Origin of the sequence: Solimonas flava DSM 18980 (assembly GCF_000426685.1) — a bacterium.
In the GTDB taxonomy this organism is placed as follows: Bacteria; Pseudomonadota; Gammaproteobacteria; order Nevskiales; family Nevskiaceae; genus Solimonas; species Solimonas flava.
The window spans coordinates 293,226-337,643 of sequence record NZ_AUFV01000008.1 but is presented as its reverse complement, the minus strand read 5'-3'; the positions used below and the strand labels follow the sequence as shown (position 1 = coordinate 337,643).

Annotated in this window: 33 protein-coding genes and 1 pseudogene (1 of these 34 cut by a window edge); 23 read left to right on the top strand and 11 right to left on the bottom strand. The window is 69.4% G+C overall.

Annotated elements, in window-relative coordinates:
• Positions 1–300: 300 nt before the first annotated feature.
• Together K343_RS24450 and K343_RS25035 are read right to left on the bottom strand one after the other, a co-directional pair.
• A complete protein-coding gene (locus K343_RS24450) occupies positions 301–1,143 on the bottom strand; it encodes a hypothetical protein (protein WP_154662512.1) in 843 nt (280 codons plus the stop codon).
• 327 nt (positions 1,144–1,470) lie between these two features.
• Positions 1,471–1,601, bottom strand: a pseudogene (locus K343_RS25035) (transposase); the annotation flags it as partial.
• A gap of 125 nt (positions 1,602–1,726) precedes the next feature.
• Here K343_RS25035 and K343_RS0110480 point away from each other — a divergent pair.
• Positions 1,727–2,539: an HAD family hydrolase gene (locus K343_RS0110480; protein ID WP_028008037.1), complete on the top strand. Its 813-nt coding sequence runs from the start codon at positions 1,727–1,729 to the stop codon at positions 2,537–2,539.
• Positions 2,540–2,804: 265 nt separating this feature from the next.
• Here the strand turns inward: K343_RS0110480 and K343_RS0110475 are convergent, their stop codons facing one another.
• The 5 genes from K343_RS0110475 to K343_RS0110455 all read right to left on the bottom strand — a co-directional run bounded on the left by K343_RS0110475 (position 2,805) and on the right by K343_RS0110455 (position 6,818).
• Positions 2,805–3,626 (bottom strand): SDR family oxidoreductase, encoded by an 822-nt coding sequence (locus K343_RS0110475; RefSeq protein ID WP_028008036.1) that lies wholly within the window; start codon positions 3,624–3,626, stop codon positions 2,805–2,807.
• Between the two features lie 4 nt (positions 3,627–3,630).
• Positions 3,631–4,545, bottom strand: a complete 915-nt coding sequence (locus K343_RS0110470; RefSeq protein ID WP_028008035.1) for an MBL fold metallo-hydrolase — start codon at positions 4,543–4,545, stop codon at positions 3,631–3,633.
• A 230-nt stretch (positions 4,546–4,775) separates the two neighbouring features.
• Complete coding sequence (locus K343_RS0110465; RefSeq protein ID WP_028008034.1) at positions 4,776–5,315, bottom strand: YaeQ family protein; 540 nt, start codon at positions 5,313–5,315, stop codon at positions 4,776–4,778.
• Positions 5,316–5,351: 36 nt separating this feature from the next.
• Positions 5,352–5,852, bottom strand: coding sequence for a carboxymuconolactone decarboxylase family protein (locus K343_RS0110460; RefSeq protein WP_028008033.1), 501 nt, complete (start codon positions 5,850–5,852; stop codon positions 5,352–5,354).
• A 99-nt stretch (positions 5,853–5,951) separates the two neighbouring features.
• Positions 5,952–6,818 carry a DUF1295 domain-containing protein gene (locus K343_RS0110455; RefSeq protein WP_028008032.1) on the bottom strand — a complete coding sequence of 289 codons (867 nt, stop codon included), beginning with the start codon at positions 6,816–6,818 and terminating at the stop codon, positions 5,952–5,954.
• 382 nt (positions 6,819–7,200) lie between these two features.
• Between K343_RS0110455 and K343_RS0110445 the strand changes: the two genes are divergently transcribed.
• The 19 genes from K343_RS0110445 to K343_RS0110355 all read left to right on the top strand — a co-directional run bounded on the left by K343_RS0110445 (position 7,201) and on the right by K343_RS0110355 (position 34,312).
• Entirely contained in the window at positions 7,201–9,642 is a 2,442-nt protein-coding gene (locus K343_RS0110445) for an efflux RND transporter permease subunit (RefSeq protein ID WP_028008031.1), read from the top strand.
• 78 nt (positions 9,643–9,720) lie between these two features.
• A complete protein-coding gene (locus K343_RS0110440) occupies positions 9,721–11,103 on the top strand; it encodes a DUF1329 domain-containing protein (RefSeq protein ID WP_028008030.1) in 1,383 nt (460 codons plus the stop codon).
• Between the two features lie 2 nt (positions 11,104–11,105).
• Entirely contained in the window at positions 11,106–12,053 is a 948-nt protein-coding gene (locus tag K343_RS21675) for a WD40/YVTN/BNR-like repeat-containing protein (protein ID WP_051278160.1), read from the top strand.
• Positions 12,054–12,102: 49 nt separating this feature from the next.
• Positions 12,103–14,184 (top strand): DUF1302 family protein, encoded by a 2,082-nt coding sequence (locus K343_RS21670; RefSeq protein WP_154662511.1) that lies wholly within the window; start codon positions 12,103–12,105, stop codon positions 14,182–14,184.
• 92 nt (positions 14,185–14,276) lie between these two features.
• Positions 14,277–15,644: a DUF1329 domain-containing protein gene (locus tag K343_RS0110425; protein ID WP_028008029.1), complete on the top strand. Its 1,368-nt coding sequence runs from the start codon at positions 14,277–14,279 to the stop codon at positions 15,642–15,644.
• 317 nt (positions 15,645–15,961) lie between these two features.
• Entirely contained in the window at positions 15,962–17,938 is a 1,977-nt protein-coding gene (locus K343_RS0110420) for a hydantoinase/oxoprolinase family protein (RefSeq protein WP_051278156.1), read from the top strand.
• Between the two features lie 33 nt (positions 17,939–17,971).
• Positions 17,972–18,418, top strand: a complete 447-nt coding sequence (locus tag K343_RS0110415) for an acetone carboxylase subunit gamma (RefSeq protein ID WP_028008027.1) — start codon at positions 17,972–17,974, stop codon at positions 18,416–18,418.
• Positions 18,419–18,511: 93 nt separating this feature from the next.
• Positions 18,512–20,644, top strand: a complete 2,133-nt coding sequence (locus K343_RS0110410; protein WP_028008026.1) for a hydantoinase/oxoprolinase family protein — start codon at positions 18,512–18,514, stop codon at positions 20,642–20,644.
• 52 nt (positions 20,645–20,696) lie between these two features.
• Positions 20,697–22,985, top strand: coding sequence for a hydantoinase B/oxoprolinase family protein (locus K343_RS0110405; protein ID WP_028008025.1), 2,289 nt, complete (start codon positions 20,697–20,699; stop codon positions 22,983–22,985).
• 60 nt (positions 22,986–23,045) lie between these two features.
• Complete coding sequence (locus tag K343_RS0110400; protein ID WP_028008024.1) at positions 23,046–23,858, top strand: SDR family NAD(P)-dependent oxidoreductase; 813 nt, start codon at positions 23,046–23,048, stop codon at positions 23,856–23,858.
• 27 nt (positions 23,859–23,885) lie between these two features.
• A complete protein-coding gene (locus tag K343_RS0110395) occupies positions 23,886–24,704 on the top strand; it encodes a hypothetical protein (RefSeq protein WP_028008023.1) in 819 nt (272 codons plus the stop codon).
• 13 nt (positions 24,705–24,717) lie between these two features.
• The gene (locus K343_RS21665; protein ID WP_043112472.1) at positions 24,718–25,635 is read left to right on the top strand and encodes an alpha/beta hydrolase; all 918 of its coding nucleotides are present in this window, start codon (positions 24,718–24,720) and stop codon (positions 25,633–25,635) included.
• Entirely contained in the window at positions 25,632–26,105 is a 474-nt protein-coding gene (locus K343_RS0110385; RefSeq protein WP_028008022.1) for a DUF3237 domain-containing protein, read from the top strand. The genes K343_RS21665 and K343_RS0110385 overlap by 4 nt, the downstream gene beginning before the upstream one ends.
• Before the next feature lie 39 nt (positions 26,106–26,144).
• Complete coding sequence (locus tag K343_RS0110380; protein WP_028008021.1) at positions 26,145–28,196, top strand: acetoacetate--CoA ligase; 2,052 nt, start codon at positions 26,145–26,147, stop codon at positions 28,194–28,196.
• A gap of 12 nt (positions 28,197–28,208) precedes the next feature.
• Positions 28,209–28,970 carry a glucose 1-dehydrogenase gene (locus K343_RS0110375; protein ID WP_028008020.1) on the top strand — a complete coding sequence of 254 codons (762 nt, stop codon included), beginning with the start codon at positions 28,209–28,211 and terminating at the stop codon, positions 28,968–28,970.
• A 46-nt stretch (positions 28,971–29,016) separates the two neighbouring features.
• Positions 29,017–30,153, top strand: a complete 1,137-nt coding sequence (locus tag K343_RS0110370) for a DUF5938 domain-containing protein (protein ID WP_028008019.1) — start codon at positions 29,017–29,019, stop codon at positions 30,151–30,153.
• Between the two features lie 14 nt (positions 30,154–30,167).
• The gene (locus tag K343_RS0110365; protein WP_051278154.1) at positions 30,168–32,192 is read left to right on the top strand and encodes an acetoacetate--CoA ligase; all 2,025 of its coding nucleotides are present in this window, start codon (positions 30,168–30,170) and stop codon (positions 32,190–32,192) included.
• Between the two features lie 80 nt (positions 32,193–32,272).
• Complete coding sequence (locus K343_RS0110360; protein WP_028008017.1) at positions 32,273–33,121, top strand: SDR family oxidoreductase; 849 nt, start codon at positions 32,273–32,275, stop codon at positions 33,119–33,121.
• A gap of 9 nt (positions 33,122–33,130) precedes the next feature.
• Positions 33,131–34,312, top strand: coding sequence for a lipid-transfer protein (locus K343_RS0110355; protein WP_028008016.1), 1,182 nt, complete (start codon positions 33,131–33,133; stop codon positions 34,310–34,312).
• A 330-nt stretch (positions 34,313–34,642) separates the two neighbouring features.
• On the opposite strand, the gene K343_RS0110350 is transcribed toward K343_RS0110355, so the two are convergent.
• Complete coding sequence (locus K343_RS0110350) at positions 34,643–37,354, bottom strand: winged helix-turn-helix domain-containing protein (RefSeq protein ID WP_028008015.1); 2,712 nt, start codon at positions 37,352–37,354, stop codon at positions 34,643–34,645.
• A gap of 312 nt (positions 37,355–37,666) precedes the next feature.
• Between K343_RS0110350 and queA the strand changes: the two genes are divergently transcribed.
• The gene (gene queA / locus K343_RS0110345) at positions 37,667–38,710 is read left to right on the top strand and encodes a tRNA preQ1(34) S-adenosylmethionine ribosyltransferase-isomerase QueA (RefSeq protein ID WP_028008014.1); all 1,044 of its coding nucleotides are present in this window, start codon (positions 37,667–37,669) and stop codon (positions 38,708–38,710) included.
• Here the strand turns inward: queA and K343_RS0110340 are convergent.
• Positions 38,700–39,275 (bottom strand): DUF2937 family protein, encoded by a 576-nt coding sequence (locus K343_RS0110340; protein ID WP_028008013.1) that lies wholly within the window; start codon positions 39,273–39,275, stop codon positions 38,700–38,702. The genes queA and K343_RS0110340 overlap by 11 nt on opposite strands.
• Before the next feature lie 166 nt (positions 39,276–39,441).
• Here K343_RS0110340 and tgt point away from each other — a divergent pair, with 166 nt between their 5' ends.
• Positions 39,442–40,668 (top strand): tRNA guanosine(34) transglycosylase Tgt, encoded by a 1,227-nt coding sequence (gene tgt, locus K343_RS0110335; RefSeq protein WP_028008012.1) that lies wholly within the window; start codon positions 39,442–39,444, stop codon positions 40,666–40,668.
• 38 nt (positions 40,669–40,706) lie between these two features.
• On the opposite strand, the gene K343_RS0110330 is transcribed toward tgt, so the two are convergent.
• Positions 40,707–42,209 carry a flavin monoamine oxidase family protein gene (locus K343_RS0110330; RefSeq protein WP_028008011.1) on the bottom strand — a complete coding sequence of 501 codons (1,503 nt, stop codon included), beginning with the start codon at positions 42,207–42,209 and terminating at the stop codon, positions 40,707–40,709.
• Between the two features lie 30 nt (positions 42,210–42,239).
• Positions 42,240–43,763 carry a hypothetical protein gene (locus tag K343_RS0110325; protein WP_161628880.1) on the bottom strand — a complete coding sequence of 508 codons (1,524 nt, stop codon included), beginning with the start codon at positions 43,761–43,763 and terminating at the stop codon, positions 42,240–42,242.
• A 184-nt stretch (positions 43,764–43,947) separates the two neighbouring features.
• Here K343_RS0110325 and K343_RS24770 point away from each other — a divergent pair, with 184 nt between their 5' ends.
• Positions 43,948–44,418, top strand: the 5' portion of a protein-coding gene (locus K343_RS24770; RefSeq protein ID WP_161628879.1) for a TetR/AcrR family transcriptional regulator. 189 nt of this gene lie beyond the right edge of the window; only the first 471 of its 660 coding nucleotides appear in the window; it begins with the start codon at positions 43,948–43,950; its stop codon lies beyond the right edge, outside the window.

Genomic DNA, 44,418 nt, shown 5'->3' with positions numbered 1-44,418 from the left:
ACGCGCATGTCGATCTGGTGATCGACCAGCCAGTTCACTGCATATTCAAAGCTGCCCGGCAGAATCTGCTCGGAGAAACGCACCGCGAGCAGCTTCGACAGATGACGATCAACCGGCTTGTAGCGCGCCATGATGCTGCTCCATTCAGATGGGAAAACAGCAGCGTGTTACGTGCCAATTCAGACCGGGTTCAAGGGTTTTTCTACAGCCTCAACGCCCAAGTTCACCCGCGACCCAGGTGCCGCGAAGCGGCGGCTGGGACGTCGGAGTGCAACTCATTGTTAGGCCAAGGATGGCAATTCATTTTGCGGCCTGCGTACCTGACTGCGCACAACTGTAGACGACATTGGTGCTTAACGGCCCTGCATGTGCAGAGACGGTAATTTCTAACTCGACTGACTCCGACAGGACCAAGCGGTAAAGACGGCTAGGAACTTTCTCGCTGGGAGGCAGGGGCGGTTTGGCAAGAAAAGGGCCTCCATGGGGCAAACCGAGTATTTCTCCGCTTCCGATAGGAAAGCCGGGCGAGCCGACGATGACCGAGAAATGCAAGAACCCCTCGGGTGGAATCTGCTGATGACCTGAGTTGAGAGTCATCATCTGGAAAATGGCGCCCTCGCGCGATTGTTTAAACACCTCTGCCCGTCTGTCAGTATCGCTTACTGGCGTGTCCGCAATTACCCGAGTCGTATTCTTCACAACACGAAGGTTCTCAGCGGCAACACTCATTCCGAACCAAAACGTACGCTCGGAATCTAGTTTGTGTGTGGCAAGTTTTCCTAAGTGCTCTTTGGATTGCCCCGAAGTGAGATGCCAACTTTGCCAATCTGGCTCAAGGCTAAGATGGTCAATTTGAAAAGGTTGGTTCCAGCGGTCAGATTTGTGCTCAACTGCACGGATGTAGTCATTTGGCGCCGCATCGCCGGGGAAGAAGAGTGTTCTGTCGCCGGCCGAATGCACAAAAATTCCGAGCCACCTAACGATGCCAGCTGGCTCCATGAAGAAACATTTGCCCAACCGAGTGAAAGGCTTCCCAAGCCTGAACAGTCGATCGGTCGCACGGGCGAGCGGATTGTCATTGGCGTCGTCTACGCCCGGGTTGCCAAAGTCGACTTCCCAAGTTAGTTCAAGTTTGTCTTTCAACTTCGCGCCCGTCCTGATTTGGGCCTAACGCCAATTAGACGGACGAGGCTGTCCGCCTAATCCGTAATGCTGTCCGTATAACTCGCCGCGCTTGCTCGCAAGGCTTTGATTACACGACGGTCGCGTTTTTAGGAGCGGAAACGAAGGCGGACGCGATAGCATCGTCGGTTTCTCCTCAGTCTGGTGGATCAACTCCGGAGCAGGATGCGCTCGCTGCATTACAGCCTGCGCACCGAAAAAACCTCTTGTCGTTGAATTAAACGCTGCATCCCGTTCAGCGGCAAGCGGCATCCGCGCGTGCCGGAGGTTTTGTCTGAGAACCGGTGTCGAATCTCGGATCAGCTGCACGATGCAGGGCCGGACCGCCGTATCGGGGAAGAAGGCGGTGATCGCCTCGGGGAAGCCTTCAGGCCGTCGGCGACGGCGATCGGGATGTCGTTCGTGCCGCGCGCTTTGACGGCTGGCCAGGGCACGCGGCTGCGGCGGGGCGGGCCACGGCGGCGTGCCGCTGAAGGAATCCACGCCTTGACGCCGCCGGCTCGGGTGGCGGAGCCTGCGGGCGAGGAGACGAGAACGGATCGCCATGAGCATCCTGCAGATTCCGCGCGCGCGCCCGCGCGTGATCCTGTTCGACTGGCACGCCACGCTGGTCGACACGATGGACGCGATGTACTACGCGCTCGACGATGTGCTGCCGCGGCTCGGGCCGCTCGGACTGATCGAGCGGCTGGTGCCGCCGGGCCGGTCGAAGACGCTGGAGGACGCCAAGCTCGTCAAGTACGTGCGCGAGCACGCGCGCCTGCACCCGAAGATCAAGGCCGAACGGCGCATCTCGCGAACCGATGTGTTCGAGGTGCTGTTCGGTGCCGATCAGGAAGCCAAGGTGATCGCCCATCGCGAGTTCGACAAGAGCTATGCGCGGCACTTCGGTGCGGTGCGGCCGTTGGAGGCCGATGCGCGCGAGCGCCTGCTGGAGCTGCGCGCGCTGGGCCTGCGTCTCGGCGTGCTGTCGAACCGCGCGCGGCATTTCATGGCGCACGAGATCTACACGGTCGATGCCGAAGGCTGGCACGAGCTGTTCGACACCATGGTCTGCGGCGATGACGTCAGCCGCCGCAAACCGCATCCGGACCTCGTGCTCAAGGCGCTCGACGAACTCGGCGTGGCGCCGGGCCTCGGCTGCTGGTACGTCGGCGACAGCACCACCGATGTGATCGCCGCCAAGCAGGCCGGCGTGACGGCGGTGTTCTACAACGGCGCCGGCTGGGATCGCGCGTGGATCGACAGGATCTTCCCTGGCACGATCCGCCATCCGCACGTGCCGGATGCCGTGGTCGGCAGCCTCGGCGATCTGAACGCGCTGGCGCGCGAGCTGATCGCCGCGGTGCCGGCGTAGCGGCTCGGGAACCTCCGAAAAAGCGCATACGTGGTCATTGCGAGAAGCCGCAGACGACGAAGCCATCCAGGCACCCTATGCAACAAGCGGCGTCTCCGGATCGCCACGGCCGCCGCGCGGCCTCGCGATGACGGATCTATTCAGAGGTTTCCGAGGGGGCCCGGGCGACGAAGCCATCCAGCAGCACCCTGTGCAACAAGCGGCGTATCCGGATCGCCGCGGCCGCTGTGCGGCCTCGCGATGACGGCGTTTTTCAGGCCTTCCCTCAGCCTGACAGCGTTGCTTCGCTCAGTGCCCAGAGCCGGCCGGCGAGCGCGACGTCGCGGCTCGCGGCGCTGCCACGCTGCTGCTTGCGCTTGACGAAGTACTCGCCGCTGACATGGCGCAGCTCCGGCGCGGTCGCCAGCCACATGGCGGTATCGGCGCCCTGTGCCGGCGTCAGCATCAGCGCGGTGATCAGCGTCTGCAGCGGCAGCTCGCGGTAGATGCCGGTCGCGACCGCGCCCGGATGGAAAGCGTTGACGGTGACCGGCGTGCCGGCGAGGCGCCGCGCCAGTTCGCGCGTGAACAGCAGGTTGGCGAGCTTGGCCTGCGCGTACGCGCTGATGCCGGTGCGGTGCCGCGAAGGGTCGGTGAAGCTGGCCTCGTCGATGCGGCCGAAGCGGTGCATCAGCGAGCTGGTGACGACGATGCGGCCCTGCTCGGCGCGCTGGAGCGCTTCGAGCAGACGCATCGTCAGGCGGAAATGGCCGAAGTGCATGACGCCGATCATCGCCTCGTAGCCGCTCGGCAGGCGCCGCAGCTTGAGCGTGTAGAGACCGGCGTTGAGCGCCAGCACGTCGAGCGTCGGCATGCGTGCGAGCAGCTCGGCGGCGAAGCGGTCGACGTCGGCGGCGTCGCCGAGATCGAGCGGCAGCGCCTCGATCTGCGCATCGGCGTGACGCGCGCGGATTTCGTCGACTGCCTGCTGCGAGCGCGCCTGATCGCGCGAGGCGATGACGACGCGATCGCCGCGTGCGGCCAGCGCCAGCGCCAGTTCGTAGCCGATGCCGCTGTTGCCGCCGGTGATGAGCACATTGCGGGTCATCGTTTCACTCCTGAAAGCCGGGTTGCAGCAGGCCGGCGGCGACCAGCGCGGCGACCGCCTCGCCGTCGTGGCCGGGGACGAGATGAAGCTCGGGCGCCGCGCGGCGCAGCGCATCGAGCGCCTTGAGTTCGCCGGCGACCGCGACGCGGTCCTCGTCGATCAATCCGCCGGTGACCCAGCGCGGCCGCTCGCGCTGCGCCTCGATGTTGCGCATCTGCCAGGCGACGTCGCCGATGAACAGCAGCTCGCGGCCATCGGCGCGGCGCACGTAGACCATCTGGCTGCCCGGCGTGTGGCCGGGCGCGGCGACGAGTACGACGCCGGGCGCGAGCGCCGCGTAGCGCTCGTAGCGCAACGGCGCGTAGCCGGCCAGCGCGCCGTCTGGCAGGCCGGCGGCCTTCGCATACTTGGGCTCGGCGAGCTGTGCCGCGGTCAGCCGCGTCGCCGGCAGCAGCGCGGCGAGCTGCGGATGGCGCGCCAGGCCGCCGAGGTGATCCATGTGCTCGTGCGTGACGACGATCAGCGCGGCCTGTTCGAGCGCCTTTTCGACGCGCGCGTAGGCCGCGTCGTCGAAGAACGGCACCATGAATGCCGGCTTGGCGAGGCTGCGGTCGAGCGCGCTGTCGACCATCACCGTGCGGTCGGCGTAGACCAGCCGGTAGGCGTAGACCGGGATCTCCAGCCCGCGCCAGGCGCCGCCGGCCATCACCATCGCTTCGGGGAACGAGAACGCCGCGACCTTCTCGACCTGCACCGCCGCCGGCTTGTCGCCCGGCAGCGAATCCGCCAGCCGGCGGACTTCGGCGAGGTCGAAGTCGTAATGCGCCGCGTCCGGCAGGCGGCCGTCGAGCGCCAGCCACCAGTATCCGGCGCCGAGCGCGGCAGCCAGCGCCAGCGCCGCAGTCCAACGCTTGCCCATCGTGGTCTTCCCGGCCTGTGTATCCGGCGGCGAGTGTAACTGCCGCGGCGTGACTCAGGTGCGACAGAGCGGGCCGGGCGCCGCCGGCACGTGCTGCGTGGCCAGCCATCGAAGTCGGGCCTCGATGTCGAGCGGCCGCGCCGCGGCCAGCCGGCAGGCTTCGTCGAGCGCGTCGTCATCGAAGTGGCGCGTGACGGCGGCCGCTCGGCCGCGAGTGTGTCCGCCGCGGTTCAGCCGAGGCGATGCTCGACCAGCGTCGTCGTCAACGGCTGGCCGTCGAGGTCGAGGTAGAGCTGGCGCTCGGTGACCGAGACGGCGAGGCGGCTGCGTCGTTCGAGGCGGGCGGCAGCGTCGGCGACGAAGGTGCGGCCGAGTTCGTAGACCGGGATTTCGTCGCCGCGGTGGATCTTGCGGCCGGCGAGCTGGGCGAGCAGCGGCCCCGGATCGCGGTGCGTGTAGACCGCCGCGCGGCCGGCGAGCTTGCTGCCGCGATGCAGGCGCTCGGCGTCGGGCGCGCCGATCTCGATCCAGGCCGTCACGCGGCCGGTGAGATCGCGCACCAGCAGCGCCGGTTCGTCGACCGCGGCGACGCCCTCGGTCAGCGCGATGCCGTCCTGGTATTCGAGACAGTAGGCGAGTACGCGCGCGAGCATGAACTCGGCGGTTTCCGACGGCTGGCGGGCGACGCGCAGCTCGAAGTCCGCGTAGACGCCGCGATCGACGTCGGCGAGCTGGATCGTGAAGTGGTACAGCGTGGCGGTCTGGGCCATGCGGGGCGGCGGCGCGGCGGCGGGCGGGCGCGCAGCTTAAACCACCGCCATCGCGCCGCGCTCCAGCGTCAGCGTGCAGCTCTGGCCCAGATCGAGCACGCGCATCGTGCGGCCGGCGCCGAGCCACAGCGCGCAGCAGATCGCCAGATCGACGATCTCGCCGTCGCTGTAGTGCCGGTGCAGGCGCTGCCAGAAATCGGCGTCGTCGCGCAGGCGCAGGTGGTCGTGCGCGAGGCCCTCGGCGTATTCGGCGGCGAGCTTCTCGCGCACGCTGTAGCCGGGCCAGCGGCGCCAGTCGGCGACGTGCTCGTAGAACGCCGCGTCGAGGCCGGTATCCGAGCCCGGCGCGTAGCGTGCGCGCCGGCAGACCTCGCACTCGTTGGCGAGCGCGATGCGCATGCGCGCCAGTTCGTGAATGCGCGGCGTCAGGCGGCTCTGGCTGTAGACCGCCTCGCTGAGCGCGACGAGTCCGGCGCCGAGTTCGGGGCGCAGCGACAGCCAGGAGCCGAGATCGTCGGCGACGGCGATGCGCGGCATGAGAGGTCTCCGTAGCGGCCACGAGCGGCCGCGCAAATTACCGCACCGCGCTCCGGTGCAGGCCTGATCCATTTGCGGGATGACTCGGCGCCGCGGTGGTCACCGCGGTGGCCGCGGCAGCAGCGCCGGGACGCGGCGCATGTGCTCGGCGTAGGCCGGGCGCCGCTCGAGGTTGCGCCGGTCCATGAGCGGGATGCTGACGAACACGAACATCGCCGTCATCGCCAGCGCGCCCCACGGCAGCCACCACCACGCCGACGGCGCCGCGGCGAGGCCGAACAGCAGTAGTCCCCACCAGAACGACACTTCGCCGAGGTAGTTCGGGTGTCGCGACCAGGCCCAGAGGCCGTGGGCGATGAAGCCGCCGCGCGGCTTGCGCGCGAGGTACGCGTGCAGCTGCAGATCGGCGACGGTCTCGATCAGGATCGCGCCGAGCGTGACGACGGCGGCGAGCAGGTCGAGCGCGCCGAGCGGCGCCGTGCCCCGCGTCATCACCGCGTAGATCGGCAGGCTGGCGACGAACACCTGCAGCGTCGGCATCAGGTGGATGCCGAGGAAGTCGGCGAGCCGCGCGTGGCGTCCGGCCCGCGCACGCACCAGCGGATAGCGCCAGTCCTCGTGCGCGAGCCCGCCCCAGTGGCGCGCCCAGTTCGCGGTCAGGCGGATGCCCCACAGCCAGACCAGCGCGACGACGATCGCGGCGCGCGACAGATCGACGCCGTCGGCGCGGTGCGCGAACCACCACAGCGCCAGCAGCGGCGGTATCACGCTCCAGTACGGATCGTAGAAGCTGGAGTTGCGATAGCGGCGGCTGAACGCGAAGACGACGACAGTGGCGGCGAGATCGGCGAGCAGCGCGTCCCACGGCGCCGTCGCCGGCGCGCCGGCCAGCAGCGCGAGCGCGGCGCCGGTCGCGGTCAGGTAGGCGACGAAGATCAGCGCGAATGCCGCCGTTCTCGGACGCACGGGGCCCTCCTGTTTCGGTGCGCGGCCCGCTGCCGCGAGGCGACGATGGTCGATCCGGACGGGCGCCGCCTCACCTGCATGCAGCAGGTCATGTTGCAGCCCAGCATGAGCGGCGCGGGTAGGCGGCTGCGCGAAAACTACCCGTTCGTGTAGTGCGGCAGGGCGGGGCCGAACTTAGTTTCTGCTCCCATCAATACAGGCAGCGACGGCATCCGCGACGCGGACCGATCCCTGCCATCGAGTGAGGAGAGAGCCATGTTGCCTGCCCCCGTCCGCGTGGTGGACCTGTCGTTCGCCATGACCTGCTCGCCGCGCTGCTGATCCCGCCGTTCTGCCCTCGGGGCAGGTCACGCCGGCAGCCGCCGGCCTATCCGGAAACGACATGGAAAGCTTTCGCTTCAGGCTCGCCGCCCTGGTGATGCGTCACCGCGGTTTCACGACGCTGCTGTTCGCGCTCGTCACGGCATTCTTCGCGGTCGGACTGCGCAACGTCGAACTCAAGACGATCTTCTCCGACCTGCTGCCGAAGGACGATCCGTTCGTGCAGGTCTACAAGGATCATCCGAACTTCGGCAATCCGCTGACCTTCACGCTGATGATCCAGCGCAAGGATGGTGACATCTACAATCCCGAGACGCTGGCCAAGGTCTGGAAGCTGACGCGCGACGTCGATCTCGCGCCCGGCGTCGACCATGACCAGATCCTGTCGATCGCGACCGAGAAAGCGCGTTACGCCGAAGCGACGCCTTACGGCATCGACGTGCGTCCGCTGATGGAGGATCACGCGCCGACCACGCCGGAAGAGATCGCCGAGTTCCGGGCCCGCGTCGACAAGGCGCCGGGCGCGCGCAACTTCCTGATCTCCGGCGACGGCACGGCGACGCTGATCAACGCCACGTTCATCGAGCGCCTGCTCGATTACGGCGAAGCCTTCAACTACATGCAGAAGCTCGTCGAAGCGGCGCGCGACGAGCATCACGACGTGCATCTCGCCGGCCAGCCGGCGCTGACCGGCTGGGTCTATCGCTACGAAAGCCAGATGTTCGTGATCTTCGCGGTGACGCTCGCCGCGCTGGTCATCACCCTGGCGCTGTACATGCGCAACGTGGTCGGCGTCGTCACGCCGATCGTCACCAGCGCCGTCGCCGCGATCTGGGGTTTCGGCTTCGTCGGCTGGCTGAAGTCGCCGATCGAGCCGCTGCTGATGATCGTGCCGCTGCTGCTGATCGCGCGCTCGTTCTCGCACTGCGTGCAGTTCACCGAACGCTATTACGAGATCTACGCGCATCTTCGCGACCGCGAGAAGGCGGCCGAGATCACCATGGGCGTGATGATGGTGCCGAGCGTGCTCGGCATCTTCACCGACATCGTCGGCATCTTCCTGATCGCCATCGCGCCGATTCCGGCGATGGAACGCTTCGCGCTGTTCTGCGGCTTCTGGGCGATCTGGCTGATCCCGACCGGCACCTTCCTGATCTCGCTGCTGCTGTCGGTGCTGCCGCCGCCGAAGAACATCGACAAGCTGGTCGGCCACGGCGGCGGCGGCGTGCACCGCAAGTTCTCGCAGCTGCTGCGCGGCGTCGCCGCGACCACCTACGGCCGGCCGGCGCGCGTGACGACGCTGATCGTCGCGGTCGGCAGCGTCGCCGCGATCTACACCGCGCTGCAGATCAAGATCGGCAACCCGGTCGAGGGCAGCAATCTGCTGTGGCCGGAGTCGGAGTACAACGAGGGCGTCGCGCAGATCAACCGCAACTTCCCCGGCGTCAACACGCTGGAGATCGTGTTCGAGGCCAAGGACCAGAAGAGCCCGAGCCGCGTCACGCGTCAGGCCGACACGGTGCTGACGATGCAGGCCCTGCAGGCCGAGATCGAGCGCTCGCCGCAGCCGCCGCGCGCGACGCTGTCGTTCGGCGACTATCTGATGGAGGCTAACCGCCTGTTCTCCGGCGGCAACCCGAAATGGGCGCCGCTCGATCCGACCGACGCCGCCGTCAACGCCGCCGCCGGCGCGGTGATGGTCGGCAGCAGCCCGAAAGCCTTCTCCAACGTCATCGACTTCGAACAGCAGAACGGCACCGTGTCGCTGTGGTTCAAGGACAACAGGCAGGAGACGGTCGATGCCGCGCTGGCCGAGGCGCGCCGCGCGATCGACAAGGTCGGCGCCGACCACAAGGCGTTCCTGATCCGTCTCGGCACCGGCACGATTGCCTTGCAGCAGGCGGTCAACAACGTCGTCGACCGTTACCACTGGCTGATTATCGGCTGCCTCAACCTGGTGATCCTGATCGGCTGCTCGCTGGCCTACCGCTCGCTGGTCGCCGGCCTGATCCTGCTGCTGCCGGTCAATCTGTCGAACGTCGTGCTGCTGTCGACGATGCACCTGATGGGCATCGGCCTCGACGTCAACTCGATGCTGGTCGCGGCGATCGGCATCGGCGTCGGCATCGACTACGGCATCTACCTGCTGTCGCGCATCTGCGAGGAATACCACGGCCAGGATCACGACTGGGGCCGCACGCTGACCGCGGCGCTGACGACGACCGGCAAGGCGATCATGTTCACCGCCTCGATCATGATGATCGGCATCCTGCCCTGGTACTTCCTGTCCGACCTCAAGTTCATGGCGGACATGGGCCTGCTGCTGACGCTGATCATGCTCATCAACATGATCCTCGCGCTGGTCGTGCTGCCGCTGATCGTGTGGCTGCTCAAGCCTTCGTTCGTCGGCCGCAAGGACCTGCTGGTCGGCGAGAGCGTCGATCTCTCGGCGATCGTCGCCGAGGACCTCGGCAGCAAGCCGATGCAGTCGGCGCCGGCCTGAGCCGCGCCCTTCCCGACAAACCCACCGTACGACGACCCAGGCGCCGCGGCGCCGCCAGTAGAGCGAGGAGAAAGAACCATGTGGATCAAGAAGTACGACTTCGATTACGGCCGGCGCATGCTGCTCGAGAAGACGGTCAAGGGCGTCGCCGCCGCCGGTGTGCTGGCGCCGCTGTGGCCGCTGATCGGCAACGCGGCGGACAGCTCGAAGGCGTATCCGGACGAGCTGCTGTCGATCGAGGCCTACACCAAGGGCAAGATCAAGCCGGGCGACGTCATCACCGCCAGCAACGTCGAGGCGGTCAAGGATCTGCTCGATCCGATCGCCTACCAGCAGGTCAAGACGATGGGGCGCCGCATCAATATCGTCGAGTCGACCAAGGACGTGACCAAGCTGTTCCCGGCCGAGTACCTGGAGGCGACGCTGAAGAACAAGGGCCGCGCCAAGCTCGACGGCGACGGCAACGTGTTCACCGACAACGGCGAGCCGTGGATCGGCGGCAACCCCTTCGTCGAGCCGAAGGACGGCGTCGAAGCGGCGGCCAACCTGACGCTGTCCTGGGGGCGCCACGACTATTCGATGTACGCGGTGCGCGACTGGGACATCGCCCCGGACGGCACGCAGGCCTACCAGTACGACTTCGTCTGGGCCGAGCTCAACAACACCGCGCGCGTCGACGGCAAGGTCTGGAACGGCAAGAAGGACATCCTGCGCTATCAGTCGGTGTGGTTCACCTCGCCGCAGGACACCGCCGGCAGCTCCTACCTCAACACCTGGTACTACGACCAGCGCAAGTTCCCGGACCTCTACGGCTACCTGCCGGCGTTCAAGCGCGTGCGCCAGTTCCCGACCAACCAGCGCTTCGAGCCGCTGGTGCCGGGCATCACTTTCTTCCTGTCGGACGCGTGGGCGGCCGGCGATCCGATGCTGACCTGGGGCAACTACAAGATCATCGGCCGCCAGCCGATGCTCGGCGCGATCGGTTCGCGCAACTTCATGGGCGGCTACCACCCGAACTACGAGCGTCCGGTGCACGGCGGCCCGAAGAACCAGACCTTCCACGACGTGTGGATGGAGCTGGTGCCGGAATGCATCGTGCTGGAGGCCGAGCCGACCGGCTATCCGCGCGCGCCGGTGGGCAAGAAGCGGATCTGGATCGACGTGCGCAACGGCATGTACGTCGCCTACGTGACCTACGACCGCCGCGGCGAGATCTGGAAGTCCTTCGAGCCCTGCTACGCGCAGTACTCGAACGACAAGCTGACCGTGAAGGACGGCGCCCATCCGGCCTGGTCGTGGGTCGCGGTGCTCAGCCACGACATCCAGGCCAACCGCATGACGCGCTTCGTGCAGGCCAAGGAAGTGACCGGCGGCTACAAGAGCGGCTACTCGGTCGGCAAGGACGACGTCTACAACAAGTACCTCACCAACCAGGCGATCGCGCGCCTCGGCTCGGCCTGACGATGAACGCCAGAACCGTGGGCATGGCGCTGGGCCTGCTGCTGTCGCCGCTGGCGTATGCGGCCGGCGCGGCAGGCGGCGTGCAGGTGGTGCAGAGCGGCACCGTGCACCAGGCGCTGTTCGCGATCGCCTTCGACGGCAGCGAAGGCCTCGCGGTCGGCGCCGCCGGCGAGATCGAGCGCAGCGGCGACGGCGGCAAGACCTGGCAGGCGATCGCCGCGCCCGGCGCCGAGGCGCTGCTCGGCGTCGCGCTGCGCGGCTCGCACGCGATCGCCGTCGGCCAGCAGGGCGCCGTGCTGCTGCGCGACGCGCAGGGCCAGTGGCGCAAGGTCGATGCCGGCACCGACGCGCGGCTGTTCGCGGTGTCGCTCAACGCGCGCGGCGAGGCGGTCGCGGTCGGCGCGTTCGGCACGGTGCTGAAGTCCGACGACGGCGGCGCGCACTGGCGTGCGATCGCGCCGGGTTGGGCCGCGTACACCGAGAACGGCGAGGAGCCGCACGTCTACGACGTGCAGATCGACGAGCGCGGCGTGATCACGCTGGCCGGCGAGTTCGGGCTGATCCTGCGTTCGGCCGACGGCGGCGGCGACTGGCAGCTGCTGCACAAGGGCGACGCCTCGCTGTTCGCGCTCGACCTGCGCGGCGACGGCGTCGGCTACGCCGTCGGCCAGAGCGGCACGGTGCTGAAGACGGCCGACGGCGGCGCGCACTGGCAGGCGCTCGACGCCGGCACGCAGGCGATCCTGCTCGGCGTCGATTCGCTGCCCGGCGGGCGCGTCGTCATCACCGCGATCCGCGAGCAGCTGCAAAGCCGCGACGACGGCGCCAGCTGGCAGCACGTCGACACGCCGGAAGTCGCGGCCTACTGGAACCAGGGTGTCACGCACGTGGCGGGAGGGCCGGCGCTGGTCGTCGGCCAGGCGGGACGGATCGTGCGCGTCGGCGAATAGCGGCCGGCGCCCGAGAACGAATAAGCGGTCTGAAAGCGAGGGGTCAGACGTGAATCGAAAGACAAGATGGGCAGCCGTCGCGCTGCTCGGCAGCGGACTGGTGCAGGCCGGCGTGGCGTCGGCGCAGGACGACGGGGAAGGCGGCGATTCCGGCTTCTTCTCGTCGCTGTTCAGCGGCATGGATTTCAGCCTCGGCGGCTTCATCCGCCCCGAGATCGCGGTCGCCACCGGCGACGAGAATCCGTTCAATCAGGGCGGCAACGTCTACAACGGCGTCAGCGTCGCGCGCCAGGCCGGCGATCCGTTCACCGCCTACGGGCCGGTGCTGTCGGTGCCGGTGCTGTCCGGCGCGCTCAACGCCATCGGCCTGGGCAGCGTCACCCAGCCCGGCACGCTGCTCGGCGATCTGCTCGGCGCGGTGCCGGTGGTCAACGGCCAGCTGCCGATCGCCGACACCATCGAGCGTCCGGTGCGCAGCACCGACAACACCTTCAACATGATGGTGCTGCGCGGCGAGCTCGAAGCCGGCATCCGCTTCAACTCGGACCTGAGTCTGGTCGCGCGCCTGCGCGCGATGTACGACCCCGGCGTCTACGACGACATCAACGCCGAGCATCTGGTCGGCGCCGACGGCATGGGCATCGTCGGCGGCGATCCGGCGCTGTACCACCATCAGCCGAACTTCTACGAGTACCGCGTCGAGGGTGACTCGACGCCGAATCCGCTGGAATGGGACGGCAAGAACTACCAGGTCTATTTCCCGGCGCTGTTCCTCGAATACAACCACGGCCCGCTGAACCTGCGCCTCGGCAACCAGCAGATCGCCTGGGGCCAGGCGATCTTCTTCCGCGTGCTCGACGTCGTCGACGGTCTCGACCTGCGCCGCCATTCGGTGCTCGACAACGCGCAGGAAGAGTTCTCCGACAAGCGCGTGCCCTCGCTGGGCCTGCGCCTCGGTTACCAGATCAGCGACGAATGGCTCGCCGACGCCTACGTGCAGAAGTTCCAGCCGTCGATCTACGGCAACCCGAACACGCCGTACAACGTGATCCCGACCCAGTTCACGGTGCACGACCTGTACGCCAAGGGTGGCTTCGACGACAAGATCAGCTACGGCCTGCGCCTGAAGGGCAACTACGGGCAGTGGGGCTTCCAGGCGATGGCGGTGCGCCGCTACAACCCGGACGGTGTGTTCCGCTGGACGGCGTCGGACGTCGACCGCGACCTGCCGAACAACAACATCCTCGGCATCACCGAGAACCTGCTCAACAACGGCGTCACCGGGCCGTCGACCGGCGAGCTGCTCGCGCAGACGCCGTTCGAAGCGGCGCCCGGCGGCGTCTACTCGGCGAACGAGTGGTTCCACTACGCCGGCATGGCGCGCCTCGACGCGGTCGAGGGCCTCAACGCCGCGATCAACGAGTTCGCGCCGGCGACCAGCCGGCTGCTGGCGGCGCCGGCGGCGGACACGCAGGCCGCGTACAACGAGCTGAACACCTTCTTCATGGCGGCCGGCGGCGCGCTGCGCGGACACATCGCCCGCGAGTACTTCGCCGAGAACGTGTTCGGCGCCGGCGTCAGCTACGTCACAGAAGGCACGCCGGGCTCGTTCCTCGACCAGCTGATCATCAACCTCGAAGCCTCGTACACGCCGAACCGCGTCTACACGGCGCCGTCGCTGTCGCGCAACTACCTGCGCGAGGACAGCGCGATCGGCGCACTGGTGCTCGAAAAGTACCATCGCTTCACGCAGGCCTTCCCGGCGACCTACATGGTGCTGCAGTACATGCATCGCACCAAGGACGATCTGTTCGGACGCGCGCTGAAAGGCTACGGCGGCAACGTCAACGCCCCGGCCGGCGGCATCAGCGGCGGCGCCAACTACGTCGTGTTCGCGCTGCAGCAGCCGTTCCCGCAGGACATCTACCGCGTCTCGCTGGCGACGCTGTACGACCCGCGCGGCGGCATCCTCGTGCAACCGGGCATCAAGTGGAAGCCGCGCGGCTCGATCACCGTCGACGCCTTCTACAGCTACATCAACGGCCATCTCGGCGGCAATCCGAACAACAACGCGCTGTCGACGGCCGACTTCGCGGACGAGTTCACGCTGCGCGTCGGATATCAGTTCTAGGCCCTGCAAAGACCTCCCCATGCCCCGCAGGTCTGGGGCTCCGGCGATCGATCGGCAGCGGTTGATCGCCGTATTTTTTGGAGAAGCCCCGCATGCACCTGCGCCGCTACGGACCCGGCTACAGCCGCCGGCACTTCCTCGCGCTGTCGGGCGCGGCCGCGGCCGGCGTGCTGATGCCGCTGTGGGACGCGGTCGCGCAGACCGGCGAGGTGAGCAAGGCCTACCCGGACGAGCTGCTGTCGATCGAGGCGTACAGCAAGGGCCGCATCAAGGCCGGCGACGAGATTAGCGCCGCCAACGTCGAGCTGGTCAAGGACCTGCTCGAACCGATCAAGTACGCGCAGATCGCCACGCTCGGCCGCCGCCTGCGTGTGGCGCCGACGACGACCGAGATCATGCGGCTGTCGCCCTGGGAATATCTGGAAGCGACGCTGAAGAACCGCGGCCAGGCGCGCTTCGACGCGCGCGGCAATGTCGTCGCCGCCGACGGCCGGCCGTGGATCGGCGGTCATCCGTTCCCGGGTAGCACCGACGCGCTCGAACTGATGGCCGGGCTGACGCTGAGCTGGGGCCGTCACGACGCCGTGCTCTACGCCATGAAGGAGTACGACCTCGATCCGCAGGGCGAGGTCGCCTTCGAGTACCAGGCCGGCTGGGCCGAGCTGTCGCCGGTCGCGCGCGTGCGCCTGGAGCCGAAGCCGTACTGGCCGGGCCGCGAGGACAAGCTGCGCTACCAGACGGTGTTCTTCGTCGGCCCGGACAGCGTCAAGGGCACCGCCTATCTCAACGTCTGGGCCTACGACCAGCACGCCTTCCCCGATCTGTACGGCTACCTGCCGGCGTTCAAGCGCATCCGCCAGTTTCCGACCGACCAGCGCTTCGAACCGCTGGTGCCGGGCTCGACGCTGTACCTGTCGGATGCCTGGGCGGCCGGCGATCCGCTGCACACCTGGGGCAACTATCGCGTCGTCGGCCGTGGTCCGGCGCTGGCCGCGGTGTCCGGCGGCTGGAACGCGGCGCACCCGAACTGGGAGCACCGCACGCACGGCGGCCCGAAGGGCAAGACCTTCTGGGACACCACCGTCGAGCTGGTGCCGGAGGCGATCGTCGTCGAGGCCGAACCGATCGGCTTCCCGCGCGCGCCGGTCAGCAAGAAGCGCGTCTGGTTCGACGCGCGCACTGCGCTTCCGATCGCGATGGTCTCGTACGACCGCCGCGGCCAGCCGTACCGTTCCTTCGACGGCGCCTACGCGCTGTACGAGGACGGCGGCAAGTCGTTCAAGGACGGCGCCCATCCGTACTGGTCGTGGGCACACGTGCACGCCTACGACATCCAGAGCGGGCGCATGACGCGCCTCGAACAGGTGCGCAGCGTCGCCGGTGGCCACGTGACCACCGTCAACGATGCGGCGATCTACGAACGCTATCTGACCAACGCCGCGCTGATGCGGCTCGGTTGAGCCCGTGCGCCGCAGCGCCGTTGCCGTGTGCGGACGTCCGGCGCGCGCCGATGCGACGGCCGTTCGCGTCGGCGTACAGCGCGGCGCGCCGGCGCGGAACGCAGCTGAAGTTGCGGCACCGGCAGCATCGCGGCGCTCGGGATTCAAAAACTACCCGAGCGGGTAGCGGTGAAGCGCAGCGACACGCTTAGTGTTCTTCACCAGAACGAGGCTCGCGAAGAGCCCGACCCTTGCGCGGAGGAGACCGCCATGCCAGTCATCGACACGGGCCATGCCCTTCCTCCGTCCTTTTTCCTTTCTGCCACGGAGGTCGCGGCATGAACGCTGTACTCAAGGACCCGTCCGACGCGCGCGCCGCGGCGGCGGCGCCGGCCGGCAAGCTGATCAACATCGACAACGGCGGCACGCTGACCGACATCTGCGTGATCGACGGCGGCAAGGTCTGGCGCACCAAGACGCTGACCACGCCGTATGACCTGTCGAAGTGCCTGTTCGAAGGCCTGAAGAAAGCCTCGCGTGTGATCTACGGCGAGGAAGACCTGCAGAAACTGCTGCTGTCGACCGCGCACATCCGCTACTCGACGACGCAGGGCACCAACGCCCTGGTCGAGCGCAAGGGTCCGCGTCTGGGCCTGATCACCGGCAACGGCCTCGATGCCGGGGCGGTGCGGGCGCATGACGGCGCGTCGGCGCTGTTCGACGCGCTGGTCGGTGAGCGCGTCGCGACGCTCGACGCCGGCGCCGACGAGGAGGTTCTGGCGCGCGCCGCGGTGGCTGCCGTCAACCAGCTCGCGTCAAGCGGCGCCAACCGCATCGTCATCGCCTTCGGCGGCGCCGGCCGCGGCGACGCCGAGCGGCGCGTGCGCAGCCTGCTGCTGCGCAAGTTTCCGCCGCACCTGCTGGGCGCGATCCCGCTGCTGTACTCGCACGAGCTGGTCGAGGACGAGCACGACGCGCGCCGCGCCTGGAGCGCGCTGTTCAACGCCTTCCTGCATCCGGCGATGGAGCGCTTCCTGTATTCGGCCGAGCACAAGCTGCGCGAGAACCGCGCGCGCCATCCGCTGCTGATCTTCCGCAACGACGGCCACTCGGCGCGCGTCGCCAAGACCACGGCGATCAAGACCTACTCGTCCGGTCCGCGCGGCGGCATGGAAGGCGCGCGGGCGCTGGCCGCGCACTACGGCCTGCGCCAGCTGCTGTCGATGGACGTCGGCGGGACCACCACCGACATCGGCATCGTCGAGGACGGCCGGGTGCGCGCCGACACGCGCGGCAAGGTCGAGGGCGTCAGCACGTCGATGCCGCTGTGCGACGTCGTCAGCGTCGGCGTCGGCGGCAGCTCGATCATCCGCGTCGAGAACGGCGAAATTCGCGTCGGTCCGCAGTCGGTCGGCAGCGCGCCCGGACCGGCCTGCTTCGGACTCGGCGGCACCGAGGCGACCATCACCGACGCCTTCCTCGTGCAGGGCCTGCTCGATCCGGCCTCGTTCTTCGGCGGCGAACTGAAGATCGACGTCGAGCGTGCGCGTGCGGTGATCCAGGACAAGGTCGCCGCGCCGCTCGGCGTGTCGGTCGAGGCCGCGGCGCAGCGCATGGAGGCGGCCTGGGTCGCCAAGGTCGCCGACAGCCTGCGCGCCTACGCGACGATCGGGCCGGACACGACGCTGGCCGCGTTCGGCGGCGGCGGGCCGTTCGTGGTCTGCAAGGTCGCCGACGCCGCCGGCATCCGCCGCATCCTGATTCCGGGTCTGGCCGCGGTGTTCTCGGCGTTCGGCCTCGGCTTCTCCGACATCGCCCACCAGTACGACGCGCCGCTGCCGAGCAACGACGCCGCCGGCCTGCGTGCGGCGACCGAGGCGCTGCTGCAGAAGGCACGGCGCGGCATGTACGGCGAGGGCATCGAGCTCGACGACTGCGACATCACCACCACGCTGCAGGTCAGCGACGCGCAGGGCGAGCGCTCGCTGGCGCTGGACGGCGATGCGCTGCCGGCGGGTCTGGCGCCCGACGCGCGCCTGACGCTGTCGCTGCTCGCCGCCAGGACGATCGCGCAGCCGCAGCTCGCCGGCCAGTTCAGCGGCCACACGCAGCCGGCGCAGGCAGCGGGCACGCGCCGCGTGCTGATCGACGGTGCGCCGCAGGCGGTGCCGCTGTACCGCGCCGAGGAGCAGGCCGCGCAGTCCGGCGCCGCCGGTCCGGCCGTGCTCGAAGAAGCGTTCTACACCTGCCGCATCGACGCCGGATGGCGCTTCGAGTTCAACGACAGCGGCGACATCCTGCTGACGAAGGCCTGAAGCGCCGCGTCCGCCACCGACACGAGAGCCACGATGAAAGTCCTGATCACCGAATACCTGCGCATCAATCTCGACACCGAGAACTGGGAGTGCCGCCGCTGCGATCACGTGCTGAACTCGGCGCGCGAGAACTACAAGCGCGGCCTGCGCGTCTACGACCGCGATCCGCGCGAGATCCACAAGCCGCTGCTCGATCCGCAGCGCTACGCACGCACCTACTCGCCGGACCCGCAGTGGTGCCGGATCCTCGAGTACTACTGCCCGAACTGCGGAACGATGTTCGAGGCGGAGTACCTGCCGCCCGGCCATCCGCCGCTGCACGACATCGAGCTCGACATCGACGCGCTCAAGGCGCAGTGGCAGGGCCGCGAGGAAGTCACCGAGCCGGTCACCGGCCCGGATCTGGCGCTGGAGAAGGTGCTGCTCGGCCGCAAGCTGCATGCCGAACACGAGCACGGTCACCACGGGCACCGCGGCTAGGCGCGGCTGCCGATCGGCGATCCGCGCAGCGCGCCCGGCACCGATGCCGGCGCCGCGCCGCGGACGGCCAAAGGACACTGGAGGAATTTTCGAATGAAACGCGTATCGGTCGATATCGGCGGCACCTTCACCGACTGCTTCGTGGCCTGGGGCGGGCGCAACGTGCAGGGCAAGGCGCTGACCACGCATCACAACCTCGCGCTGGGCTTCAACGAGTCGCTGGCCAATGCCTGCCGCGATCTCGGCGTCGACGTGCCGGCCCTGCTCTCGCAGGTCGACTCGGTGCGCTACGCGACCACGCTCGGCACCAACGCGCTGATCGAGCGCAAGGGGCCGCGTATCGGCGCGCTGGTGACGACCGGCTTCAAGAGCACGATCCCGCTGTCGCGGGCGCGCGGTTACGGCGAGGGTCTGTCCGAGGAACGGCAGATGGACATTCCGAACGCGCAGCGTCCGGAAGCGATCGTGCCGATCCCGATGATCCGCGAGGTACGCGAGCGCATCGACTATCTCGGCCAGCCGTTCTGGCCGCTGGACGAGGACGACGTGCGGCGCTGCATCCGCGAACTGGTCGACGCCGGCGCCGAGGCGCTGGTCGTCGCCTTCACCAACAGCGTCGTCAATCCCGCGCACGAGCTGCGCGTGCGCGAGATCTTCCTCGAGGAGTATCCGGCGCACCTGCTCGGCGCGATCCCGATGCTGCTCAGCCACCAGGTCGCCGGCCGCAAGGGCGAGTACGCGCGCTCGATGTCGACGATCATGGACGCGTTCCTGCACGCGACCATGTACCACGGCCTCGGCACGCTGGAGCTGAACCTGCGCGCGCAGGGCTACGACAAGCCGATGCTGGTCAACCACAACTCCGGCGGCATGGCGCAGCTCAATTCGACCGACGCGCTGCAGACCGTGCATTCGGGGCCGGTCTCCGGCATCGCCGCCAGCGAGCACCTGATGAACCAGACCGGGCTCGGCAACGTCGTCGCCACCGACATGGGCGGCACCAGCTTCGACATCGGCATCGTCGACCAGGGCGGCGTCAAGCACTACGACTTCAATCCGGTGATCGACCGCTGGCTGGTGTCGATCCCGATGGTGCATCTGGTCACGCTCGGCGCCGGCGGCGGTTCGATCTGCAGCTACGACCGCTTGTTCAAGACAGTAAAGATTGGCCCCGAGTCAGCCGGTTCCGATCCGGGTCCGGCCTGCTACGACCGCGGCGGCCTCAAGCCGACCGTCACCGACGCCGATCTGCTGCTCGGCTATCTCGATCCGGCGAACTACGCCAACGGCCACATCAAGCTGAACCCGCGGCGCAGCCGCCAGGCGCTCGAGGATCTGGCCGACGCGCTCGATCTCGATCTCACCGAGGCGGCCAAGCTGATCAAGAAAACGGTCGACGCCAATATGGCGAACGGCATCGCCACCGAGCTGCGCACGCGTGGCTACGAGCCCAAGGACTTCACGGTGCTGGCCTACGGCGGCAACGGTCCGCTGCACGCCTGCGGCATCGCCGCCGTGCTCGGCGTCGACCGCATCCTGGCGCCGCCGTTCTCGTCGGTGTTCTCGGCGGTCGGCGCCGGCAACATGAACCAGATGCACATCCACGAGTCGAGCACCTGGACCGTGCTGTTCGACCCGAACCTGAAGCGCTTCTTCTCCGACTACGCCGCGTTCAACGCCAGCGTCGAGGAACTGGAGCGGCGCGGCCGCGAGGATCTGCTGCGCCAGGGCTTCGACGCCGCCGACATCCGCTACCGGCTCGAAATCGACATGCGCTACGGCAACCAGCGCGTGCAGACCGCGGTCGTCACCGACCTCAACCGCCTCGACAGCCAGCGCGACGTGCTGCGCCTGATGGAGCAGTTTCACCGCAGCTACGGCGATCGCTTCGGCGAGGGCAGCCAGTCGCCGGAAGCCGGCGTGCGCATCAACACCCTGCGCGTGTGCTCGTACGTCGAGCAGGCGACGGCGGCGTTCTCGGGCATCCAGGACGACGGCCGTGCGGGCCGGACGGCGACGCCGGTCGGCACGCGCCTGTGCCACTTCCCGGGTCACGACGGCGCCGTCGAGACGCGGCTTTACGACGCCAGCGCGCTCGCCGAAGGCACGCGCATCGAGGGCCCGGCGCTGGTGACGACGCCGGCGACCACCTATCTGATCGAACCGGGCTGGCGCTACTACGCCGCCGCCCAGGGCGCCGTGTGGTTCACGCGCGGCGGCCACTGAAACGACTACACGACAAGCCGCAGCGACTGACGCGCGGCGCGAGGAGACGACAATGAATGACATGCCCCAGAAGGTCGAACTGAGCGGCGAAGACCAGCTGCTGCTCGACAAGTTCCTGGCCGACAACCGCCTGTTCCTCGGCCCCGATCCGGAGATCATGCGCAACCACAAGATCCAGCCGCGTTCGGCGATGGAGGAGACGGCGCTGGCCGGCGGCCTCGATCCGCACCAGGTCCATCACGTGCGCGGCCTGATCAACGCCGCGCTGTCCGAAGCGTTCACGATGGTCAACCAGATGGGCGCCGCGCCGGGCGCCAAATGGGGCGACCTCGTCACCGGCATCTACACCGCGCAGGGCGATCTGGCGATGATCGCGCCGCACGGCATCATTGCCTTCGCTGCCTGCTGCTTCTATCCGATCCGCTTCATCATCAAGAACTGGATCGACGATCCGACGGTCGGCGTCCGCGACGGCGACGGCTTCATCCACAACGACGCGCGCTACGGCGGTGTGCACAACACCGACCAGTCGATGATGATGCCGCTGTTCTACAAGGGCGAGTTGGTCTGCTGGCTGTCGAGCACGATCCACGAGGGCGAGAACGGCGCCTGCGAGCCGGGCGGCATGCCGGCCGCCGCCGAGAGCAAGTACGACGAAGGCATCAAGATGTCGCCGTTCAAGGTCGTCGAGAACTTCCAGCTCAAGCGCGACCTCGTCACCTTCCTGCAGAACTCGGTGCGCGATCCGAAGCTGCAGCTCGAGGACATGAAGGTCAAGCTGCACGGCGTCATGCGCCTGCGCGAGCGCATCATCGCCATCCTCGACCAGTTCGGCAAGGACATGCTGGTCGGCACGTTGCGCAGCCACCTCGAGGACACCGAGGCCGAGATGCGCCGCCGCATCCGCGAGATGCCGGACGGCACCACGCGCGTGCTGCAGTTCATGGACTCCTCGCTGCGCGAGAACGCGCTGCAGAAGATCTCGCTGGCGATCACGGTCAAGGGCGAGCGCATGATCATGGACTTCCGCGGCACCGCGCCGCAGTTCATGAACCGCTCGGTCAACACCAACATCGCCTCGTTCAAGGCGGCGCTGTGCACCGGCCTGCTGCAGAACATCTGGCCGGACCTGCCGCACACGATGGCGGTGCTGTCGCCGATCGAGATCATCTCCGACCGCAACTCGATCATCGACGCCGAAGGCGAAATGCCGCAGGCGATGAGCCTGATGCCGATGTTCAAGGCCTGCGTGGCCTGGACCATCCCGATGAACAAGTTCAACTACAGCCTGCCGCACAAGTACTCGGCGATCATCGCCTCGCAGTACGACCAGGCCGCGACCTTCATCTACGGCGGCATCACCCAGCACGGCGACGTCACCGGCAATTTCTGCGGCGACATCAACGGCAACGGCCAGGGCGCGCGCAGCCACGCCGACGGCGAGCACTCGGTGTCGCCGGTGTTCGGCTTCATGTGCGATTCCGGCGAGCACGAGATCAACGAGGAAGACACGCCGATCATCCGCCTCGGCGCGCAGCGCATCGCCAAGGACCGCATCGGCTTCGGCAAGTACCGCGGCGGCATGGGTTACGAGCAGATCGCCACCGCGCGCGGTTCGGGCATGTGGGGCTTCATGACCGGCTGCGAGGGCTCCAAGTTTCCGTCGGCGCAGGGCCTGTTCGGCGGCTACTCGTGCCCGTCGTACCAGCTGCTGAAGATCAAGGGCATCAACATCTTCGAGGAGCTGAAGAAGAATCCGAAGATCGTCGAGGTGTTCGACATCGTCAGGCTGATGAACGAGCAGCCGATCAAGGGTGGCCGCTACAGCAGCAACGACATGGGCATGACCTTCGAGCTGTGCGACGAAGGCGAGGTCTACATGATCTGCCAGGGCGCCGGCGGCGGTTATGGCGACGTGCTCGAACGCGATCCGGAACTGGTGATGAAGGATCTGCGCGAAGACCTGATGTCGCACGAGAACGCTTGGGACATCTACCGCGTCGTCTACGACCGCGAGCAGCTGGTCGTCGACGTCGAGGCGACCGCCGAGGCGCGCGCCGCCGAGCGCCGCGCCCGCATCGCGCGCTCGCAGCCGTTCGACACGTTCGTCGCCGAATGGGTCACGCCGGAGCCGCCGGCGCACCTGCCGTACTTCGGCAGCTGGGACGACAACCGTCGCATCTACGCGCAGAACCCGGCGATCAATCTCAAGGTGGTGATGGACGCCGATCAGCTGCAGGGCGTGTTCATGCCCAATCCAAAGGACCTGCAGATTGCGGCGCTGGAGGCGCAGCTGGCGGCGCAGGGAGCCGAGCTCGAGGCCTGCCGCGCCGCGCGCTGAGGCGCGGACGCTGTCCGGACGAAAACGACGACGACCGCCATAGGCGGCGAGGAGATCACGATGACCGACTACGGCAAGCGGTTCCGGCTCGACGGCAAGGTGGCGCTGGTCAGCGGCGCGGCACGCGGCATCGGCGCGGAGATCGCGCTGGCGCTGGCGCAGGCCGGGGCGCGCGTGCTGGTCACCGACGTCGCCGACGGCGGCGGGCGCGCGACCGTGCAGGCGATCCGCAGCGCCGGCGGCAGCGCCGACGCCTGCGTGCACGACGTCACCGACGAGGCGCAGTGGGCGGCGGCGGTGGCACTCGCGCAGCATCGCTACGGACGCCTCGACATCCTCGTCAACAACGCCGGCATCGAAACCGCGGCGCTGCTCTCGCAATGCACGGTCGAGGATTTCCGGCGCGTGCTCGACGTCAACGTCACCGGCGTGTTCCTCGGCATCAAGCACGCGATCCTCGCGATGGCGCCGCCGCAGGGCGAGGGCGGGGTCATCGTCAACCTGTCGTCGGTCGCCGGCCTGATCGGCACCACCGGCCACGCCGCCTATCACACCTCGAAGGGCGCGGTGCGCCTGCTGACCAAGGCGGCGGCGGTCGAGTGCGCGCAGCTCGGCACCGGCATCCGCGTCAACTCGGTCCACCCGGCGATCGTCGCGACCGAGATGGGCACCAACTTCATCCAGCACTTCGTCGACCTCGGTCTGGCGCCGGACTACGCGACCGCCGAGGGCGCGATCAAGGCCGCGCATCCGCTGGGCCGTTTCGGCGAGCCGGCCGACGTGGCGAGCGCGGTGATCTATCTGGCCGCCGACGCCACTCGGTGGATGACCGGCGCCGAGCTGGTGCTCGACGGCGGCTACACCGCGGCCTGAGCGGCGCGGTCTGAACGGGAGCGAGCGATGGGAGCTTTCGACGATCTGCTGGCCCGGCGCCGCGCGCTGTGGCTCGACTACGCCGACTACGCCGGCGCGCTGCTCGCCGGCGGCGCGGTGCCGTGGCTCGACGTCTCGGCGCTGGTCGCCTGGCAGCGCAAGGCGCAGGGCCTGCTGCAGTCCGACGTCATCGAGCTGCCGCTCGGCGCCGTCTGCGCGGCCTGGCTGCAGGCGCATCCGGCGCTGCGCACGGCGATGGCGGCCAAGCGCCGCACCCTGTATCCGCTGCGCACGCTGCTCGCCGACGAGGCGCTGCGGCGGCATCTCGCCGAACTGGCGGCCGGCCTGCGCGCCAGCTTCGCCGCGCAGCCGCTGGCGCTGGCCTGTCCGTCGCCGACGCGCTGGCTGCTCGACAGTTATCGCCAGGCCTGCGGCGAGGCGCCGGACGTCGGCGACGAGGACATCGAGGACGCTGCCGTCTATGTCGCCGATTTCCTGCGTGGCTTCGGCGACGCCGGGCTCGACGTGCTGCTGCTGCAGGAAGCCGACGCGCCGGCGACGGCCGAGGCGCTCGGCCGCTACCAGCCGGTGCTGAACGTCGCCGCGCATTACCGCTGGGCGCTCGGGCTGGCGGCGCCGGCCGGCGCCGATGCCGGCACCGCTGCGCTCGATTTCGTCGTCGCGCCGCAGCCGGCGGTGGCGCGCTACGCGGCGCAGCTGGTGCCGGCCGCGTACTGGAGCGGCGGCGAGGCGCCGCCGTGTCCGCCCGGCGGCTTCCGCTACGCCGGCATTCCCGGTGACGCGCAGCCCGAAGCCGTGCTGCAGCGTCTCGCGGCGCTGCGCTGAACGGGAGACACGAATGCATCTGCCGCCCCGCTTCGTGCCGCCGGCGCTGCGCCTGCTCAAGCGCGCGCTGCAGCCGGGCGTGCCGGTCGCCGTGCAGCGCGCGCTGTCGGCCGCTGCGTTGCGCGCGCTGCCGCCGCCGCGCGGCACCGAGCGCCGCCACGCTACGCTCGGCGGCGTGCCGGTCGAGCGGCTGCGCCGCCGCGGCACGCGGCCGACGACACGGATTCTCTATCTGCACGGCGGCGGCTACGTGCTCGGCTCGCCGGCCACGCATCGCGCCATCACCGTGCGCCTGGCGCTGCACAGCGGCGCGGAGCTGATCGTGCCGGACTACCGGCTCGCGCCCGAGCATCCGCATCCGGCCGCGCTCGACGACGCGCGCGAGGTCTGGCGCGCGCTGCTCGACGAGGTCGGCGACGCCGCGCACATCGCCGTCGCCGGCGATTCGGCCGGCGGCGGCCTCGCGCTGGCGCTGGCGCTGGCCCTGCGCGACGCCGGCCAGGGCCTGCCGGCAGCGCTGGCGACGATTTCGCCGTGGACCGATCTGGCGCTGAGCGGCGCCAGCGTGCAGGCGCGCGCCGCGCGCGACCCGCTGCTGACGCCGGCCTGCGGCGCGCACTGGTCGGCGCTGTATCGCGGCGGCCTGGCCGCCGACACGCCGGCCTGCTCGCCGCTGTACGCCGATCCCGCCGGGTTGCCACCGCTGCTGGTCCACGTCGGCAGCGAGGAAATCATCTACGACGACGCGCAGCGCTGGGTCGCCAAGGCGCGCGCCGCCGGCGTCGCGGTGACGCTGCGCGAGTACGCCGGGCTCTGGCACGACTTCCACCTGCAGGCCGGGCTGCTGCGCGAGGCCGACGACGCGGTCGCCGAACTCGCCGCCTTCTGCGCCGCCGCGCTGGCCGCCGACACCGACCGGGAGTCCGCATGAACGACGCCGATTTCGCATTGCGCGGCGAAGCGCTGTTTTCGATGCACGCGACGCTGCAGGCGCCGCCCGAGCTGATCGGGCCGGTGCCGGAGGGCATCCGCGTGACCTTCTACGTCAGCGGCGGCCGCGTCGAGGGGCCGCGCCTGCGCGGCCGGTTGCGTCCGGTCGGCGCCGACTGGTTCACGCTGCGCCGCGACGGCGTCGGCCAGCTCGACGTGCGCGCGACGATCGAGACCGACGACGGCGCGCTGATCCAGGTCGACTATGCGGGCCTGGCCGACGCCGGCGAAGACGCCTACGAGCGCTTTCTCGCCGGCGAGCTGCCGCCGCGGCTGGCGCTGCACACCGGCCCGCGGCTGCGCACGGCGCATCCGGACTACCAGTGGCTGCAGCGCCTGTACTGCGTCGGCGTCGGCGAGGCCGACCTGCAGACCTTCGAGGTCCGCTACCGGGTCTACGCGCTGCGCTAGGAAAAGGCCCTGGCCACACGAGAACAAGAGGAGAACGACATGGTGCAGGAAGGCGAGTTGCTGTGGACCCCGCGACCCGAGTTCGCCGAGCGCTCGCAGATCGCCCGCTACCAGCGCTGGCTGCGCGGGCAGCGCGGCGTCGACACCGCCGACTACGCGGCGCTGTGGCGCTGGTCGGTCGACGAGCCCGAGGCCTTCTGGGCGACGATATGGGACTACTTCGACGTGCAGTCCTCGGTGCCGTACTCGCAGGTGCTCGACCGCCGCGCGATGCCCGGCGCCAAGTGGTTCGAGGATTCGCGCGTCAACTACGCCGAGCATCTGCTGCGCCACGAGAAGACCGCGCCGGACGCGCCGGCCTTCCACCACCTGTCGGAGACGCGGCCGCTGGCGACGATGTCGTGGCGCGAGCTCGGCCGCCAGGTGCGCATCCTCGCCACGCAGCTGCGCGCGCTCGGCGTGCGGCCGGGTGATCGCGTGGTGTCGTACATGCCGAACGTGCCGGAAACGGCGATCGCGATGATGGCGACGGTCGCGATCGGCGCGGTGTGGTCGTCGGCGGCGCCGGAGTTCGGCGTGCAGACCGTCATCGAGCGCTTCTCGCAGATCGAGCCGAAGGTGCTGTTCGCGGCCGACGGCTACCGCTTCGGCGGCAAGGACTTTTCGCGCGAGGCCGAGGTGCACCGCATCGTCGAGGCGCTGCCGTCGCTGCAGACGCTGGTCTGGCTGCCGTACCTGAAGCCCGATGCGGCGCCGCCGGCCTGGCCGGCGCTGCGCCGCTGGGGCGAGCTGATGGCGCAGCCCGAAGTGCCGGCCGAGACGTTCCGCTACGAGCACGTCGCCTGGGACCATCCGCTGTGGGTGGTGTTCTCGTCGGGCACCACCGGCCTGCCGAAGGCGATCGTGCACAGCCACGTCGGCGCGCTGCTCGAACATCTCAAGCTCATGCACTTCCACCTGAATCTCGGCCCGGATTCGGTGATGTTCTTCTACAGCACGACCGGCTGGATGATGTGGAATCTGCTGCTGGCGGCGCTGCTCACCGGCAGCGCGATCGTGCTCTACGACGGCAATCCGGCGCACCCGTCGCCGGATTTCCTCTGGCAGCTCGCCGCCGACACCGGCACGACCAGCTTCGGCGCCAGCCCGACCTACGTGCAGATGATGGAGAAGGCGGGTCTGGTGCCCGGCGAGCGCTTCGACCTGTCGCGGCTGGAGTCGATCGTCGTCGCCGGCGCGCCGTCGACGCCGGAGACCTTCGCCTGGTTCTACCGCTGCGTGAAGAAGGATCTGTGGGTGACCTCGCAGTCCGGCGGCACCGAGCTGTGCAGCGGTTTCGTCGGCGCCGCGCCGACGCTGCCGGTGCATGCCGGCGAGATCCAGACGCGCCTGCTCGGCATGGACGTGCGCGCCTGGAGCGACGACGGCCGCGAGCTGGTCGACGAAGTCGGCGAGCTGGTCGTGACCACGCCGTTTCCGTCGATGCCGGTGCGCTTCTGGAACGACGACGGCGGCAAGCGCTATCGCGAATCGTACTTCGAGGCCTTCGATCACATCCGCCCCGGCATCTGGCGGCATGGCGATTTCATCAAGATCAACGCGCGCGGCGGCTGCTACATCTACGGCCGTTCGGATTCGACGCTGAACCGCTACGGCGTGCGCATCGGCACCGCCGAGATCTATCGCGCGGTCGAGCAGGTGCCGGAGATCGCCGACAGCCTGATCGTCTGCTGCGAACTGCCCGGCGGCCATTTCTTCATGCCGCTGTTCGTGCGCCTCAAGCCCGGCATCGAGCTGGACGACGGTCTCGTCAAGCGCATCAACGCCAGGCTGCGCGAGGACTGCAGTCCGCGCCACGTGCCCGACAAGATCTACGCGGTCGCCGCCGTGCCGTACACGCTGACCGGCAAGAAGATGGAAGTGCCGGTGCGCAAGCTCTTGATGGGCTGGCCGCTCGACAAGGCCGCGAGCCGCGACGCGATGATGAATCCGGAAGCGATCGACTGGTTCGTGCGCTTCGCCGCCGAGAGCCGCGACTACGACTGGCGCGGTAACGCCCGCACTGACGCGCCGGCACCGGCGCAGGCCTGAAGGAGAGACGACATGGGACGCGTACAGGACAAGGTCTGCGTCATCACCGGCGGCGCCCGCGGCCTCGGGCTCGCCGCCGCCGAAGCACTGCTCGCCGAAGGCGCACGCGTGCTGCTCACCGACGTCGATCGCGCGGCCGGCGAGGCCGAGGCGCGGCGGCTCGGCGCGCGTGCGCGCTTTCGCGTGCAGGACGTCACCGATGCCGCGCAGTGGGCGGCGACGCTCGACGCGGCGCAGGCCGAGTGGGGACGGCTCGACGTGCTCGTCAACAACGCCGGCGTGGCCGGCATCGCCGACGTCGAACGCATCACGCTCGCCGACTGGCAGCGCACGCTCGACATCAATCTGAGCGGCGTCTTCCTCGGCACGCAGGCGGCGATCGCGCGCATGAAGACGGGCGGCGGCTCGATCGTCAACATCGCCTCGATCGAAGGCCTGATCGGCGAGCCGCTGATTCCGGCCTACAACGCCAGCAAGGGCGGCGTGCGCCTGTTCACGCGCTCGGCGGCGGTGCACTGCGCGCGCAGCGGCTATCCGGTGCGCATCAACAACGTCTGCCCCGGCTTCGCCGAGACGCAGATGGTGGCCGGCGCGCTGGCGTCGATGGCGTCGGACGACGCGCAGAACTTCGCGGCGCGCACGCTGGCGCGCATTCCGCTCGGCCGCTTCGCGCGGCCGGCCGAGATCGCCGCCTGCGTGCTGTTCCTGGCGTCCGACGAATCGAGCTACGTGACCGGCGCCGACCTCGTCGTCGACGGCGGCATGACGGCCTGACGACGGCCATCCCGAAAACGACATCCGCAGAATCCGAGGAGAAACCATGAGCAAGAAGCCCGTCGTCATCTACGGCGTCACCGGCTACACCGGCCGCCTGGTCGCCGAGTACCTGCGCGAGCATCGCGTGCCGTTCGTCGCCGCCGGCCGCGACGCCAGGCGCATCAAGGAAGTGCTCGACCGCGTGCCGGGCATCGAGAACGCCGATTACGAGATCGCCGAGGTCGAGCACACGGTCGAAGCGCTGACCAAGCTGATGCAGGGCGCCAAAGTCATGTGCAACATGGTCGGCCCGTTCATGAAGTACGGCGACGAGGCGGTCGAGGCCTGCCTCAACGCCGGCGCGCACTACACCGACACCAACGGCGAGCAGAACTGGATGATGCACGCCGAGGCGAAGTGGGGGCAGAAGTTCGCCGACAAGAACCTGCTGCTGGCGCCCGGCATCGCGCAGATGTACACGACCGGCGAGATCGCCGCGAACCTGTGCCTGGAGACGCCGGGACTCGACACGCTCGACATCCTGGTGCTGTGGAAGGGCTTCCCGACCTACGCCTCGACGCAGACGATCTTCAGCATCCTCACCGCCAACTTCTACTACCTCGAAGGCAACCAGTACGTGCAGTGGTCGCCGACCGCCAAGTCGGAGGTCGTCGTGCCGGGCCAGCACGAGACGGCGATGGCGCTGCCCTGGGGCGGTACCGCGCATCCGGTGTGGTTCAAGAATGATCCGCGCGTCGCCAACGTCAAGGCGCAGGGCGGCGTGTTTGCGCGCGCGGTGATGGAAGGCGTGGTGCAGATCGCCGCGGTGGTCGAGGAGCAGATCAAGCCGCTGCCCAAGGATCAGGCCGAAAAGAAGCTGTCGGAGATGGCGGCGAGCCTGCAGGCCGGCATGCCGCCGCGCGAGAATCCGCGCGAGAACACTTCGGTCGACTCGGTGCACGCCAGCGGCCCGCTCGGCCGCGCGCACTGCGTGATCCACGGCGTCTGCAACTACAAGCAGACCGGCCTGCTGCAGGCCTACGCTGCCTATCACCTGCTGCAGGCGCCGCCGAAGCGCTACGGCTTCGCGTCCGGCTGCCAGGCCTTCGGTCATCGCGAGCTGCTCGGCGTGCTGCAGAGCTTCGGCCTGGTGTCGCGCCCGGAGCTCACGGTCAACGCCGCGTCGGCGCGCATCGGCTGACGGGCGCGCACGCCATGGCCGGCCTGCGTGTCGCGCCCGCCGCCGCCCGCGTCGCGGAAGGCGAATGCCTGTGGACGCCGCCGCCCGAACAGGTTTCGGCGGCGGCGGTCGAGGACTTCCGGCACTGGGTCAACGCCCATCACGGCCTCGATCTCGACGACTACGCGGCGCTGTGGCGCTGGTCGGTCGACGAGCCCGAGGCGTTCTGGGCGGCGATCTGGCGTTACTTCTGCATCGTCAGCGAGACGCCGTACCGGCACGTGCTCGACCGCCGCACGATGCCCGGTGCGCAGTGGTTCGAGGGTGCGCGTGTCAACTACGCCGAGCATCTGCTGCGCCACGAGGACGCCGATCCGGACGCGCCGGCGCTGCTGTACGCCTCCGAGCGGCGTGCGCCGGGGCAGCTGAGCCGGCGCGAGCTGGGCCATCGCGTGCGCGTGCTGGCGACGCGGCTGCGCGCGCTCGGCATCGGCCCCGGCGACCGCGTCGGCGCGTACATGCCGAACATTCCGGAGACCGCGATCGCGATGCTGGCGACGACGGCGATCGGCGCGGTATGGACGGCTGCCTCGCCGGAGTTCGGTGCGCGTACCGTGATCGACCGCTTCGGCCAGCTGGCGCCGAAGCTGCTGTTCGCCGTCGACGGCTACCGCTTCGGCGGCGAGGACTTCGCGCGCGGCGAGCAGGTCGCGGCGATCGTCGCCGGCCTGCCCAGCGTCGAGCACGTGATCTGGCTCGATTACCTGGCGCCCGGTGCGGCGCCCGCGCTGCCCGGCGCCCGGCGCTGGTCCGAGCTGGCCGACGGCCCCGAGCCGGCGACGTTCGCGTACGAGCGCGTCGCGCACGACCATCCGCTGTGGGTGCTGTTCTCGTCGGGCACCACCGGCCTGCCGAAGGCGGTCGTGCACAGCCACGTCGGCATCCTCGTCGAGCACTGCAAGCTGACCGCGTTCCACGTCGGCCTGCGGCCCGGCGACCGGCCGCTGTATCACTCGACGTCCGGCTGGATGATGTGGAACGTGCTGCTCGCGAGCCTGCTGCAGGGCGCCGCGCCGGTGCTCTACGACGGCTCGCCGATCGGGCCCGATCCCGAAGTGCTGTGGAAGCTCGTCGAGCAGCTGCGCGTCACGCATTTCGGCACCAGCCCGAGCTTCGCGCAGATCATGCAGAAGAACGGTCTGCGGCCACGCCTGCGCTACGAGCTGTCGGCGCTGCGCATGGTGCTGCTCGCCGGCTCGCCGTCGGTGCCCGAGACCTTCGCGTGGTTCTACGACGAAGTGAAGCCGGATCTGTGGGTGACTTCGCAGAGCGGCGGCACCGAGATCGCCTCGGCCTTCGTCGGCGCGGTGCCGACGCTGCCGGTCCACGCCGGCGAGATCCAGACGCGCCTGCTCGGCATGGACGTCGAGGTCTGGAACGAGTACGGCCAGCCGGTCGTCGACCAGACCGGCGAGCTGGTCGTGCGCACGCCCTGTCCGTCGATGCCGATCCGCTTCTGGAACGACGACGACGGCCAGCGCTACTGGGAGTCGTATTTCGCGACCTGGCCCGGCGTCTGGCGCCACGGCGACTCGACCAAGCTCAATGCCCGCGGCGGCGTCTACATCTACGGCCGCAGCGATTCGACGCTGAACCGCTACGGGGTCTGCATCGGCACCGCCGAGATCTACCGCAGCGTCGAGCGCATCGACGAGGTGGTCGACAGCATCATCGTCTGCTGCGAGCTCGCCGGCGGCCGCTTCTTCATGCCGATGTTCGTCAAGCTGCGCGCCGGCATCGAGCTCGACGAGGCGATGCGCGAGAAGATCCGCCGCCAGCTGCGCATCGACTGCAGCCCGCGTCACGTCCCCGACCAGCTGTACCGCGTCGACGAGATTCCGTACACGCTGACCGGCAAGAAGATGGAAGTGCCGGTGCGCCGCCTGCTGAGCGGCTGGCCGCTCGAAAAATCGGCGAGCCGCGACGCGATGCTGAATCCGGCGGCGATCGACTGGTTCGTGCGCTTTCGCGCCGACAACCGCGTGATGCTGAGCAGCTGACGGCGCCGCGCGACCCGCCATTTTCCCGACCCACGTCCCGCGCCGGCGCGGGACTCCATACACAACGGAGCGGCACGTCCATGGTTCAAGCGGCATCGGCAGCAGCATCGGCGTCACTGGCCGGCAAGACCCTGTTCATCACCGGCGCGAGCCGCGGCATCGGCAAGGCGATCGCCCTGCGCGCGGCGCGCGACGGCGCGCGCGTCATCGTCGCCGCCAAGACCGCCGAGCCCGATCCGCGCCTGCCGGGCACGATCCACAGCGCGGCGGCGGAGATCGTTGCCGCCGGCGGCGAGGCGCTGCCGCTGCAGGTCGACATCCGCGACGAGGCGCAGGTGCAGGACGCCGTCGCCCGTGCGGCCGCGCATTTCGGCGGCATCGACATCCTCGTCAACAACGCCAGCGCGATCAGCCTGACGCGCGCCGAGGCGACGCCGCTGAAGCGCTACGACCTGATGATGGACATCAACGTGCGCGGCGCCTTCGTCTGCACGCAGGCCTGCCTGGCGCATCTGCGCCGCGCCGCCAATCCGCATGTGCTGCTGCTGGCGCCGCCGCTCGATCCCGATCCGCGCTGGTTCGCGCAGCACGCCGCGTACACGGTGTCGAAATACGCGATGAGCCTGCTCGGCCGCGGCCTCGCCGCCGAACTGCGCGACGACGGCATCGCCGTCAACACGCTATGGCCGCGCACGCTGATCGAGACATCGGCGCTGAACGTGCCCGGCCTCGACGGCACGGGCGACGGCCGCACGCCGCAGATCATGGCCGACGCCGCCTACCGCATCCTGACGCGGCCGTCGCGCCAGTTCAGCGGCCACGCCTGCCTCGACGAAACGGTGCTGCGCGAGGCCGGCGTCGACGACTTCGACCCGTATCTGGCCCGGCCGGGCACGACGCCCGCGCTCGACCTGTTCGTATCCACCTGAGAGAAAACCATGCAACGTCCCGTCCACGTCATCGGCGTCGGCATGACGCCGTTCGTCAAGCCCGGCAGCAGCCCGGATTATCCGGAGATGGCGCGCATCGCCGGCCGCACGGCGCTGGCCGACGCCGGCGTCGCCTACGACGACATCGAGCAGGCTTACGCCGGCTATGTCTACGGCGATTCGACCAGCGGCCAGCGCGCCGTCTACGAACTGGGCCTGAGCGGCATTCCGGTCGTCAACGTCAACAACAACTGCTCGACCGGTTCGAGCGCGCTTTATCTCGCGCGCCAGGCGATCGAGGGCGGACTCGCCGACTGCGTGCTGGCGATCGGCTTCGAGAAGATGGAGCGCGGCGCGCTCGGCGAGAAGTACGCCGACCGCGAGGCGCCGCTCGGCCGCCACGTGGCGACCATGCACGCGGCGCAGGCGCCGTCCTCGGCGCCGATGGTGGCGCAGATGTTCGGCGGCGCCGGCCGCGAATACCGCGAGCGCTACGGCGCCAGCCGCGAGACCTTCGCCCGCATCACCGTCAAGGCGCGCCGCCATGCGCAGCACAATCCGAACGCGCTGTTCCGCACGCCGCTCGACGTCGAGGCGGTGCTGGCGTCGGAGGCGGTCTACGATCCGCTGACGCGCCTGCAGTGCTGTCCGCCGACCTGTGGCGCCGCCGCCGCCGTGCTCTGCTCGGACGCGTTCCTGCGCCGGCTGCGCGACGCGCGTCCGGTGCGCATCGCCGCGCAGGCGATGACGACCGATTACGCGAGCAGCTTCGAGCCGCCGTCGATGATCCGCACGGTCGGCAGCGAGCTGACGCGGCAGGCGGCGCAGCGCGTCTACGCCGAGGCCGGTATCGGCCCTGACGAGGTCGACGTCATCGAGCTGCACGACTGCTTCACCACCAACGAGATCATCAGCTACGAGGGCCTCGGTCTGTGCGGCGAAGGCGAGGCCGAGCGCCTCGTCGCGGATGGCGACAACAGCTACGGCGGGCGCTGGGTCGTCAATCCGTCGGGCGGCCTGCTGTCGAAGGGGCATCCGCTCGGCGCGACCGGCCTGGCGCAGTGCGCCGAGCTGGTCTGGCAGCTGCGCGGCGAGGCCGGACCGCGCCAGGTCGAAGGCGCGCGCGTCGCGCTGCAGCACAATCTCGGCCTCGGCGGTGCCTGCGTCGTGACTCTGTACCGGCGCGACTAGGGCCTGCTGACGCCAATCGTGTTGCGGTGCCGAGTCCGTTTCGCCGTCGCGCAAAGAACGAGGAGCGACCGGTACCGGACGTACAGTCGCGACGAGGCCGTGGGCGAGGCGAACTGCCCGCGATGCGGTCCTTTCGGGATGCGGTCCGGCGCGCCGCCATGCGGTGTCGCCGACCGCTTCCCGGGCATCACCCACGCGCACGGCCCGCGCCTTCCCTTTGGACGGTGACCCGGAGCCCGCCGGCTCGCCGGGCGGCAGCACCGCGACGCGACCGGCGTTAACAGGCCTTGGCCCGAACGGCGCGCCGCGGCGCCGGTGCGCGGCGCCGTTTCAGCGCAGCAGCGCCATCTGCCGCGCCGCGTTGATCGCCTGCAGGCGGCTGCTGACGGCAAGCTTCGAGTAGATGTTCTTGAGGTGGAACTTGACGGTGTTCTCAGAGACGAAGATGCGCCGCGCCATCTCCTTGTTCGACACGCCGTTGGCGAGATAGACGAGGATTTCCTTCTCGCGGTCGGTCAGCGGTTCGAGCGGCTGGAAGCTGCCCATCGCCGGCGCCGGACCGGCCGGATCGGCGCCGAACCCGGTCGCCGCCAGCAGCCGTCCGACGAAGTCGTGCAGGGTCGCCTGCGCGGCGTCGCCGCCGACTTCCTGGGCGAGGCGGGCGTGCTCGTCGCGCAGCAGCGGCAGCAGCGCTTCGCCTTCGTCGAGGAACAGGCGCACGTAGCCTTCCGGCGCAGCGAGCTGCAGTGCGCGGTGCAGGCTGCGGCGCGCGGCGTTGTCGCTGCCGCGGCGCTGCAGCGCCAGCGCCTCCAGCGTCAGCAGTTTGATGAGCCGGTACTGGCGGCGCTGCTTTTGCGCCAGCGCGATCTCGTCGGCGAGGCGTGGCAGCGCGCCTTCGGCCTGGCCGGCATGGATCGCCAGACGGATCGCGCCGAGCGCGTCGCCCTCGATCATTTCCGAATAGATCATGCCGCCGTCAGGCAGCTCGAATTCCGGCTGCCGCGGGATGCGGCTGGCGAGCGCCTGCGCGCGCTCCGGTTCGCCGGCGAGCAGGGCGCCGCGCACGCGTTCCCAGGCGGCGATGCGCAGCAGGCGCGGCCAGCCGGCGCTGTGGGCGAGCTGCTCGGCTTCGCCGAACACCTCGTCGGCGCGGTTGCTGCGGCCGCGCGCGAGCTGGATGCGGCCCATCGCCACGTAGCCGAGCGCGAGGAAGTCGAGCAGCACGGAGTCGGCGATGACATCGTGGAACTGCAGGAACATCGACTCGGCGAGGTCGAGTTCGCCGCATTCGTACAGCGCGTGCACGTAGCAGGCGGCCAGCGAGGCGGCGGCGAAGGACTTGTCGAGGTCCAGATGCTGCTCGGCGAGGCCGCTGCGGTACAGGTTCAGCGCGTCGACCAGGCGGCCCTGTATGAACAGGCTGATGCCATGCACGGCGACCGTATAGCCGCCGCTGAACGCGGCGTCGCCGCGGCGGTTGTAAGTCTGCGCGAGCTGCAGCATCTCGCGCTCGGCGTCGAAGTCGGCGACCGACAGCAGGCGGTAGCCGGCGAGGTTGGCGGCGGCGCCGAGCTCGAACGCGCGAAAGCCTTCCGGCCGGAGGTCGCGGATCGCGACGTCGCGGATGATCTCGAAGGCCAGCGGCACGTCGTCGACCACCATCGCCAGCATCGAGCGCACGACGCTGGCGTCGACGCCGTGTTCGGCGGCGGCTTCGAGCGTCGGCAGCAGCGGCCGCAGCTTGTGATGGCGGCGCAGGAAGACCAGCGCCCAGGCGATCTTCACTGCCAGCGCCGGCCGCCGCGCGATCTCTTCGAGCGGCAGCGCATCCGACCAGCGCTCGACGGTCGCCAGGTTGGCGTCGACGATCAGGCGGTCGATCCACTCGCTCATGATGTCGCCGGCGAAGGCGTAGTCGTGCGCGGCGATGGCGTGATGGACGGCGTCTTCGTGCATCTCGTGGCGGTGGAACCAGTCGGCGGCGCGCTGGTGCACGGTCTGCAGCAGGTCCGGCTCGTCGAGCCGCGTCTGGTCGGCGAGGAACGACGAGAACAGTGTGTGGTACTTGAACCAGCTGAGGTCCGAGTCGAGGCAGCGCAGGAACAGTCCGGAGCGTTCGAGGAACAGCAGGATGCTCTGCGAGTCCTGCCAGCCGGTGACGTGATCGCAAAGCCCGGCCGACAGGCGCGTCAGCACCGAGGTCTGGCGCAGGAACTGCTGGATGCGCGGCGGCTGCAGGCTCAGCACGTTGTCGGCGAGGTATTCGGCGAGTTCGCGCGGCTTCGGTGAACTCGCGCCGCTCAGCGAACGGCGCACCGACGGGCTGGCGAGGCTGAGGCGGAACAGCTGCAGCGCCGCCGGCCAGCCTTCGGTCTGGCGATAGATGGCGTCGAGCTCCTGGCGGTTGATGCCGAGCTCGCGCGCCTGGCCGAAGAACAGCTCGGCCTCGTCCGGCGAGAAGCGCAGGTCGTCGGCGCGCAGCACCAGCGCCTGATTGTTGACGACGAAGCGCGCCAGGCCGATTTCCGGCAGCGCGCGCGTGCCGATGAACAGCGTGACGTTGTCCGGCAGGCGCTCGAGCAGCTCGCGGAACATCGCCAGCGCGGCACGGTTGTTGAGCGCCTGGAATTCGTCGAGGAACAGGTGCACCGGGGCGTCGAAGCGGGCGAGGCGGCTCGCCGCCCAGTCGGACAGGCGCCGCCGGCCGCTGCTGCCGCTGCCGGTTTCGTCGTCGCCGCCGTCGGCGCCGGGCAGCGATTCGATCAGCGCCTGCAGATGGCCGCCGAGGCGGCGCATGTCGTTGTCGGCCTCGTCGAAACTGAGCCAGGCGCTGACCGCGCCACGCGTTTCGCCGAGGCTCTTGGCCTGCTGCAGCAGCGTCGACTTGCCGTGCCCGGCCGGCGCCTGGATGACGACGGCGCTGTACGGCGGCGCGCGCAGCATCCGACCCAGCAGCTGGTCGCGCTGGATCGCGCCCGGATACGAGGGCGGGGCGAAGAACTTGTGGGTAAAGACTTCGCTTGGATGTGCGTTTGCATCCATGTCTTCGGCTGCTCTCCTCAGACGCCGAATTCGTTCTGTGGACTATAGCGTAGCGATGCCGCGCTGCCGCGGCTGTAGGACACCGTCCATCGGACCGTGGCGGCACTGCATGGGCGGCGCTGCATGCGGGCTCAGGTTCTGAGCCCGGACCTGCCTAAGCTGCGCGACGGCTGATCGTTCTTCAGCCACTTCGTAGCGTCTCACCTGATCCTGGCCCGCCTCGCGCGGGCCTCTTTTTGTGCGCGAGCTGCGCGCCGGCGCAGGCGCTTCTGCGACAATGCGCGGCCGCACCGCCGAACCGCACCACCGACCATGCGTCGTTCCGATTTCCAGTACGAACTGCCAGCCGAGCTGATCGCCCAGCATCCGACCGCCGCGCGTTCGGCGAGCCGCTTGCTGCATGTCGGCCGCGAGCTGGCCGATCGCATGATCGTCGACCTGCCGGCGCTGCTCGCGCCCGGCGACCTCGTCGTCTTCAACGACACGCGCGTCATTCCGGCGCGCGTCTACGGGCGCAAGCCGACCGGCGGGCATGTCGAGATCTTCGTCGAGCGCATTCTCGACGCGCACGAATTCCTCGCCCAGCTCGGCGTCAGCAAGAAGCCGAAGGCCGGCGGCGTGATCGAGGTCGGCGCGGACCGTCTGACGGTGCTCGGCCGCGACGACGACCTGTTCCATCTGCGCTACGACGGCGACGATGGCGTGATGGCGTTCCTGGAGCGCGCCGGCCGTCTGCCGCTGCCGCCGTACATCGCGCACGCGCCGGATGCGGTCGACGCCGAGCGCTACCAGACGCTGTTCGCGCGCGAGCCCGGTGCCGTCGCCGCGCCGACCGCCGGCCTGCACTTCGATGCCGCGCTGCTGCAGGCGCTCGCCGAGCGCGGCATCGAGACCGCGACGCTGACGCTGCACGTCGGCGCCGGCACGTTCCAGCCGGTGCGCGTCGACGATCTCGCCGAGCATCGCATGCACGCCGAGCGCTATGCGATCGACGCAACGCTGTGCGCGCAGCTGGCGGCGACGCGCGTGCGCGGCGGCAAGGTGGTGGCGATCGGCACGACGGTGACGCGCGCGCTCGAATCGGCGGCGGCGGCGCAGGACCGCGTCGGCACGCTGGTGCCGCAGAGCGGCGAGACGCGGCTGTTCATCACGCCGGGCTATCGGTTCCGGATCATCGACCGCCTGCTGACCAATTTCCATCTGCCGGAAAGCACGCTGCTGATGCTGGTCTGCGCGTACGGCGGCTACGAGCGGATGATGGCCGCGTACCGCCACGCGGTCGCGCAGCGCTACCGCTTCTTCAGCTACGGCGATGCGATGCTGATCGAACCGGCGCCCGAGGCGCTTACAGCGTAGGCGCCTTGCGCTCGACCGCCGGCGGCGGCGCCGGGCGCGGGGCCGGCGCGCCGATTGCGGGCGTCGACGCGCGCCGGCGCCAGACGCGCAGCGGCCAGCCGAGCAGATTGAAGAAGCCGCTGAACAGCACGGCGCCGGCCAGGCCGCAGAGCAGGGCGTCGGTCGACAGCGGCAGGCCCGGCGTGAACGCGGCCCAGGTCGCGGCGGCGATGCCGACGTCGAGGTGGCCGGCCAGATACCAGAGCCGCTTGGCGAGGATTTCGTGGCCGAGGATCGCCAGGCCTTCGCGCATCTGCAGCTCGCGGGCGCGATCGCGCTGCAGCTTGTCGCCGATCTCGCGCAGACCGGGGCCGGCCGACGCGTGCAGGTCGGCGATCAGGCGGTCGAGATCGCCGCCGTAGTGGGCGTCGGCGTTGCGCTGGTATTCGGCGAGACTGTCGACCAGCGCCTGGTGGTAGCCGCCGTAGCGCTGCGTGTAGTGGTCGACGAACTGCGGCAGCTGCATCGCCAGCGCGAAGCCGGCGGCGAACAGCAGGCGGTCGAACAGGCCGAACAGCAGTTTCATGGCGAGGCAGGCGTCCAGGTGAGGCCGGGTGCGTCGCGGCAGGGTGCCGGGCCGTCCGTGCGAGCGCAAGTGCAGCAGGGCCGCGCTGAACGGCGGCTGGCTGCGCGCGCCGCGCGCCGGCGTGGGACAATGCGCGCCGCTTCGTTTTCCGCCTGCGTACCGTTTCGTGAAGTTCGAACTGCTCAAACAATCCGGTGGCGCCCGCCGTGGCCGCCTGACCTTCGCCCGTGGCGTCGTCGAGACGCCGATCTTCATGCCGGTCGGCACCTACGGCACCGTCAAGAGCGTGACGCCGGAGGAACTGCGCGAGGTCGGCAGCAGGATCATCCTCGGCAACACCTTCCACCTGATGCTGCGGCCGGGCGAGCAGTTGATCCAGCAGCGTTTCGGCAGCCTGCACGGCTTCATGCGCTGGGACGGGCCGATCCTGACCGATTCCGGCGGCTTCCAGGTCTGGTCGCTGTCCGGCCTGCGCAAGATCACCGAGGAAGGCGTGAAATTCGCGTCGCCGATCAACGGCGATCGCATCTTCCTGTCGCCGGAGCGCTCGATCGAGGTCCAGCACGGCCTCGGCTCGGACATCATCATGCAGTTCGACGAGTGCACGCCGTACCCGGCGACCGAGCCGCAGGCGCGCAAGTCGATGGAGCTGTCGGCGCGCTGGGCGGCGCGCTGCAAGGCGCGCCATCTCGAACTGGCGGCGATGCGCGCCGCGCTGCCGGTGCTGCAGCCGTTCGCGGCGCGCGATCCGGCGCTGCCCGGTCCGGGCGCGCTGTTCGGCATCGTGCAGGGCGGCATGCACGTCGAGCTGCGCCGCGAATCGCTGCAGCGGCTCGCCGCGATCGGCTTCGACGGTTACGCGGTCGGCGGTCTTTCGGTCGGCGAGCCGGAGGACGAGCGGCTCAAGGTGCTGGACGCGATCGGCGCCGAGCTGCCGGCCGACCGTCCGCATTACCTGATGGGCGTCGGCACGCCGCGCGACATCGTGCAGGGCGTGGCGCGCGGCATCGACATGTTCGATTGCGTGATGCCGACGCGCAACGCGCGCAACGGCCATCTGTTCACCAGCGAAGGCGTGGTGAAGATCCGCAACGCGCAGCATCGCGACGATCCGCGGCCGCTCGATCCGGCCTGCGACTGCTACACCTGCCGGAACTATTCGCGCGCGTATCTGCATCATCTCGACCGCTGCGACGAGATGCTCGGCCCGCGCCTCAACACCATCCACAACCTGCACTACTACCTGAAGCTGGTCGAGCGCATTCGCGCGGCGATCGATGAAGACCGCTACGCAGCCTTCGCCGCCGCTTTCCTCGCCTCGCCCGAGGGCGCGCCGGCCAAGTCGAAGCAGGCGGCGCCGGCCGGTACGGCCGACGCCGCAGCTTCGAGCTGAATACCAGGGCCTGTTGACGCGATGGGCGCTGGCCGGCCCTAGAGCAGCGCCGCGACTTCGCCGGCGGCGCGCTCGCCGGAGCGGATCGCGCCGTCGAAGTAGCCGTTCCAGACCTCGGCGGTTTCGGTGCCGGCCCAGTGCAGACGGCCGATCGGCGCGCGCAGCGCTTCGCCGTAGTCGAGCCAGACGCCCGGCGGGAAGTAGCCGGCGTAGCAGCCGCGCGACCATTCTTCGCCGGCCCAGCTCTGCTCGATGTATTCGAGCGGATGACGCGCGGCCTCGCCGAAGTAGCGCACGAAGCTGTCGATCACGCCCTGCATGCGCTGTTCGCGCGTCTGCCGCAGCGCGCGACGGCCGTCCTCGCCCTCGATGAAGCCCATCAGCACGCCGACGCTGGCGTCCGGCGGCGAGTTGTCGAAGGTCGTCTTGACCGGTCCGACGTCGCCGGTCGCCTGGCCGTTGAGGCCGGCGTCGCGCCAGAACGGCTTGGCGTAGACGCACTGCGCCTTGATCACGGTGCCCATCGGCACGCGCTGCGTGAGCTGGTCGCGCAGGCCGTCGAGGATCGGTGCGTAGCGGATGCGGCCGGCGAGCGTTGGCGGCATGGCGATGATCGCGCGCCGGGCCTGCACGGCGAAGCCGGCGCCGCGCACGCTGACGCCGTCGTCGTGCTGTTCGACGCGCTCGACCGGCGCGTTGAGCAGGATGCGCTGGGCGCCGAGCTGCTCGGCCATCGCCAGCGCGATGCGCTGCGAGCCGCCGACGATGCGCGAGTCCTGCGCGCCGCCCTCGGTGTTGACCAGCATGTCCAGCGAGCCGGCCGAATGGATGTAGAACAGCACGTGCAGCAGCGACAGGTCGCGCGGCTGCGCCGAGAACACGGCCTCGACGACGAGCTGCATCAGCGAACGGCCGGTGTCGGTGTAGAGGTTGTGGTCCATCCAGGTCTGGAAGGTCTGGCTGTCCCATTCGACGGCCTTGGCGGCCGTCCACGGCTTGTCGAGCGGCACCGACGCGGCCATGCGGTTGAGGCGCGTCATCGCGATCTGCGTGTCGATCGAGCCGAAGAACGCGCCGGGCGGGATGCGGCCGTCATACTCCGAGCGCGCGCCGTCGCGCACGTCGACCGATTTGCCTTGCGTCCAGCTCTTGAACGTCGACAGCTTCAGCTCCTTGATCATCGCCAGCACGCGGTCCTGGGTCGGGCCGACCCATTGGCCGCCGACCTCGACGACGGTGCCGGGGCTGGCGCCGCGCACGCTGACGGCGTGATTGAGGGTGCGGCCGCCGACGCGGTCGCGTGCCTCGACGACGAGCACCTCGCGGCCGGCGGCGCTCAGCTGGCGCGCGGCGGCGAGGCCGGCGAGGCCGGCGCCGACGATGACGACCTCGCAGTGACGCTCAGTGCCGGTGGCCGGCGGCGTGGTCGTGGCGGCGGGGGCGGTGGCGGGCGCGGCCTGAACGCCGCCGGACAGCATGCCGGCGCCGAGTGCGGCGGCGCCGCCGAGCAGGCGGCGGCGGGAAAGATCGGGATGATCCATGAGTGTTGCCGGTGGAGGTGAAAGAAAAAATCAGTGCACGAGATCCGCCCAGACAGCGGTTTCGAGATAGTCGTTTTCGAGCGCGTCGCCGCTGCCCGGGGCCAGTGCGGCAGCGGTCGCGGCGAGCTGCGCGCGCGGCGCGTCGTCGCTGACCCACGGCGCCAGTTGCACGAACTCGCGTTTGTCGCCCTGGAAGGCCAGATACCAGGCCACATCGGTGCCCGGCTCGAATTCGAGATTGCCGACGTAATGGCGCGGCGCGGCGCTGCCGCCGCGCTTGGTGATCGCCGTCTGGCCGTCGAACGGCAGGTCGAGCAGATTGCCGACCAGGTGCGCCGTGATGTTGTAGCGGAAGCCGACTTCCGGATCGGCGACCGTGCGCCAGGTCGAGGCCATCCACTCGAGCGGTTGCCAGCCGCCGGCCTGGTATGTAGCCCAGCGGCCCGGGTTGGCCTCGGCCTGCACGACGACATCGACGCCGAGCGTGTCCATGCACGGCATGTAGCTGACAGTGACGTCGGCGCAGGGCGCGAAGCCCGCGGGTGGCGCCGCGCCGAAGTCGTAGCCCCACTGGAATGCCGGCAGCGAGGTCGCGAAGCCGAGCCGGAAGCCGGCGAGCGGATAGCCGGCGGCGTTGGCGAGCGCCGCCGCGCCCGTGCTCGGGCCGGCGTCGAGGCCGAGCACGGTGGTCTCGATGTCGGTCAGCGGCACCTTCTCGTTGCGGAACAGCAGGTTCTTCTCGCCGCTCGGGGCGTTCGCGTCGACTTCGTCGGGGCCCCAGAGATAGGTGGTGTTGGTGACGCGCGCGTCGGTCGCGACATAGACCTCGTCGACTGCGCCGAGATCGGGATCCTTGAACAGCGCGAGGTCGAGCGGGTCACGCGAGGCCGCGTAACGCGCCTGATTGTTCGACGCGACGACGTAGACGCGATAGTCGCGGGCGATGTCGGAAAACGTTTGCGAGAACGCGCGCACGAAGGTGTCGGTCGCCGCCAGCAGCGCCTGCTTGCGCGCATCGACTCCGGGAAAGCGGGCGCGATAGGCGAGGATCTGCGGCAGGTAGCTGACGTTCAGCAGCGCCAGCGCGCCCAGCATGCCGAGCGGCAACGAGTCGCCGACCGGCGCACCGAGCGGCGAGCCGGCGAGCACCCGCACCGGCGCGCCACGCGTGCCGGTGGCCAGCGTCATCAGGCCGGCATCTTCGTTGAAGACGACGAGCATCGGCAGGCCGGCGCGCATTTGCGGCACGGCGTGCTCTTCCATCAGGCAGCGCATCTTGGTGCGGAACGCCGCGTAGTCGACGACGTGGCGGATCTCCTGCTTGTACTGCATGGCCACGACGCGCAGTGCCGCGCCGGAGGCGCCGTGGCCGCTCGCCGCCGCCCAGCGTGCGGGGCGCAAGGCGGCGCAGGTGTCGGCGCTCGGCCGCTCGATGTCCGGCGGCAGCAGCGCCTCGCCACCGGCCGGCGCCTCGCTCGATGAACAGCCGCCCAAGCCCATGCCGGCCAGCGCCATGACGCCGGCCCAGGCGATCCCCGATCGTCGCAGTCGCATCCCCGCTTTCCCCTTATTGCAGGCGTGTGGCTACTTTATGTCGTACGCGTACGCAAAATATGGGGTATGTGCCGCGGCGCCGTCAACGTGGCGCCGGAGCGGGTATGCAGGAGCGGCGAGCGCGGCTTCTATAATGGGTGCCGTCGTCATACGGCGACGCCCTCCACACCACGCCAAGCCCCGCATGCCCACGATGAAGCGTCCCGGCGGTCCGCGCTCCGCCGCGCCCGCCGCCACTCCGCGCACGCGCGGTCGGCCGCGCCGCGATCCCGAGCAGGAGCAGCGGGTCCGGACCGAGCTCGTCGCGGCGGCGCGGCGCCTGTTTGCCGACGAAGGATTCGAGGCGGTCAGCATGCGGCGCATCGCCGACGCCGCCGGCTGCGGCGCGATGACGCTGTACGGCTACTTCCGCAGCAAGAACGATCTGCTGCGCCACATCTGGGACGATTTCTTCGTCGAGATGTTCGCGCAGATCGCGCGCGTGACGAAGCGCGGCACGCCGCGCGAGCGCCTGCGCAAGGCCTGTCTGGCTTACATCGACTACTGGTGCGCGCACCCGGAACGCTATCGCATGGTGTTCCTCAATCAGGACCAGGGCGGTGTCGGCGAAGCGCTGTACGTCGACAGCTCCAACATCGTCGAGCGCTTCGGTGTG

Coding starts and splice junctions, on each gene's coding strand:
- K343_RS0110480 (WP_028008037.1), top strand. CDS start 1,727: ATGAGCATCCTGCAGATTCCGCGCGCGCGCCCGCGCGTGATCCTGTTC.
- K343_RS0110475 (WP_028008036.1), bottom strand. CDS start 3,626: ATGACCCGCAATGTGCTCATCACCGGCGGCAACAGCGGCATCGGCTAC.
- K343_RS0110470 (WP_028008035.1), bottom strand. CDS start 4,545: ATGGGCAAGCGTTGGACTGCGGCGCTGGCGCTGGCTGCCGCGCTCGGC.
- K343_RS0110465 (WP_028008034.1), bottom strand. CDS start 5,315: ATGGCCCAGACCGCCACGCTGTACCACTTCACGATCCAGCTCGCCGAC.
- K343_RS0110460 (WP_028008033.1), bottom strand. CDS start 5,852: ATGCCGCGCATCGCCGTCGCCGACGATCTCGGCTCCTGGCTGTCGCTG.
- K343_RS0110445 (WP_028008031.1), top strand. CDS start 7,201: ATGGAAAGCTTTCGCTTCAGGCTCGCCGCCCTGGTGATGCGTCACCGC.
- K343_RS0110440 (WP_028008030.1), top strand. CDS start 9,721: ATGTGGATCAAGAAGTACGACTTCGATTACGGCCGGCGCATGCTGCTC.
- K343_RS21675 (WP_051278160.1), top strand. CDS start 11,106: ATGAACGCCAGAACCGTGGGCATGGCGCTGGGCCTGCTGCTGTCGCCG.
- K343_RS0110425 (WP_028008029.1), top strand. CDS start 14,277: ATGCACCTGCGCCGCTACGGACCCGGCTACAGCCGCCGGCACTTCCTC.
- K343_RS0110420 (WP_051278156.1), top strand. CDS start 15,962: ATGAACGCTGTACTCAAGGACCCGTCCGACGCGCGCGCCGCGGCGGCG.
- K343_RS0110415 (WP_028008027.1), top strand. CDS start 17,972: ATGAAAGTCCTGATCACCGAATACCTGCGCATCAATCTCGACACCGAG.
- K343_RS0110410 (WP_028008026.1), top strand. CDS start 18,512: ATGAAACGCGTATCGGTCGATATCGGCGGCACCTTCACCGACTGCTTC.
- K343_RS0110405 (WP_028008025.1), top strand. CDS start 20,697: ATGAATGACATGCCCCAGAAGGTCGAACTGAGCGGCGAAGACCAGCTG.
- K343_RS0110400 (WP_028008024.1), top strand. CDS start 23,046: ATGACCGACTACGGCAAGCGGTTCCGGCTCGACGGCAAGGTGGCGCTG.
- K343_RS0110395 (WP_028008023.1), top strand. CDS start 23,886: ATGGGAGCTTTCGACGATCTGCTGGCCCGGCGCCGCGCGCTGTGGCTC.
- K343_RS21665 (WP_043112472.1), top strand. CDS start 24,718: ATGCATCTGCCGCCCCGCTTCGTGCCGCCGGCGCTGCGCCTGCTCAAG.
- K343_RS0110385 (WP_028008022.1), top strand. CDS start 25,632: ATGAACGACGCCGATTTCGCATTGCGCGGCGAAGCGCTGTTTTCGATG.
- K343_RS0110380 (WP_028008021.1), top strand. CDS start 26,145: ATGGTGCAGGAAGGCGAGTTGCTGTGGACCCCGCGACCCGAGTTCGCC.
- K343_RS0110375 (WP_028008020.1), top strand. CDS start 28,209: ATGGGACGCGTACAGGACAAGGTCTGCGTCATCACCGGCGGCGCCCGC.
- K343_RS0110370 (WP_028008019.1), top strand. CDS start 29,017: ATGAGCAAGAAGCCCGTCGTCATCTACGGCGTCACCGGCTACACCGGC.
- K343_RS0110365 (WP_051278154.1), top strand. CDS start 30,168: ATGGCCGGCCTGCGTGTCGCGCCCGCCGCCGCCCGCGTCGCGGAAGGC.
- K343_RS0110360 (WP_028008017.1), top strand. CDS start 32,273: ATGGTTCAAGCGGCATCGGCAGCAGCATCGGCGTCACTGGCCGGCAAG.
- K343_RS0110355 (WP_028008016.1), top strand. CDS start 33,131: ATGCAACGTCCCGTCCACGTCATCGGCGTCGGCATGACGCCGTTCGTC.
- K343_RS0110350 (WP_028008015.1), bottom strand. CDS start 37,354: ATGGATGCAAACGCACATCCAAGCGAAGTCTTTACCCACAAGTTCTTC.
- queA (WP_028008014.1), top strand. CDS start 37,667: ATGCGTCGTTCCGATTTCCAGTACGAACTGCCAGCCGAGCTGATCGCC.
- K343_RS0110340 (WP_028008013.1), bottom strand. CDS start 39,275: ATGAAACTGCTGTTCGGCCTGTTCGACCGCCTGCTGTTCGCCGCCGGC.
- K343_RS0110330 (WP_028008011.1), bottom strand. CDS start 42,209: ATGGATCATCCCGATCTTTCCCGCCGCCGCCTGCTCGGCGGCGCCGCC.
- K343_RS0110325 (WP_161628880.1), bottom strand. CDS start 43,763: ATGCGACTGCGACGATCGGGGATCGCCTGGGCCGGCGTCATGGCGCTG.